The 56,758-nt window shown below is 65.2% G+C and carries 50 protein-coding genes and 2 pseudogenes (1 of these 52 running past the window's edge); 36 read left to right on the top strand and 16 right to left on the bottom strand.

Features of this window, described 5'->3' with window-relative positions; translation table 11 throughout:
- Positions 1 to 318 precede the first annotated feature (318 nt).
- From ACVIW0_RS38065 to ACVIW0_RS38050, 4 genes are all read left to right on the top strand, one after another.
- Positions 319 to 576 carry a hypothetical protein gene (locus ACVIW0_RS38065; RefSeq protein WP_461356897.1) on the top strand — a complete coding sequence of 86 codons (258 nt, stop codon included), beginning with the start codon at positions 319 to 321 and terminating at the stop codon, positions 574 to 576.
- A 126-nt stretch (positions 577 to 702) separates the two neighbouring features.
- Entirely contained in the window at positions 703 to 897 is a 195-nt protein-coding gene (locus tag ACVIW0_RS38060) for a hypothetical protein (protein WP_461356896.1), read from the top strand.
- 64 nt (positions 898 to 961) lie between these two features.
- Positions 962 to 1,096: a hypothetical protein gene (locus ACVIW0_RS38055; RefSeq protein ID WP_461356895.1), complete on the top strand. Its 135-nt coding sequence runs from the start codon at positions 962 to 964 to the stop codon at positions 1,094 to 1,096.
- A 98-nt stretch (positions 1,097 to 1,194) separates the two neighbouring features.
- On the top strand, positions 1,195 to 2,031 hold the full coding sequence (locus ACVIW0_RS38050) for an IS5 family transposase (protein WP_461350771.1): 837 nt from the start codon (positions 1,195 to 1,197) through the stop codon (positions 2,029 to 2,031).
- A 169-nt stretch (positions 2,032 to 2,200) separates the two neighbouring features.
- Here ACVIW0_RS38050 and ACVIW0_RS38045 read toward each other — a convergent pair whose 3' ends face one another.
- On the bottom strand, positions 2,201 to 4,993 hold the full coding sequence (locus ACVIW0_RS38045; RefSeq protein ID WP_461356894.1) for a [protein-PII] uridylyltransferase: 2,793 nt from the start codon (positions 4,991 to 4,993) through the stop codon (positions 2,201 to 2,203).
- A 198-nt stretch (positions 4,994 to 5,191) separates the two neighbouring features.
- On the opposite strand from ACVIW0_RS38045, the gene ACVIW0_RS38040 reads away from it, so the two are divergent.
- The 5 genes from ACVIW0_RS38040 to ACVIW0_RS38020 all read left to right on the top strand — a co-directional run bounded on the left by ACVIW0_RS38040 (position 5,192) and on the right by ACVIW0_RS38020 (position 9,505).
- On the top strand, positions 5,192 to 6,166 hold the full coding sequence (locus ACVIW0_RS38040; RefSeq protein WP_461356893.1) for an aliphatic sulfonate ABC transporter substrate-binding protein: 975 nt from the start codon (positions 5,192 to 5,194) through the stop codon (positions 6,164 to 6,166).
- Between the two features lie 201 nt (positions 6,167 to 6,367).
- Positions 6,368 to 7,204: an ABC transporter permease gene (locus ACVIW0_RS38035; RefSeq protein WP_461357541.1), complete on the top strand. Its 837-nt coding sequence runs from the start codon at positions 6,368 to 6,370 to the stop codon at positions 7,202 to 7,204.
- Entirely contained in the window at positions 7,204 to 7,989 is a 786-nt protein-coding gene (locus tag ACVIW0_RS38030) for an ABC transporter ATP-binding protein (protein WP_461356892.1), read from the top strand. The genes ACVIW0_RS38035 and ACVIW0_RS38030 overlap by 1 nt, the downstream gene beginning before the upstream one ends.
- A 58-nt stretch (positions 7,990 to 8,047) precedes the next feature.
- A complete protein-coding gene (locus tag ACVIW0_RS38025) occupies positions 8,048 to 8,557 on the top strand; it encodes an OsmC family protein (protein ID WP_229200734.1) in 510 nt (169 codons plus the stop codon).
- A 150-nt stretch (positions 8,558 to 8,707) separates the two neighbouring features.
- Positions 8,708 to 9,505: a hypothetical protein gene (locus tag ACVIW0_RS38020; RefSeq protein ID WP_461356891.1), complete on the top strand. Its 798-nt coding sequence runs from the start codon at positions 8,708 to 8,710 to the stop codon at positions 9,503 to 9,505.
- An 86-nt stretch (positions 9,506 to 9,591) separates the two neighbouring features.
- On the opposite strand, the pseudogene mutS reads toward ACVIW0_RS38020, so the two are convergent.
- Positions 9,592 to 12,322, bottom strand: a pseudogene (mutS, locus tag ACVIW0_RS38015) (DNA mismatch repair protein MutS).
- A 212-nt stretch (positions 12,323 to 12,534) separates the two neighbouring features.
- Here mutS and pcaF point away from each other — a divergent pair.
- Entirely contained in the window at positions 12,535 to 13,743 is a 1,209-nt protein-coding gene (gene pcaF, locus ACVIW0_RS38010; RefSeq protein ID WP_461356890.1) for a 3-oxoadipyl-CoA thiolase, read from the top strand.
- 123 nt (positions 13,744 to 13,866) lie between these two features.
- Here pcaF and ACVIW0_RS38005 read toward each other — a convergent pair whose 3' ends face one another.
- Positions 13,867 to 15,150 (bottom strand): MFS transporter, encoded by a 1,284-nt coding sequence (locus tag ACVIW0_RS38005; RefSeq protein WP_461356889.1) that lies wholly within the window; start codon positions 15,148 to 15,150, stop codon positions 13,867 to 13,869.
- A 362-nt stretch (positions 15,151 to 15,512) separates the two neighbouring features.
- Positions 15,513 to 16,403: a LysR family transcriptional regulator gene (locus ACVIW0_RS38000; protein WP_461356888.1), complete on the bottom strand. Its 891-nt coding sequence runs from the start codon at positions 16,401 to 16,403 to the stop codon at positions 15,513 to 15,515.
- 258 nt (positions 16,404 to 16,661) lie between these two features.
- On the opposite strand from ACVIW0_RS38000, the gene pcaH reads away from it, so the two are divergent.
- The 7 genes from pcaH to ACVIW0_RS37965 all read left to right on the top strand — a co-directional run bounded on the left by pcaH (position 16,662) and on the right by ACVIW0_RS37965 (position 22,355).
- Positions 16,662 to 17,363: a protocatechuate 3,4-dioxygenase subunit beta gene (gene pcaH / locus ACVIW0_RS37995; protein WP_461356887.1), complete on the top strand. Its 702-nt coding sequence runs from the start codon at positions 16,662 to 16,664 to the stop codon at positions 17,361 to 17,363.
- On the top strand, positions 17,364 to 17,963 hold the full coding sequence (gene pcaG / locus ACVIW0_RS37990; RefSeq protein ID WP_461356886.1) for a protocatechuate 3,4-dioxygenase subunit alpha: 600 nt from the start codon (positions 17,364 to 17,366) through the stop codon (positions 17,961 to 17,963).
- A gap of 157 nt (positions 17,964 to 18,120) precedes the next feature.
- Complete coding sequence (locus tag ACVIW0_RS37985) at positions 18,121 to 18,444, top strand: ArsR/SmtB family transcription factor (protein ID WP_461356885.1); 324 nt, start codon at positions 18,121 to 18,123, stop codon at positions 18,442 to 18,444.
- 10 nt (positions 18,445 to 18,454) lie between these two features.
- On the top strand, positions 18,455 to 18,919 hold the full coding sequence (locus ACVIW0_RS37980) for an SRPBCC domain-containing protein (protein WP_461356884.1): 465 nt from the start codon (positions 18,455 to 18,457) through the stop codon (positions 18,917 to 18,919).
- A gap of 21 nt (positions 18,920 to 18,940) precedes the next feature.
- A complete protein-coding gene (locus tag ACVIW0_RS37975; RefSeq protein ID WP_461356883.1) occupies positions 18,941 to 19,792 on the top strand; it encodes a shikimate dehydrogenase in 852 nt (283 codons plus the stop codon).
- A 16-nt stretch (positions 19,793 to 19,808) separates the two neighbouring features.
- Complete coding sequence (locus ACVIW0_RS37970) at positions 19,809 to 20,978, top strand: Gfo/Idh/MocA family protein (protein ID WP_461356882.1); 1,170 nt, start codon at positions 19,809 to 19,811, stop codon at positions 20,976 to 20,978.
- 102 nt (positions 20,979 to 21,080) lie between these two features.
- The gene (locus ACVIW0_RS37965; RefSeq protein WP_461356881.1) at positions 21,081 to 22,355 is read left to right on the top strand and encodes an IS110 family RNA-guided transposase; all 1,275 of its coding nucleotides are present in this window, start codon (positions 21,081 to 21,083) and stop codon (positions 22,353 to 22,355) included.
- A gap of 443 nt (positions 22,356 to 22,798) precedes the next feature.
- Here the strand turns inward: ACVIW0_RS37965 and ACVIW0_RS37960 are convergent, their stop codons facing one another.
- From ACVIW0_RS37960 to ACVIW0_RS37945, 4 genes are all read right to left on the bottom strand, one after another.
- Positions 22,799 to 24,109 carry an ABC transporter substrate-binding protein gene (locus ACVIW0_RS37960; protein ID WP_461356880.1) on the bottom strand — a complete coding sequence of 437 codons (1,311 nt, stop codon included), beginning with the start codon at positions 24,107 to 24,109 and terminating at the stop codon, positions 22,799 to 22,801.
- A 298-nt stretch (positions 24,110 to 24,407) separates the two neighbouring features.
- Positions 24,408 to 25,964: an MDR family MFS transporter gene (locus ACVIW0_RS37955; RefSeq protein WP_461356879.1), complete on the bottom strand. Its 1,557-nt coding sequence runs from the start codon at positions 25,962 to 25,964 to the stop codon at positions 24,408 to 24,410.
- A 196-nt stretch (positions 25,965 to 26,160) separates the two neighbouring features.
- A complete protein-coding gene (locus ACVIW0_RS37950; RefSeq protein ID WP_461356878.1) occupies positions 26,161 to 27,333 on the bottom strand; it encodes an HlyD family secretion protein in 1,173 nt (390 codons plus the stop codon).
- The gene (locus ACVIW0_RS37945; protein WP_461356877.1) at positions 27,326 to 27,805 is read right to left on the bottom strand and encodes a MarR family winged helix-turn-helix transcriptional regulator; all 480 of its coding nucleotides are present in this window, start codon (positions 27,803 to 27,805) and stop codon (positions 27,326 to 27,328) included. The genes ACVIW0_RS37950 and ACVIW0_RS37945 overlap by 8 nt, the downstream gene beginning before the upstream one ends.
- 166 nt (positions 27,806 to 27,971) lie before the next feature.
- Here ACVIW0_RS37945 and ACVIW0_RS37940 point away from each other — a divergent pair, with 166 nt between their 5' ends.
- Positions 27,972 to 28,457, top strand: coding sequence for a Fur family transcriptional regulator (locus ACVIW0_RS37940; RefSeq protein WP_028338147.1), 486 nt, complete (start codon positions 27,972 to 27,974; stop codon positions 28,455 to 28,457).
- A 199-nt stretch (positions 28,458 to 28,656) separates the two neighbouring features.
- Positions 28,657 to 29,613, top strand: a complete 957-nt coding sequence (locus tag ACVIW0_RS37935) for a DMT family transporter (RefSeq protein WP_461356876.1) — start codon at positions 28,657 to 28,659, stop codon at positions 29,611 to 29,613.
- A gap of 197 nt (positions 29,614 to 29,810) precedes the next feature.
- Here the strand turns inward: ACVIW0_RS37935 and ACVIW0_RS37930 are convergent, their stop codons facing one another.
- Positions 29,811 to 30,686 (bottom strand): sulfurtransferase, encoded by an 876-nt coding sequence (locus ACVIW0_RS37930; RefSeq protein ID WP_461356875.1) that lies wholly within the window; start codon positions 30,684 to 30,686, stop codon positions 29,811 to 29,813.
- Positions 30,687 to 31,002: 316 nt separating this feature from the next.
- On the opposite strand from ACVIW0_RS37930, the gene ispG reads away from it, so the two are divergent.
- From ispG to ACVIW0_RS37895, 7 genes are all read left to right on the top strand, one after another.
- On the top strand, positions 31,003 to 32,292 hold the full coding sequence (gene ispG, locus ACVIW0_RS37925) for a flavodoxin-dependent (E)-4-hydroxy-3-methylbut-2-enyl-diphosphate synthase (protein WP_461356874.1): 1,290 nt from the start codon (positions 31,003 to 31,005) through the stop codon (positions 32,290 to 32,292).
- A gap of 256 nt (positions 32,293 to 32,548) precedes the next feature.
- Positions 32,549 to 33,442, top strand: coding sequence for a TauD/TfdA dioxygenase family protein (locus ACVIW0_RS37920; protein WP_461356873.1), 894 nt, complete (start codon positions 32,549 to 32,551; stop codon positions 33,440 to 33,442).
- Positions 33,443 to 33,575: 133 nt separating this feature from the next.
- The gene (locus ACVIW0_RS37915; protein WP_461356872.1) at positions 33,576 to 36,632 is read left to right on the top strand and encodes a hypothetical protein; all 3,057 of its coding nucleotides are present in this window, start codon (positions 33,576 to 33,578) and stop codon (positions 36,630 to 36,632) included.
- Between the two features lie 63 nt (positions 36,633 to 36,695).
- Positions 36,696 to 37,742 (top strand): TAXI family TRAP transporter solute-binding subunit, encoded by a 1,047-nt coding sequence (locus ACVIW0_RS37910; protein WP_461356871.1) that lies wholly within the window; start codon positions 36,696 to 36,698, stop codon positions 37,740 to 37,742.
- The gene (locus ACVIW0_RS37905) at positions 37,739 to 38,362 is read left to right on the top strand and encodes a hypothetical protein (protein WP_461356870.1); all 624 of its coding nucleotides are present in this window, start codon (positions 37,739 to 37,741) and stop codon (positions 38,360 to 38,362) included. Before ACVIW0_RS37910 ends, ACVIW0_RS37905 begins: the two co-directional genes overlap by 4 nt.
- A gap of 37 nt (positions 38,363 to 38,399) precedes the next feature.
- Positions 38,400 to 38,993, top strand: a complete 594-nt coding sequence (locus ACVIW0_RS37900) for a DsrE family protein (protein ID WP_461356869.1) — start codon at positions 38,400 to 38,402, stop codon at positions 38,991 to 38,993.
- Positions 38,994 to 39,138: 145 nt separating this feature from the next.
- Positions 39,139 to 40,479, top strand: a complete 1,341-nt coding sequence (locus ACVIW0_RS37895) for a Rieske 2Fe-2S domain-containing protein (RefSeq protein ID WP_461356868.1) — start codon at positions 39,139 to 39,141, stop codon at positions 40,477 to 40,479.
- Between the two features lie 30 nt (positions 40,480 to 40,509).
- On the opposite strand, the pseudogene ACVIW0_RS37890 reads toward ACVIW0_RS37895, so the two are convergent.
- From ACVIW0_RS37890 to ACVIW0_RS37880, 3 genes and pseudogenes are all read right to left on the bottom strand, one after another.
- Positions 40,510 to 41,496: pseudogene (locus ACVIW0_RS37890) on the bottom strand (IS30 family transposase); the annotation flags it as partial.
- Between the two features lie 187 nt (positions 41,497 to 41,683).
- Entirely contained in the window at positions 41,684 to 43,291 is a 1,608-nt protein-coding gene (locus ACVIW0_RS37885; protein ID WP_461356867.1) for a Na+/H+ antiporter, read from the bottom strand.
- Between the two features lie 332 nt (positions 43,292 to 43,623).
- Positions 43,624 to 43,998 (bottom strand): nuclear transport factor 2 family protein, encoded by a 375-nt coding sequence (locus ACVIW0_RS37880; RefSeq protein WP_461356866.1) that lies wholly within the window; start codon positions 43,996 to 43,998, stop codon positions 43,624 to 43,626.
- Positions 43,999 to 44,097: 99 nt separating this feature from the next.
- On the opposite strand from ACVIW0_RS37880, the gene ACVIW0_RS37875 reads away from it, so the two are divergent.
- Entirely contained in the window at positions 44,098 to 44,544 is a 447-nt protein-coding gene (locus tag ACVIW0_RS37875) for a GFA family protein (RefSeq protein WP_461356865.1), read from the top strand.
- 269 nt (positions 44,545 to 44,813) lie between these two features.
- Positions 44,814 to 46,691 carry a caspase family protein gene (locus ACVIW0_RS37870; protein WP_461356864.1) on the top strand — a complete coding sequence of 626 codons (1,878 nt, stop codon included), beginning with the start codon at positions 44,814 to 44,816 and terminating at the stop codon, positions 46,689 to 46,691.
- A gap of 188 nt (positions 46,692 to 46,879) precedes the next feature.
- On the opposite strand, the gene ACVIW0_RS37865 is transcribed toward ACVIW0_RS37870, so the two are convergent.
- Together ACVIW0_RS37865 and ACVIW0_RS37860 are read right to left on the bottom strand one after the other, a co-directional pair.
- Positions 46,880 to 47,560: a DUF1345 domain-containing protein gene (locus ACVIW0_RS37865; RefSeq protein ID WP_461356863.1), complete on the bottom strand. Its 681-nt coding sequence runs from the start codon at positions 47,558 to 47,560 to the stop codon at positions 46,880 to 46,882.
- A gap of 16 nt (positions 47,561 to 47,576) precedes the next feature.
- Entirely contained in the window at positions 47,577 to 48,497 is a 921-nt protein-coding gene (locus tag ACVIW0_RS37860) for a polyprenyl synthetase family protein (protein ID WP_461356862.1), read from the bottom strand.
- A gap of 200 nt (positions 48,498 to 48,697) precedes the next feature.
- Between ACVIW0_RS37860 and mtgA the strand changes: the two genes are divergently transcribed.
- The 4 genes from mtgA to ACVIW0_RS37840 all read left to right on the top strand — a co-directional run bounded on the left by mtgA (position 48,698) and on the right by ACVIW0_RS37840 (position 51,024).
- Positions 48,698 to 49,369 carry a monofunctional biosynthetic peptidoglycan transglycosylase gene (mtgA, locus tag ACVIW0_RS37855; protein WP_461356861.1) on the top strand — a complete coding sequence of 224 codons (672 nt, stop codon included), beginning with the start codon at positions 48,698 to 48,700 and terminating at the stop codon, positions 49,367 to 49,369.
- Between the two features lie 159 nt (positions 49,370 to 49,528).
- Entirely contained in the window at positions 49,529 to 49,714 is a 186-nt protein-coding gene (gene rpmF / locus ACVIW0_RS37850; protein ID WP_021077536.1) for a 50S ribosomal protein L32, read from the top strand.
- A gap of 198 nt (positions 49,715 to 49,912) precedes the next feature.
- A complete protein-coding gene (locus tag ACVIW0_RS37845; RefSeq protein ID WP_461356860.1) occupies positions 49,913 to 50,533 on the top strand; it encodes a hypothetical protein in 621 nt (206 codons plus the stop codon).
- 20 nt (positions 50,534 to 50,553) lie between these two features.
- The gene (locus tag ACVIW0_RS37840; RefSeq protein ID WP_461356859.1) at positions 50,554 to 51,024 is read left to right on the top strand and encodes a YybH family protein; all 471 of its coding nucleotides are present in this window, start codon (positions 50,554 to 50,556) and stop codon (positions 51,022 to 51,024) included.
- A 12-nt stretch (positions 51,025 to 51,036) separates the two neighbouring features.
- On the opposite strand, the gene ACVIW0_RS37835 is transcribed toward ACVIW0_RS37840, so the two are convergent.
- Positions 51,037 to 51,321, bottom strand: coding sequence for a hypothetical protein (locus ACVIW0_RS37835; protein WP_461356858.1), 285 nt, complete (start codon positions 51,319 to 51,321; stop codon positions 51,037 to 51,039).
- A gap of 220 nt (positions 51,322 to 51,541) precedes the next feature.
- On the opposite strand from ACVIW0_RS37835, the gene ACVIW0_RS37830 reads away from it, so the two are divergent.
- On the top strand, positions 51,542 to 53,233 hold the full coding sequence (locus ACVIW0_RS37830; RefSeq protein ID WP_461356857.1) for a putative bifunctional diguanylate cyclase/phosphodiesterase: 1,692 nt from the start codon (positions 51,542 to 51,544) through the stop codon (positions 53,231 to 53,233).
- Positions 53,234 to 53,400: 167 nt separating this feature from the next.
- Here the strand turns inward: ACVIW0_RS37830 and phaR are convergent, their stop codons facing one another.
- On the bottom strand, positions 53,401 to 53,991 hold the full coding sequence (gene phaR / locus ACVIW0_RS37825) for a polyhydroxyalkanoate synthesis repressor PhaR (protein WP_456751014.1): 591 nt from the start codon (positions 53,989 to 53,991) through the stop codon (positions 53,401 to 53,403).
- 314 nt (positions 53,992 to 54,305) lie between these two features.
- Here phaR and ACVIW0_RS37820 point away from each other — a divergent pair, with 314 nt between their 5' ends.
- From ACVIW0_RS37820 to yddG, 3 genes are all read left to right on the top strand, one after another.
- Positions 54,306 to 55,484: an acetyl-CoA C-acetyltransferase gene (locus ACVIW0_RS37820; protein ID WP_461356856.1), complete on the top strand. Its 1,179-nt coding sequence runs from the start codon at positions 54,306 to 54,308 to the stop codon at positions 55,482 to 55,484.
- Between the two features lie 265 nt (positions 55,485 to 55,749).
- Positions 55,750 to 56,475, top strand: a complete 726-nt coding sequence (gene phbB, locus ACVIW0_RS37815) for an acetoacetyl-CoA reductase (RefSeq protein ID WP_461356855.1) — start codon at positions 55,750 to 55,752, stop codon at positions 56,473 to 56,475.
- A 133-nt stretch (positions 56,476 to 56,608) separates the two neighbouring features.
- Positions 56,609 to 56,758, top strand: the 5' portion of a protein-coding gene (gene yddG / locus ACVIW0_RS37810; RefSeq protein ID WP_461356854.1) for an aromatic amino acid exporter YddG. The gene runs 717 nt beyond the window's last position; only the first 150 of its 867 coding nucleotides appear in the window; the start codon lies at positions 56,609 to 56,611; its stop codon lies beyond the right edge, outside the window.

Genomic DNA, 56,758 nt, shown 5'->3' with positions numbered 1-56,758 from the left:
CACCATCATCAGCGGCGACAACGTCGCCCCAACGACTGCACATTAGCAGCTTTCTCGACGCCCGGCCCGGATCATGTGGCCCTTTTTGGCGATCCGCCGGTGGGGCGCATGCGGTCGCCCGGAAAGCGAATTCGCCGGACACGCTCAGGCCAGGGTTGCGGATAAACCTAAGTATGTCGTCCCCATCCGAATGTAACGGACCGGACCAACCTCCGTTCAATGGCGTGTTTCCTCCCGGTGACTACGCTTATTGGGTAACTCGATGACGGTAGAGGTCTCCGGGCTTCGGCAATCGGCAATCAGAGACGGGAGATTGAAATGCCCAACAGGCGCCTGCATTTGATCCTCTGCTCCGAAGATGCCGGGCACGAGGCAAAGCGCCAGAGGCTCGACCGCAGCTTCCAGCCGACCGTGATCGATGGCGGCAAGCAGGCCGCGAGGGCGCCGGCCGACCATTCCTGGATCGATCTGCTCGACGTCTTCGATCTGGGTGTCGTGATCTGGCAGGCGAGCTACCTGGCCCTGCTGGGCGCGAGCCTGGCAGCACTGCACGCGCAAGCGGATCCAGGATCGTAGGCACGCCAGGAGTTAGCCCCGGCAGGCTGCCGGACCGGCGCGATGGCTGCTCACGCCAGGGTCGCGCAAGACGGGTCCGACAACAGCCTTCCGAGAGAGCCCGGAATCCAATCCCCTCTAGCCCTGATGGATTCCGGGCTCAGTTTTTTCCGCCGCGTCCCCAATGACGGCGGAACAGATCGACGGCCTCGCGCCGCCATCGGGCCTCCGGCCCGCGTCAATGTGGTGCGCGCCTTCTACGCCGGCGAATATGTCCGCGCCTTCCGCAGCGTGCGCGCCGCGCCGGTCGGCAAGGCGCTGCTGATGCGGCTGTTTGGTTGACTCGCCAGGGGATCGGCCTTCGCAGTTGGATTGCCATTCCGTCATCCTGAGAGGATGTGAGGCTTTGTCCTCATCCACTGTCGTCGCCGGGCTCGACCGGGCGACCCAGTACGCCGCGGCCTATCGGCTCAAGCACGGCCGTCTCTGGAATACTGGATCACCCGCACGCGCGGGTGATGACACCGAGCAAGCGGAGTAAACCAATTCCGTCATCCTGAGAGCCTGACTGAAAAATGGGTGAGTGATCTCAGTGGGGTGTGATTCCATCGGATTTGCAAAGATTCGAGGGAGAGCACGATGCCCTGGACCAAGATCACTCGGGAGCAATATCGGCGGGACGATCTGCGTTATGCAAGCGATATGACCGATGCGGAGTGGGCGGTGATCAGACGCCTGTTGCCGCGAGCGAACCGGCGCGGCCGGCCGCGTAAGACGGAGCTGCGTCGTGTGATCGAAGCGATCCTCTATATCGTTTCGACCGGCTGCCAGTGGCGGGCGTTGCCGCAGGAGTTCCCGCCCTATTCGACGGTGCAGGGCTATTTTTATAGATGGCGGGATACAGGCCGGTGGCAGAGGATTGTCAGCGTGCTTGTCCGACGGGCGCGAAAAAAGCTTGGACGGACACCGAAGCCGACGGCAGCCGTGATCGACAGTCAAAGTGCGCCAACCACGCAAGCTGGCGGACCGCGCGGCTACGATGCAGGCAAGCGCATCTACGGCCGCAAGCGGCATATCGTGACGGATACCAATGGCCTCCTCCTTGGGGTTCATGTTCATCCGGCCAACGTTCAGGACTGCCATGGCGCCGTACCGCTGCTGAAGAACGTGCGGATGAACTTCCCCCGGCTGCGCCACGTCTTTGCCGACCGGATCTACCGCGGAAATCAACTCCTCGACGCGCTCTCAGACTGCGGTCCATGGACTATCGAGATCGTCGAGCGGCCTCACGGCGTCAAAGGCTTCCAGCTTCTGCCGAGGCGGTGGGTGGTTGAACGCACATTCGCTTGGTTCGGCAGATGCCGCCGTCTCGCCAAGGACTTCGAGGCGACGGTGGCAACCGAAGCTGCCTGGCTGCTGATTGCACACATCAGGCTCCTGACCCGCAGAATCGCGGCTGCAGCTAAGGTTGGGTGATTTATGAGTCAGACTCTGAGGAGCGCGTAGCGCGTCTCGAAGGATCGACGGCCCGGCCGCTTCCGCGTACTCCAAATCTCTTGTGGAAGGAACGTGGCCGTCGATCCTTCGAGACGGCCGCTGCGCGGCCTCATCAGGCGGGTCTTGCACGCTCTCGCTACGCCTTGATCTAAGCCGCCGGTTTCGCGGCCTGGTCCTCGCTGGACAGCAGATGCAGCAGCGCGCTCTTGATTGCGGCCTGCCGCGTCGGGGCGCTGATCTGGGCGCCGAGCAGGTCGGTGACGTAGAACACGTCGCGGGCGCGTTCGCCGAAGGTCGCGACATGGGCGGAGGCGATGTTGAGATTGAGCTTCGAGATCGCGGTGGTGAGCTGATAGAGCAGGCCGGGGCGGTCGAGGCCGGAGACCTCGATCACGGTGTAGCGGTCGGACCACTGGTTGTTGATGCTCACCTCGGGCTCGACGATGAAGGGGCGCGCCTTGCTGCGCACCGCGCGCTTGGCCACCGCCTCGGGCAGCCGCAGCTTGCCCTCCAGCACCTGCTCGATCATCTCGCCGATCCGCGTGGCGCGGCGGCCCTCATCCTCGTCGCGGTCGTATTCGCGCGAGATCGAGATGGTGTCGAGCGCGCGGCCGTCGGTCGTGGTGTAGATCTGCGCGTCGACGATATTGGCGCCGGCCGAGGCACAGGCGCCGGCGATGATCGACAGCAGCCAGGGATGGTCGGTCGCGAGAATCGTCAGCTCGGTGACGGCGCGGATCTCGTCGAAGCCGACATTGATCGCAAGCTTGTGGCCGGCCTGTTCGCTTGAGCGGATGAAGCGCGCCTGGCGGATCTTGCGCGGCAGCTCGACCTTGAGCCAGTAGGCCGGGTAGTGCCGGCCGATATAGGTGTTGAGCTCGGCCTCCGGCCATTCGGTGAAGGCGCGGCGGAATTCGGCCTGCGCCACCGCGATGCGCTGGGCGCGGTTCACCTCCGAGAAGCCGCCGGTCAAGACCGGCTCGGTCTCGTAGTACAGCGTGCGCAGCAGTTGCGCCTTCCAGCCGTTCCAGACGCCGGGGCCGACGCCGCGGATATCGGCGGTGGTCAGGATGGTCAAGAGCTTCATCTGCTCGACCGACTGCACCACGGCGGCGAAATTCTCGATGGTCTTGCGGTCCGACAGATCGCGCGATTGCGCCACCGTCGACATCGTCAGATGCTCCTCGATCAGCCAGGCCACCAGTTCGGTGTCGGCGGCGGAGAAGCCGAGCCGCGGGCATAGCCGCCGCGCCACCTTGGCGCCGGCGATCGAGTGATCCTCCGGCCGGCCCTTGGCGATGTCGTGCAGCAGCGTCGCGATATAGATCACCGGGCGGTGCTCGGGACGGATCTTGCGGAACAGGTCGCTGGCAACCGTGAACTCCTCATTGCCGCCGCGCTCGATGTCCTGCAGGAAGCCGATGCAGCGGATCAGATGCTCGTCCACCGTATAGTGATGGTACATGTTGAACTGCATCATCGACACGATCTTGCCGAACGCGCGGATGAAATGGCCGAGCACGCCGGTCTCGTTCATCCGCCGCAACACGGTCTCGGCGTCGTTGGAGGTCAGGATCTCCATGAACAGCCGGTTGGCTTCCTCGCTGTCGCGCAGCTGGGTGTTGATCAGCTTCAGCGAACGCGTCACCGTGCGCATCGCGTCGGGATGGAAGGCGAGGTTGTTCCGCTGCGCGAGGCGGAAGATCCGGATCAGGTTGACCGGATCGTGCTTGAACACGTCGGGCGCGGCGAGGTTGATGCGGTTATTGTCGACGATGAAGTCGTCGCTGCCGTTGACCCGCCGCCGCTTGGTGCCGGGCCGCAGCCGCGCCACCATCCGGCTCAGCACCGGCGCCGGCTTGTTGTGCTCCTCCTCGAGCCTGGCGCACAGGATCGCGGTCAGGTCGCCGACGTCTTTCGCGATCAGGAAGTAGTGCTTCATGAAGCGCTCGACGTCCTGCATGCCGGGATGCGAAGTATAGCCGAGCCGGACCGCGATCTCGCGCTGCATGTCGAACGACAGCCGTTCCTCGGCACGTCCGGCGAAGAAGTGCAGGTTGCAGCGCACCGACCACAGGAAATCGGCGCAACGGCGGAAGGTGCGGTATTCCTGCGCGTCGAACACGCCGCGTTCCAGGAGCTCGTCGGTCTCGCGCACGCGGTAGACGTATTTGGCGATCCAGAACAGCGTGTGCAGGTCGCGCAGGCCGCCCTTGCCGTCCTTGACGTTGGGCTCGACCAAATAGCGCGACTGGCCGCCGCGGCGATGCCGCTCCTCGCGCTCGGCGAGTTTTGCGGTGACGAATTCCGCCGCGGTGCCCTGCACAACTTCCTTGTCGAAGCGCTCGACCAGTTCGTCATAGAGCGGCTGATCGCCGGTCAGGAAGCGGGTCTCCAGGATCGCGGTGCGGATTGTCATGTCGCCGCGCGCCTGGCGGATCGATTCATCGACCGAGCGGGTGGCGTGGCCGACCTTCAGCCCCATGTCCCACAGGCAATAGAGAATGGCTTCGGCGACCTGCTCGCCCCACGCGGTCTGCTTGTAGGGCAGGATGAACAGCAGATCGATGTCGGACTCCGGCGCCATCAGCCCGCGGCCATAGCCGCCGGTCGCGACCACGGCCATGCGTTCGGCGCCCGAGGGGATCGGCGAGTGGTAGAGATGCCGGGTCGCGGCGGCGTAAAGGATGCGGATGATCTCGTCCTGCACGAAGCAGAGCCGTTCGGCGCAGCGTCGGCCGTGGCGATCCTTCAGCAGCAGCGCCTGCGCCTTGGCGCGCGCCGCGATCAGTTCGGCCTTGAGCAGCTGCGCCACCGCGGCGCGGAACAGGTCCTCGCGGCCGGCATGCTGCTCGGCCAGTGCATTGACTGACGCGGTGATCCGCGCGGTCTCGAAACGATCATCCGCTGCAGGGCGGGCCTCGGCTACGACACTGTCCATACGTTCATCCGATATCGGACGGAGCTGTTGCTGTCACGGACCAAAGTATAATGACAGCAGCTCCATGCTCTCGTGGTGGCGCTTCGAGCAAGTTCGTTCTCGCGCCATCTCGTAAAGGGTAGAGATTTTCTCGTTGACCGCAAGGATAACTCATTGAAATAAAAGATTGTTTCCTAATCCGATCGAGGGGGTCGACTAATGCATAAATTGTCCCGGCGCGGCTTCGCTGCGCTGCTCGCGGTCTCGACATTCCTGCCCGGCACGGCGCTCGCCGCCGACGCGCTGAAGGAGATCCGGATTGACTGGGCGACCTACAATCCGGTGTCGCTGGTGCTGAAGCAGAAGGGGCTGCTGGAAAAGGAGTTCGCCAAGGACGGCATCAGCATCGTCTGGGTGCAGTCGGCCGGCTCCAACAAGGCGCTCGAATTCCTCAACGCCGGTTCGATCGATCTCGGCTCGACCGCGGGCTCGGCCGCCTTGGTCGCCCGGATCAACGGCAACCCGATCAAGTCGATCTATGTCTATTCGCGCCCGGAATGGACCGCGCTGGTCACCACCAAGGACTCGAAGATCGCCTCGGTCGCCGACCTCAAGGGCAAGCGCGTCGCGGTGACGCGCGGCACCGATCCGCACATCTTTCTGGTCCGTGCGCTGCTCGGCGCAGGTTTGACCGAAAAGGACATCACGCCGGTGCTGTTGCAGCACGCCGACGGCAAAACCGCGCTGATCCGCGGCGATGTCGACGCCTGGGCCGGCCTTGATCCGATGATGGCGCAGGCCGAGGTCGAGGACGGCGCCAAGCTGTTCTACCGCAAGGCCGACGCCAACACCTGGGGCATCCTCAATGTCCGCGAGGAGTTTTTGAAAGCGCACCCGGATATCGTCCGCCGCGTGCTCGCGACCTATGAGGAGGCTCGGAAAGACTCGCTGGCGAACTATGACGAGCTGAAGAAGACCTTCATCGCGGTGACGAAACTGCCGGATGCCGTGGTCGACAAGCAGCTCAAGGAGCGCACCGAGCTGACCCACAGCCGGATCGGCGCGCCGCAACGGGAATCCATCCTCGCCGCGGGTCTCGCCTTGCAGCAGGCCGGCGTGATCGACGCCAAGACCGACGTCAAGGCCGCCCTCGATGCGCTGATCGACGACCAGGTTCCGCTGCCGACGAACTGATGGCTGTCGTCCCGGCGAAAGCCAGGACCATAACCCCAGGGTTTTGTTGTTAGAGGATGCTGTGGCCCCAGCTTTCTCCATCACCACACCCTGTGGTTATGGGTCCCGGGTCGCGCTTCGCTTGCCCGGGACGACGTGCGATGGAGCCGCCGCGATCACCCGCCTTGCAATCCCGCCGGAAGAGTCGTTCTTGCTATGGCCATGACCGTTGACTTGCCCGCGCTGGAACAGACGGCCGCGCCGCGTGCGGCGTCGGCGCGGTGGTCGCGCCTTGCGCGGCCGGCGCTTGGGCTCGCGGTGCCGCTCGTGCTCGCGCTCGGCTGGGAACTGGTCGTTGCTCTCGGCTATTCCAACGGCCGTCTGGTGCCGCCGCCGTCCAAGGTGTTCGAGACCATTATCGCGCTCGCCAAAAGCGGCGAGCTGACGCGGCACATCCTGGCAACGCTATGGCGAGTCGTCGCGGGCTTCGCGCTCGGCGTCGTCGCCGGCACCATCATGGGCGCGATCTCCGGCTACTGGGATTTCGCCAAGCGGCTGTTCGACCCGACCGTGCAGGCCTTGCGCGCGATCCCCTCGCTCGCCTGGGTGCCGCTGTTCGTGCTTTGGCTCGGCATCTTCGAGACCTCGAAGGTCGCGCTGATCGCGGTCGGCGTGTTCTTTCCGGTCTATCTCGGCGTGATGGGCGCCATCCTCTCGGTCGATCGCAAGATCGTCGAGGTCGGCCGCGTGTTCCGCCTGTCCGGACCGGCGATGATCCGCCGCATCCTGCTGCCCGCGGTGCTGCCGGCCTATGTGGTGGCGCTGCGGGTCGGGCTTGGCTTGGGGTGGATGTTCGTGGTCGCCGCCGAATTGATCGGCGCCTCCGAAGGGCTCGGCTATCTCCTGCTCGACGGCCAGCAGCTCGGCAAGCCGGCGCAGATCCTCGCCGCGATCGTGATCTTCGCGATCCTCGGCAAGCTCACCGACTGGCTGATCGAAATCGCCGCGGCGCCGCTGCTGCGCTGGCAGGATGCGTTCGGCGCGCGGGGAGGGACCTGATGCTGGCGCTGAAAGAGGTCGGCAAGACCTATCCGAACGGCGTCCACGCGCTGGAGCGCTTCTCGGCCGAGATTGCGCCCGGCGAGATCATCGCCATCATCGGCGGCTCCGGTTGCGGCAAGTCGACGCTGCTGCGCGCCATCGCCGGGCTCGATCGCGCTACGACCGGCAGCGTGACGCTTGACGATGCTGTCATCACCTCGCCGCATGCCAAGATCGGCATCATCTTCCAGGAACCGCGGCTGCTGCCCTGGCTCAGCGTCGCCGACAATATCGAGTTCGGCCTCGCCGATCTCCCCGCCAACGTCAGGCGCGATCGGGTCGCATCCGCACTGGCCCGCGTCGGCCTCACCGATAAGGCGTCGGCCTGGCCGCGCGAGCTCTCCGGCGGGCAGGCGCAGCGGGTGGCGATCGCCCGCGCTTTGGTGCCGCAGCCCGAAGTGCTGCTGCTCGACGAGCCGTTCTCGGCGCTCGACGCCTTCACCCGGCGCGATTTGCAGGATCATCTGCTCGATCTCTGGGCCGATACGCGGCCAACTTTGATCCTGGTCACCCATGACGTCGATGAGGCCGTGGTGCTGGCCGATCGCGTGCTGGTGATGCGGCCGCGGCCGGGGCGGCTGTTCGAGCAGATCACCGTCAATCTGGCGCGGCCGCGCGACCGCAAATCGGAGCTGTTCGACAGCTTCAAGCGCCGGGTGCTGACCGCGCTCGACCGCTCGCTGGATCGTGCGGTGCGTGACGTCACGGACAAATCCAGCGCCGGCGAGGCGATGTGGTGGTGACATCCGCTCATTAAGGCCTTACATCCGAAGGCTAAGAAGAACAGCCGGGAGCAGACCCATGGACTCCGCCGAACTCCGCGCAATGCAGGCTCCGATCAAGGAGCGCTACAAGACCGACCCCCAGGCCGCCGTGATCACGCTGAAGGCCAAGGGCTCGATCGACAATGAGAGCATCTCCTGCAAGGTCGAGACCGGCCGCGCGCTCGCGGTCGCCGGTCTGCATCCCGCCACCGGCGGCTCCGGGCTTGAGCTCTGCTCCGGCGACATGCTGCTGGAGGCACTGGTCGCCTGCGCCGGCGTCACGCTGAAATCGGTCGCGACCGCCGTCGAGGTGCCGCTGAAGGTCGGCAATGTCTTTGCCGAAGGCGATCTCGATTTCCGCGGCACGCTCGGCGTCGATAAGGAGGCCCCGGTCGGCTTCCGCGAAATCCGCCTGCGCTTCGACGTCGGCACCGACGCGCCACAGGACAAGCTCGACCTCTTGCTGAAACTCACCGAGCGCTATTGCGTGGTCTATCAGACCATCAAGAACGGGCCGAAGGTGTCGGTGTCGATGCAACGGGTATGAGTTGGCGTCGCCCCGGCCTAGTGCGCGATTGCGCACGGAGCCGGGGCCCATACGCCGTGTCCTCTCGGTTCAAGCGGTGCCGTCCGACGGCTTTCGCTCCCCACCAATAGTCGTGGTTATGGGTCCCGGCCTTCGCCGGGACGACATTCGATGTCCCCCGAACTCCACTTCATCCTGGTCCTCGTGCTGCGCATGGCGGTCGCGGCGGCGTTCGTGGTCAGCGCGTCGATCATCACGGAGCGGTCGGGGCCGGTGATCGGCGCGCTGATCGCAACCCTGCCGATCTCGGCCGGACCATCCTACACTTTCCTGGCGCTCGATCATGACGCCGCCTTCATCGCCGAGGGCGCGCTGTCGAGCCTGCCGGTCAACGCGGCGACGATCTTCATGGGCCTCACTTACGCGGTGCTGGCGCAGCGCTTCAGCATGTGGATCAGCGCGGGATGCGCGATCGCGTCGTGGCTCGTGCTCGGCACCATCATCCGCCAGTTCGCCTGGACACTGGCCGGTGGGCTGATCCTCAACGCCATCGCGTTTGCGATCTGCATTCCGCTGCTCAAGCCCTATCGGCATGTCGCGAAAATGCCGCTGATCGCGCGACGCTGGTACGACATTCCCTTGCGCGCCGCGCTGGTCGCGAGCCTGGTCGGCACCGTGGTCACCGCGTCGACCTGGGTCGGTCCGCGCGTCACCGGCGTGATCGCGTTGTTCCCGATCGTGTTCTCCTCGATGATGCTGATCCTGCATCCGCGCATCGGCGGCCCTGCCACCGCCGCCGTGCTCGCCAACAGCGCCTGGGGCCTGCTCGGCTTCGGCCTCGGCATCGCCGTGCTGCACGTCGCGGTCGCGCAATTCGGCTCAGCGATCGGCCTCAGCTGCGCACTCGCCACCTGCATCGCATGGAATCTGGCGCTGTGGCAGCTCGGGCGGAGGAAAGCGAAATATTGAGACCGTCATTCCGGGGCGATGCGAAGCATCGAACCCGGAATCTCGAGATTCCGGGTCTGGTCCTTCGGACCATCCCGGAATGACAGTCATCCTTTCGGCAGCTTCGCTTGCAGCGCATACAGCGCATCCAGCGCCTCGCGCGGCGACATCTCGTCGGGGTGCAGCGCCTTCACCGCTTCGACGAGCAGATCGGCCTCGCTCGGCGGCTTGTCCTCGGCGGCGGCGCGGGAGGGGACGGCGAACAGTGGCAGGTCGTCGGCCAGTGCGCGTGCGGTCTGGCCGCGGTCCTGGGCTTCCAGTTTCGCCAGCACCGATTTGGCGCGGGTGATTACCGCGGGCGGCAGGCCGGCGAGCTTGGCGACCTGGATTCCGTAGGAACGGTCGGCCGAGCCGGGCAGCACCTCGTGCAGGAACACGACGTCGCCCTGCCATTCCTTCACCCGCACCGTGGCGTTGAACATCCGCGGCAGCTTGGCCGAGAGCGCGGTCAGTTCATGATAGTGGGTGGCAAACAGCGTGCGGCAGCGGTTGCTCTCGTGCAGATGCTCGATCGCGGCCCAGGCAATAGACAGGCCGTCGAAGGTCGCCGTCCCGCGACCGATCTCGTCGAGGATCACCAGCGACCGCTCGCTGGCCTGATTGAGGATCACTGCGGTCTCGACCATCTCGACCATGAAGGTCGAGCGTCCCCGCGCCAGGTCGTCGGCGGCGCCGACGCGCGAGAACAGCCGGTCGACGATGCCGAGCCGCGCCCGCGACGCCGGGACATAGCTGCCGATCTGCGCCAGCAGCGCGATCAGCGCGTTCTGGCGCAGGAAGGTCGATTTACCGGCCATGTTCGGACCGGTGATCAGCCAGAGCTGGCCGGATTTCTGGCCCGGCGCCGGCGACAGATCGCAGGCATTGGCGATGAACGGCTGGCCGTCGCGCTTGAGCGCCTGCTCGACCACCGGATGCCGTCCGCCCTCGATCGCAAAGCCGAGCGAGAAGTCGACGTCGGGCCGCACATAATTGTCGTCGATCGCAAGCTTCGCCAACGAGGTCGCGACGTCGAGCATCGCAAAGGCATGCGCGGCGTTGCGCAGATCGTCGCTGGCCGCGAGCGCCATCGCGCTCAAGCGTTCGAAGATCTCGAGCTCGAGATTGAGCGCGCGCTCGCCGGCATTGGCGATCTTGGCCTCGGTCTCGCCGAGCTCCGACGTGGTGAAGCGGACCTGTCCGGCCAGTGTCTGGCGATGGATGAAGGTCGCATTCAGCGGCGGCGCGAACAGCTTGTCGCCGTGCTGCGCGGTGACCTCGACGAAATAGCCGAGCACGTTGTTGTGCCGGATCTTCAAGGTCTTGATGCCGGTGTCCTCGGCATAGCGCGCCTGCATCGCGGCGACGACGAGACGCGAGGCATCGCGCAGATTGCGGCTCTCGTCGAGCGCGGCCTCATAGCCCTCGCGGACGAAGCCGCCATCGCGCTTGATCAGCGGCAGCTGTTCGGAGAGCGCGCGGGAGAATTCCTGCGCCAGATCGCGCGACGGGCGCTGCAAGGCCGCCATCGCGGCCGACACCTCGGCCGGCGGATTGGTGAGCTGCGCCAGCAGCTCGATCGCCTGGTCGGCGGCCAGGATGCCGTCGCGCAGGCTGGCGAGATCGCGCGGGCCGCCGCGGCCGACCGAGAGCCGTGCCAGCGCGCGCGACATGTCGGGCGCCGCGCGCAGCACGGCTCGGATGTCCTCGCGTGCCGCGGAATCCGCGACGAAGGCCGAGACCGCATCGAGCCGCCGCGCGATCACGGCAACATCGGTGAGCGGCGCGGCAAGCCGCTGCGCCAACAAGCGCGAGCCCGCCGCGGTGACGGTGCAGTCGATCGCATCGAGCAGCGAGCCGCGGCGTTCACCGGCCAGCGTGCGCGTCAGTTCGAGATTGGCGCGGGTCGCGGGGTCGATCGCCATCGTGGTGCCGGCCGCCTCGCGCGCCGGCGGCGACAGCGGCGGACGTTTGCCGACCTGGGTGCGGTCGATATAGGTGACGGCCGCGGCGGCAGCGGTCGCTTCCAGCCGCGACATCGCGGAGAGGCCGTCCATCGTCGCGACGGCAAAATAGTCGCAGAGCCGCCGCTCGGCGGTGGCGCTGTCGAACACGTCGCGGGTCAGCGGCGTCACCGACGGCAGCTCGCGCAGGGTCGGCGCCAACTCATTGTCGCTATAGAGCGCGTCGGTGACGATGGCCTTCGTTCGGATTGATGCGCGCCAGCGTCGCCGCGAGCTCCGCGGTCGCGCACTCCGTTACCATGAATTCGGAGGTCGAGATGTCGATCCAGGCAAGCCCGAGCCGGTCGGCGCCGGCCGAGCCGCGGGCGCGCGCGATCGCGATCAAATAATTGTTGGTACGGGCGTCGAGCAGCGTGTCTTCGGTCAAGGTGCCCGGCGTCACCAGCCGCACCACGCCGCGGCGGACCACGCTCTTGTTGCCGCGGGCCTTGGCCTCCGCGGGATTTTCGGTCTGCTCGCACACCGCGACGCGATGGCCGGCGCCGATCAGCCGATGCAGATAATCCTCGGAGCGTTCGACCGGAACGCCGCACATCGGGATGTCCATCCCCTGGTGCTTGCCGCGCTTGGTCAAGACGATGCCGAGCGTCTTCGAGGCGATCTCGGCGTCCTCGAAGAACAGCTCGTAGAAATCGCCCATCCGGTAGAACAGCAGCAGGCCGGGATGGGCGGCCTTGATCTCCAGATACTGCTCCATCATCGGTGTGACGCGCGATGGCGCCTCGGCGTTGGGAGCGGGTTCGGGCGGAACGGGGATGGGCTGCTGAATTGTCATGCGGTGGCGGAAACTACAGAATTTCGCCGGGCGGTCCTATCCGCGAGAGGAGGGTTTTCCACCCTGTCCACGGTGCCATGATGACAGCCCTCACGGCAATGCGTGCGCGACGCGCGTTCCGGTCAATTGACCTGCCGCGGGCACGCTCCTAAAACGGCCCTCAAGTTCCAGCCGATCCAGCGCCTAAGTCGCGGCATTCAGGGAGAGATTCAATGCGTGATGTGTTCATTTGCGATGCCGTCCGGACCCCGATCGGCCGTTTCGGCGGTTCGCTCGCCAAGGTGCGCGCCGACGATCTCGCCGCCGCCCCGATCAAGGCGCTGATGGCCAAGCACCCGACGATCAACTGGAACGAGGTCGACGAGGTCTATTTCGGCTGCGCCAACCAGGCCGGCGAGGACAACCGCAACGTTGCGCGCATGGCGCTGTTGCTCGCCGGCATGCCGGAGTCGGTTCCCGGCCAGACCCTGAACCGGCTCTGCGCTTCCGGCCTCGACGCGGTCGGCGCCGCGGGCCGCGCCATCCGCGCCGGCGAGATCGATTTCGCGATCGCGGGCGGCGTCGAATCGATGACGCGCGCGCCGTTCGTGATGGGCAAGGCCGCAGAAGCCTTCTCGCGCTCGGCCGAGATCTACGACACCACGATCGGCTGGCGCTTCATCAATCCGTTGATGAAGGCGCAGTACGGCGTCGATGCGATGCCGGAGACCGGCGAGAACGTCGCCGAGGAATTCCAGGTCTCGCGCGCCGATCAGGATGCGATGGCGATCCGCTCGCAGCAGCGCGCGGGCGCGGCGATCGCGTCGGGCTATTTCGCCGAGGAGATCATCCCGATCCAGGTGCCCGGCGGCAAGGCCGGCCCCATTACCGTCGACAAGGACGAGCATCCGCGCCCCGAAACCACGCTCGAAGGACTGGCAAAACTGAAGCCGATCGTGCGCAATCCGGGCACGGTGACCGCGGGCAACGCGTCGGGCGTCAATGACGGCGCCGCGGCGATGATCCTGGCTTCGGAAGCCGCGGTGAAGAAGCACGGCCTGACCCCGCGTGCGAAGATCCTCGGCCTCGCTTCGGCCGCGGTGCCGCCGCGCATCATGGGCATCGGCCCGGTGCCGGCGACCAAGAAGCTGGTCGAGCGTCTCGGCATCAAGGTGTCGGACTTCGACCTGATCGAGCTCAACGAGGCCTTCGCCTCGCAGGGCATCGCCTGCCTGCGTCAGCTCGGCGTCAAGGAGGATGCCGATTTCGTCAATCCGCATGGCGGCGCGATCGCGCTCGGCCATCCGCTCGGCATGAGCGGCGCGCGGCTGGTGCTGACCGCCGTGCACGGCATGGAGAAGTGGGGCGGGAAGCTTGCCTTGGCCACGATGTGCGTCGGGGTCGGCCAGGGCGTCGCGGTCGCGATCGAAAAGCTGAACTAGAACATGATCCGGAAAGGTGCGAAGCGGTTCTCCGAAAAGATCATGCTCAAACAACGAGCCAAGCGCGATGACGATCAAACCTGATCGCTTCGCGCTTTGGAGCCGCGAAACGGGTGGGCGCCATCAGGCGCCCACCTTGACCAGGCCCGACTTTGGGGCGTCGGGTGCGATGAAGTCCGCGTAGGACGACAATTCGCGCCCCTTGGTTTCCGGAAGCAGCAGCGCGGCGAGCAGGACGACCCCGTAGGCGCCTGCGGCAAAGATGCCGATTGCGTTGCCGAGACCGAGGGCCGATGCGGCCATCCCGACAACCATCGGGAAGAAGGCGGCGAGCCCGCGGCCGACGTTGTAGCAGAAGCCTTGTCCGGCAGCCCGCACCTCGGTCGGATACATCTCGGTCAGCAACGGACCCATGCCGCTGAAGATCCCCGACGAGAAGAAGCCCAGCGGGAAGCCCAGCACCAGCATCATCGCATCCGACACCGGAAGGTGCGTGTAGGTGTAGACGACGACGCCGGAGCCGATCGCGAATGCGATGAATCCGACCCGCCGGCCGAGCGCGTCATTGAGGTAGGCGCTGACGATGTAGCCGAAGAAGCTTCCGATCACGACAACCAGCAGATAGCTGAAGCTGCCGATCACAGTGATATGGCGCTCGGCCTGCAGGAACGTCGGCAGCCATGTCGTGATCGCGTAGTAGCCGCCCTGTGCACCGAGCGCGAGCAGCGAGCAGCGCAGTGTGGTCCACCACAGATGAGGGCCGAAGATAGCCAGCGTGCCGGGCGTCGACCCGGCATCCTTCTGAACCTTGGTGAAGGCTTCTGGTTCGTCGACATGGCGTCGAATGAAGAACGTCGAGATGGCCGGCAGGATTCCGATCAGGAAAAGACAGCGCCAGGCGTAGTCCTGGGGAAGCAAGGTCAGGATCAGCGTCGCCAGAACGACGGCCAGTCCCCAGCCGGCTGCCCAGGAGCCTTGGACGAAGCCCACCACCTTGCCGCGATTACGGGCGCTGACGACCTCGCCGATCAGTACGGCGCCGGCTGCCCATTCGCCGCCGAAGCCCAGCCCCTGAAGGCCACGGCAAACCAGCAATCCCCAGAAGCCGGTGGTCAGGCCGCACAGTGCCGTAAAGATGGCAAACCAGAGCACGGTGATCTGCAGGGTTCTTACCCGTCCCAGCCTGTCCGCCATGATTCCGGCCAGCCAGCCGCCGACGGCCGAAAGCACCAGCGTGCTGGTCGCGATGGTCCCTGCCTCGGCTTTTGTTATGAACGCAATGCCGATCAGGACGGGTATTGCCATGCTGTAGATTTGCACATCGAGCGCGTCCAGCGCGTAGCCGCCGAAGCAGGCCCAGAATGTGCGTCGCCCGTCCTTACCGAGATCGGTGTACCAATCGAACATGTTGCCGTCCCCCATTGATGATTTGATCAAGAACGTGAAATTCGCGCCCACCGGCCGGACGATCGCGTGCCGTTGGCGAACAAGTGATCAGCGAGCGTGGTCCGCGCCGAAAGCGGAGCGCGGCCTGCTGGACAACAGATCTCGATTTCGTCAGCTCGTACCGAGGTGCGGCCGGCCGTCGCTCATGTGCGCTGAATTCGGCGGCACATCGCCGTGGTTCGAGCGTGCCGCCCCGATGGGACGGTCTCGCTTCGATCAGCCCGCTCGAGGTGCCCCTGGCCATGCCAAATCTCTCTGGTGCTGAGAGACATCATCATGACCGGCTCGTGAAATTGGAAATCGTCTTTATGGATCAGGGCTGATCAGCTTTGGTTATGACCCAGAATATCGCGGGCCAAAGCGGTAATTGCGCCAGGCAATCCCTCGCCGGGGGCGAGCCAGCAGGCAATGAAATTCAATTTCGACAATTGGATGGTCGATGGCAGGAGGCGAAGCGTTCCGGCTTCGATCTCACTGCGGATCACCACCGCTGGGATAGCGGCGATACCGATCCCGTGCTGCGCCAAAGAGACGATGGTTGCCAGCGAACTGTTGGGAAATATTCGCGCCACCGGCAAATGCGGATCTGCAAGCGCCGCGACCAAGTCGGCATAAGGCTGCGTATTGTGGGCATAGGTCAGGATCGGCGTCGTTCCGATGCTGGCGCGCGTCAGCGCCGCGTCGCCGATCTCGAGGCGAGGCGACGCAGCCCAAGCCAGGTCGAGCGAGCAGATCGGACGTTCCTGGGCACTGATTTCTCCGCTCGGTCCGAGCATGAAGGCGAGGTCGATCTCGCCGCCACGCAACGCTTCGCGCAAATTAACCGACACATCGGTCTGCACGTTCGGGGTCACCCCAGGGTGCTCGACATGCAGACGACGCAGCAACTCCGGCAGCAGGATATGAACGATGGTCTCGGCGACGCCAATCCGTATCAGACCGCGCATGCCGCCTGGTTCGCTCAGCGTGGAGATCGCGTCGGCCTGCAGCGCCAGCATGCGCCGCGCCTGGTCGAACAAGGCTGCTCCGACCGGCGTGAGCGCGGGTCGCAATCCGCGTTCGCGGACTAGAAGGCGGACGCCGTACTCGGCCTCCAGCGTTGCGATCCGCGCGGATATCGCCGGCTGAGTCGTGTTCAATTTGGTCGCGGCACGCCCAAAGCCTCCGAGCTGCGCCACCCAATAGAACGCTTCCAGCGTGCGGATATCGATCATGCGGACAACACCCAATGCATTGCGGAATAGAACACCACGTTGTTCCGGCAACGCAACATCCGTTCCAGGGTGCGCGCAGCGACCGAAAGCTTGCCTTGGCAACTATTTGTTTCGGCGACAGTCGGCCGCCGCAGATCGAAATCGAAAAGATCAATCAAAACAGCCTCTTGCAGCCAACAAAAACAGCCCTTCCCCGGATTGGTTATGTCCGATAATGATCTGGGGCGAGGCGCGCTCGCGCCCGCGGAGGAATTCGCCATGACCTTACTGTACCCGCTGCAATCGCTTGCGGCCCATCCGGCGCGGCTGTCGCCGGACTATCGCTCCACCGTGAAGCGTTCGCCGCAAAAGCCGCTGATCCCGATGCGGCACACGCTCTCGGAACTGACCGGTCCGGTCTATGGCCATGAGACGGTGCGCGCGCACGACAACGATCTCACCATCCAGCATAAGGGCGAGCCGCTCGGCGAACGCATCATCGTGCACGGCCATGTGCTCGACGAGGACGGCCGCGGCGTGCCCAACACGCTGGTCGAACTGTGGCAGGCCAATGCCTGCGGCCGCTACATCCATGTCGTCGATCAGCATCCGGCGCCGCTCGATCCGAACTTCACCGGCGCCGGCCGCGCCCAATCCGATGCATCCGGCTATTACAAGTTCATCACCATCAAGCCGGGCGCCTATCCCTGGGGCAATCACCACAATGCGTGGCGACCTGCGCATATCCACTTCTCGGTGTTCGGCCATTCGTTCGTCTCGCGCCTCGTCACGCAGATGTATTTCCCCGGCGATCCGCTGTTTCCGTTCGATCCGATCTTCAACTCGGTGACCGATGCAAAGGCGCGCTCCCGGATGATCTCGTCGTTCGACCTCGACAACACCAAGCCTGAATGGGCGCTGTGCTACCGTTTCGATATTGTGCTGCGCGGGCGCAACGCCACGCCGATGGAGACCAAGTAAGTGTCGAACCCGCGTCCTGATGGAATCACGCCCTCGCAGACCGTCGGCCCCTATTTCAAATACGGCCTGACGCCGAACGGCGAATATGAATGGAACGACGCCTTCACCAACAATTTGCTGACGCCGGACGTCTCGGGCGAACGCATCCGCGTCGAGGGCAAGGTCTATGACGGCGACGGCGCCGTGATCCCGGACTGCATGCTGGAGATCTGGCAGGCCGACGCCCAGGGCCGCTTCTCCGATCCGCAGGATGCGCGCGCGCTGCCGAACTCAAGCTTCAAGGGTTTCGGCCGCGCCGGCACCGACAAGAGCGGCGCTTATGCGTTTGACACCATCAAGCCTGGCGTGGTGCCCGATGCCGACGGCAAGCCGCAGGCACCGCACATCCTGCTCGCGGTGTACGCGCGCGGCATGCTGCTGCATCTCTACACAAGGATCTATTTCGACGACGAAGCCGGCAACGCTGCCGATCCCGTGCTGGCGCTGGTGCCGGCCGATCGCCGCGCCACGCTGATTGCGAAGAAGGCGGGCGCGGGCAGCGTCTACACCTTCGACGTCCATCTGCAGGGCGACAACGAGACGGTGTTCTTCGACGTCTAGCCGGCCGCGTCCGCCGCTGTGCGCCGTGAGCGGCGTGCAGATTCCGCATTGAAAAGACGACCCAATCCGCTGCGCGCCTTCGCCGCAGCGGATTTCGCTTGACAATGCGTACCTATTTATATAACAAATTATTTATATAACTGATGCGAGATTAAGCATGGCCAACCTCGACGCCGCCTTTTCCGCGCTCGCCGACCCGACGCGCCGGGCGATCCTGGCGCGTCTGGCCCTGGGCGAGGCCACCGTGATGGAGCTGGTCGAGCCGTTCGAGCTGACCCAACCCGCGATCTCCCGCCATCTCAAGGTGCTCGAAGGGGCAGGCCTGATCGCGCGGCGGATCGAAGGCACCAAGCGGCCATGCCGGCTTGCGCCGACGGCGGTCGCCGAGATCGATCAATGGCTCGGCATGCTGCGCCGCGCACTGGAATCCAATTACGACCGGCTGGACGGAGTGCTGGCCACCATGAAGCCTGAGAAGTGAAAGGTGCCCTATGAGTAAGTTGACGCTGGAGACCGAAGGCGACCGTTATGTCGTTGTGACCAGGCGCTTCGTCGCACCGCCCGAGGCGGTGTATCGCGCGCATACCGAGCCGGAGCTGTTGCAGAAGTGGCTGCTCGGCCCCGATGGCTGGACCATGCCGGTCTGCATCAGCGAGCTCAGGCCCGGCGGCAAGATCCGCTACGAATGGACCGACGGCAAGGGCGGCGGCTTTCATCTGACCGGCGAGTATGTCGCGCTCGAACCGTTCAGCCGCATCGTGCATGTCGAGCGCATGCATCTGCCGGATCCGACGCCGGACAATCACGTTGAGACGCGGTTTGCGCCCGACGGTGCGGGCACCCTGATGACCATGCGGATGACGCTGCCGGATGCTGAGACGCGTGCGGCGATGCTCGCGACCGGCATGGAGCACGGCATGGAAGACAGCTATGCTCGGCTCGACCGCATGAGCTGAGCACTGCCGACGTGAGGGACAATGCGCGACCGTTTCCTGACCGGCCTGATCGGGTATCCGATCGCGCGTTCGGCGGCGCCTGCGATGCACGAGCAGGCGGCCGCCGCGCTCGGCGTTCACTGTCACTACCAGCTCATCGAGGTGAAGGGCGCCCGACGCGACGAGCTGCGTGCGATGTTCGAGGGCGTCAGGCGGCTCGGCTTTGCCGGCGTCAACGTCACCTTTCCCTACAAGGAGGCGGTGGTCGATCTCGTCGATGACCTCGCGCCGGATGCGCGCGCGATCGGCGCGGTCAACAGCATCGTCGTCAGTGGTGCGCGTCTCGTCGGCCACAACACCGACGCGACCGGTTTTGCGCGCGCCATCGAACCGCTGCTCGCGACCGCGCCGCGCGGCCACATCGCGCTGATCGGGGCCGGCGGCGTCGGCAAGGCGATCGCTTTCGCCCTCGCGGGGCTCGGCGTTGCCGAGTTGCGCATTGTCGATGCCGATGCCGCCAAGGCCGCGCAACTCGCGGGCCAGTTGGCCGATCGTCATGCGGTGCACGCCGCCGGCGTCGAGGCCGCGGTGCAAGGTGCCGCCGGTCTCGTCAATGCAACGCCGGTCGGCATGCTGCCGAGCCGCGGCACGCCGCTGCCCGACGCGCTGCTGCATTCGTCGATGTGGGTCGCCGACGCCGTCTACACGCCGCTCTGGACGCCGCTGCTGACCGCCGCAAAAGCCAAAGGCGCCAGCGTTCTGACCGGCCGCGACCTCGCGATCAACGCATCGGCCGATGCGTTCAAGCTGTTCACGGGCATGACGCCCTCGCATGCCGTGATGGGAAATGCGTTCGACGCCGTGATGGCCGCACGCTACGCTACGCCCGCCTGAAGGGCGGAGACACATAATGACAAAAATCAGGATCGGTCTGGCCGGCTGCGGCTTCGTGTCGGAGCTGCATATGGTTGCTTACCGGCGCGTCTATGGCGTCGATGTCGAGGTGAGGGCGGTCGCGGCGCGCGGCGAGCATGTCAATGATTTCGCACGCAAGCATGGAATCCCGAACGCCTATCGCAGCTTTGCTGAGCTCATCGCCGACCGCGAGCTCGACGTCATCGACATCTGCACGCCGCCTAGTCTGCATGCCGCGATGATCGTCGAGGCGATGCAGGCCGGCAAGCACGTGATCTGCGAAAAGCCGTTCAGCGGTTATTTCGGCCGCGATGGCGACAAGGCGCCGATCGGCAGGCATGTCCCCAAAGCGCTGATGTATCAGCGCGTGATGGAGGAGATGAAGGCAACCCGCGCCGCGATCGAAAAGACCGGCAGGCTGTTCATGTATGCCGAGGACTGGATCTATGCCCCGGCGGTGACCAAGACCGCCGAGATCATCCGCGCCACGGGCGACAAGATCCTGTTCATGAAGGGCGAGGAGAGCCACTCCGGCTCGCATGCCGCGCACGCCGCAGAGTGGGCGATGACCGGCGGCGGCTCGCTGATCCGGATGGGCTGCCATCCGTTGTCGGCCGTTCTCTATCTCAAGCAGGTCGAGGCCCGCGCGCGCGGCGAGACCATCAATGTCGCGAGCGTGACCTGCGACGTCGGCAATGTCACCGCTGGGCTGAAGCCGGAGGAGCGCGCCTATATCAAGGCCAATCCGGTCGATGTCGAGGATTGGGGCACGCTGACCGCGACCTTCTCCGACGGCACCAAGGCGACGGTGTTCTCCGGCGACATGATCATGGGCGGCGTGCGCAACCTGATCGAGACCTATACCTCAGGCGGCTCGCTGTTCGCCAACATCACGCCGAACACCCATCTGACGAGTTACCAGACAAGTGAGGAGAAGCTCGCGAGTGTCTACATCACCGAGAAGGTCGACCGCAAAACCGGCTGGCAATATGTCTGCCTCGAGGAGGAATGGACCCGCGGCTACTTGCAGGAGATCCAGGATTTCATGGAATGCGTCGCGACCGGGCGGCAGCCGCTCGCCGGCCTCGCGCTGGCCTATGAGACGACGCAGGTGAACTACGCCGGCTATTGGGCCGCGGATGAGGGGCGGCGGGTGGTGCTGTAGGATGGCGGGCAATAGCGAGATTACTCTCTCGCGCGTGCCACGCTCGCCCCGTCATCCTGAGGAGCGCGGAACGCCCGTCTCGAAGGATGCACGGCCCGGCCGGTGGCCGTCGATCCTTCGAGACGCCCGCGAGTGCGGGCTCCTCAGATCCTATGGGGCGGCGGGTGGTCAAGAGAGGTTAGGATTGGATTGCAAACCACCCAGCCTCGGAGGACCAAGATGATCAAGCTCGATCGCATTGACGCACCCGCCACAGCGGAGCATGCCACGGTTTACCTGGCTTTTGAACTGAGCAAGGCGAAATGGAAGCTCGGTGTGTTGCTGCCGGGTTCCCAGAAACTGAGCCGCTACACGATGGGCGGCGGTGATCTGGTGGCCATGGCGGCCCGGCTTGCCGCGATGCGCAAGAAGGCTGCCTCAAGCGGCCGGCCGGTCCGCATCATGTCGTGCTACGAAGCGGGCCTCGATGGCCATTGGCTGCATCGCTGGCTGACGCAGCAGGGCGTCATCAATCATGAGATCGATCCCTCCAGCATCGAGGTGAGCCGTCGCGCACGGCGCGCCAAGACCGACCGGATTGATCTGGAGAAGCTGATGCGGACCTTCCTCGCCTATCTGCGCGGCGAGCCGCGGGCGTGCAGCGTGGTGCACGTGCCGACAGTTGAGGATGAGGATCGCAAGCGCCGCAGCCGCGAACGCGAGCATCTGATCAAGGAGCGCACGGCTCACCTCAACCGCATCAAGGCACTCCTGCACGGACAGGGCATCCGCGATGTCAATCCACTGGATCGCTCGTTCATCGAAAGCCTTTGCAAGCTGCGCACTGGTGACGGTCACCTGCTTGCCGTGCGGCTGAAGGAGGAGATTGCGCGCGAGCACGAGCGGCTGCGGCTGGTGGTCCGGCAGGTCGCCGAGCTCGAGGCCAAAAGCCGCGCCGAGCTGCGCGCCGCGCAACCTGGCTCGCCGGAAGAGAGGATCATGCAGCTCATCGACCTCAAAGGCGTCGGCCCGGTCGGCGGCCAGGAGCTGGTCAACGAGGTGTTCTATCGCGACTTCGACAACCGCCGTCAGGTCGGCAGCTACTTCGGCCTCACCGGCACGCCCTACGACAGCGGCGAGCGAAGCCGGGAGCAGGGGATCAGCAAAGCCGGCAACCGGCGGGCCCGCGAGCTCGCCATCGAGCTGGCGTGGCTCTGGACGGTCCATCAGCCGGATAGCGCGCTGACGTGCTGGTTCCGCGAGCGGGTGCGCAATCTCAAGGGACGCGTCCGGCGCATTGCCATTGTCGCCCTGGCGCGCAAGCTGATGGTGGCGCTGTGGCGCTATCTCACGACCGGCGTGATCCCCACCGGCGCCGTGCTGCATCCGACCGTGTGAACGGCCACGCGCAATGAGGGCCGACGTGAGCCAGGACAGACGCGTGACCGTCGTCATCCAGGGGAGCAAACAACCCGCTCTCTCAGAGGGGTCCCGTCCTTGCTGGGCTCTGCCTTCACCCGTGCATGAAAGATCAGGGTACCGGGCCACGTGCCCGACCGGATACAAGGTGATGCGGTGTTGCCGCATTGTCGTTCACGGCCCAGGCCTCGCCTCACGTCGAACCCGTCATCACGCGCGTTGTGCGGGCGCCATTATGGCGCTGAACTCGGCGCGCTCAAGGCCGCTAACGCGCCGCCTCCGGCGGTGGCCTCCGGCAAGCCTTGACCCCGCCTCACTTCAGCGCCCAAGACCACCCCCAACAAACAACGCCCTCTTGACACATCACTCCCCATACAAGGATGACGGGGATAGTTGCCAACCAGCCGCGACAAGAATCGACCCTAAGCCCCGTACACCGATCCCTTCGGCAGCGGGAACACCGGATCTTGCGTGCGGATATTCGTCGGCCACACCACGGTGATGCGCTCGCCGGCGTTCTGCATCACGACCGGGGTCGAGCGTTCGTTCTGGCCGGACATCGGCGTGCCCGGCGGAAAGAACTTCACGCCATAGCCCTGGATGGTGCCGCCCGGAGGGATGTCGACGTCGAGCGCGGCCTTGCGGATCGCTTCGGGATCGAAGCCGCCATATTTCTCCTTGGCGACCGGCAGCACATTGTTGAGCAGGACCCAGGTCTGGTTGAAGCCCATCGAGCAGTGCGGCGGCACCTCGGTGGCGCTGGTCTTCTCGCGGTAGCGCGCGACCATCACCTTGGTGAGGTCGCCGACCCCGGGCGCCAGCTTGGCCGGATCGAGCAGCTGCGCCGGAACCGGATCGATGTTGCAGAAATTGTCGATGTCGGCGCCGAAGGTGGTGCGCAGCTTGTCGAGCTGGCTGTAGCCGGCGCCGGCGCCGAACAGCATCTTGAACTTCAGCCCGCTCTCGCGCGCCTGGCGCAGGAACAGCGTGATGTCGGGGTTGTAGCCGGCATGCGAGATGATGTCGGCCTTGGCGCGCTTCAATTTGGTCACCAGCACCGAGAGGTCGGGCGCCGAGGCCGAATAGCCTTCCTTCAGCACGACCTGAAGTCCGGCTTCCTTCGCGAACATCTCGTCGGCGGCGGCGACGCCGACGCCGTAAGGCCCGTCCTCATGGATCAGCGCGACCTTGACGTCCTTCGGCTCCATGCCGAGCCTGGCCTTGGCGTGCTCGGCGAGGAAGCCGCCAAAGGCCTGGCCGTATTGATCGGAATGGATCTGGGCGCGGAACACGTATTGCAGGTTCTTGTCCTTGAACACGGCGGTCGAGACCGCGGTCGTGATCCAGAGGATGCGCTTCTGCTGCTCGACCTTGGCGGCGAGCGGCACCGCGTGCGAGCTCGCGAACACGCCGTTGAGGATGTCGACCTTCTCCTGGTCGATCAGCCGATTGGCCTCGTTGATCGCCACGTCGGGCTTGCTCTGGGAATCGACATTGACCGGCGCGATCTTGTACTTGCCGCCGACGCCGCCCTTCTCGTTGACGAGATCGATCGCGATCTGGGTGCCGATCGAGGAGGCGACCGAGCCGCCGGCCGCGAATGGCCCGGTCAAATCGTAGATCACGCCGATCCGGACCGTCTCGGCCTGCGCCTGCGCGCGTGTCCAATCGAAGCTGAAAGCGGCGGCGGCAGCCGCTGAAGTCTTCAGCAGCGTCCTGCGTGAAGTCGGCATCGCGTCCTCCCCTGAAACCGTCATGCGTGACGGGCATTTATTTTGTGGGGAAGTATTGGGAGCAGGCGGCGGAAAGTCAACGCGGCTTGCGGCTGCGGCGCCTTGCGCTTTGGGAGGGGGCGGGTTGTCAACTCTCACCGTCATCCCCGCGCAAAGGCTTCGCCTTTGTCGCTGGAGGAGCCGCGAAGCGGCGTCTCGAAGGATGCACGGCCCGGCTAGTGGCCGTCGATCCTTCGAGACGGCCGCGTTGCGGCCTCCTCAGGATGACGGGTCGCATAGTCGGCCGCTTCGAAAAAGCCTACTCCATCACCGCGGCATGATCCGACGGCGCCGACTGCGTGCGCAGCGTGGCCTTGGTCGAGCCGATCATCAGCGCGAGCGGGATCGAGACCAGGATGAAGATCATCACCAGCTGGTAGTCGTGCGAGAATGCGATGATCTGCGACTGCGCCGCCACCATCCGGTCGGCCATGGCGCGGCCGGCATCGGTGTTGAGGTTGATCATGCCTGCGATATCGGGCATCTGCAGCGCGTGGTTGAACGGATTGATCTGCTCCGACATCTTGGCGTAGATCCGCCGCGAGCCTTCGGTGAGCTGCGCGATCACGATCGAGATGCCGACCGAGCTCGCGACGTTGCGCAGCAGCGTCAGCATCGAGGTGCCGTCGGTGCGCAGTTGGCCCGGCAACGTCAGGAACGCCACCGTCGACAGCGGCACGAACACCAGGCCGAAACCAAAACCCTGGATCACATTGACAACGATAATTTCGGTCGCCTGCGTCATGTCGGTCCAGCCGGTCATCTGGAACAGCGACGCTGCGGTCAGTCCCAGCCCGGAGATGATCAGCGTGCGCGCCTCGATATAGCGCATCAGGCGGCCGACCAGCATCATCGCGACGAAGGTGCCGAAGCCGCGGCTCGCCAGCAGCAGGCCGGCGGTGATGATCGGATAGCCGATGACGTTCTGCAAATAAGGCGAGGACAGCGCCATGGTCGAATACAGCACGAGGCCCATCACCGTCATGAACACGCAGCCGCCGAGGAAGTTCTTGTCCTTGAACAGCGCGAACTGGATGAACGGCCGGCTGGTGGTCAGCGAATGGGCGAAGAAATAATAGAAGCCGATCGCCGCGACGATGAACTCGATCATGATCTCGTTGGATTCCAGCCAGCCAAGCTGCTCTCCGCGGTCGAGCGCGAGTTGCAGCGAGCCGATCGCGGTCGCGAGCGCGCCGAAGCCGAACCAGTCGAAGCGCAGATTGAGGTCCTGCCTGGTCTCGTCCATGAACACCGCGAGACCGAGCACGGTGATCGCGCCGAACGGCAGGTTGACGAAGAACACCCAATGCCAGGAATAGGTCTCGGTCAGCCATGCGCCCAATGACGGCCCCATGATCGGGCCCATCATCACGCCCATGCCCCAGATCGACATCGCTTTCGCCCGCTCATGCAGCGCGTAGGAGTCGAGCATCACCGCCTGCGACAGCGGCACCAGCGCGGCGCCGAACACGCCCTGCAACAGGCGGAACAGCACCATCTGGTTGATGTCCTGCGCCAGGCCACACAGCACCGAGGCGAGGGTGAAGCCGGCCGAGCAGATGATGAAGATCCGCTTGCGGCCATAGCGGTTGGCGATCCAGCCCACCGGCGCGGTCATGATCGCGGCCGCGACGATGTAGGAGGTCAAGACCCAGTTGATCTGGTCCTGCGATGCGGACAGCGAGCCCTGCATATAGGGCAGCGCGACGTTGGCGATCGTGGTGTCGAGCGCCTGCATGATCGTCGCGGTCATCGCGCAGATCGTCACCATGTTCCGGCGCATGCCGGGCACGGCGGATGGTGACGGTGCATTCATTCAGTTCGGTCCTGTTCGCAAGCCGCGGGCGTAAACCACCTCTCCCCACCGGGGAGAGGTCGGCGCGCAGCGCCGGGTGAGGGGGCGCAGGTCCCAGAAGAAAGCCGAACCCCTCACCCGGATTGCATCTAGCGATGCAATCCGACCTCTCCCACGAGGGGAGAGGTGACGCGCCGGGCTTCGATCTTGCTTCATCTCAGTCGTGGTCCGGGTGCGCCGATGCCGGGCCCAGCCCGAGCAGGCCGGCCAGCGAGCGGCGGTGGTTGGTGTCGATAGTCGCGTAGACGCTCATGCCGGCCTTCAGCTTCTTCACGAATGGATCGTTCTCGTCGAAATAGATCCGCACCGGCACGCGCTGCACCACCTTGACGAAGTTGCCGGTGGCGTTCTGCGGCGGCAGGATCGCGAACTGCGCGCCGGTGCCGGGCGACAGCGAGCCGATCTTGCCCTTGAACTGATGGTTCGGGAACGCGTCGACATCGAGCTCGACCGGCTGGCCGACCGCGACATAGGTGAAGTCGCTTTCCTTTGGGTTGGCGTCGACCCAGGGGTGGTCGACGTCGATCACCGAAAACACCGGCGCGCCGGCGGTGACGAAGCGGCCGAGCTGGATCTGGTCGACCTGGGTCGCGACGCCGTCCATCGGCGCACGCAGCACGGTGTGGTCGAGGTTGCGCTGGGCGTCGTCGAGCTTGGCCTTGGCCTGGGCATAGGGCGGGAATTGCTCGATCGGCAGGTCGACATCGCCGAGCAGCTGCGTCTTGTCCTTGGAGATCTGCTGCTTGATGTATTGCGCCAGGCTCTCGGCGGTCACCTGCGCGTTGGCCGCGTTGTCGAGGTCGAGCTGCGAGCCGAAATTCTGCTTGGCAAGCGTCGACTTGCGCTCGACGTCGCGCTTCTTCAACTCGATGCTCTGCTGGGCGAAATCCAGCATCCTGGTGTTGATCTTGATGTTGTCGACCAGCGTGTCGTAGGTGGTCCTGGTCTGGTCGAGCGCGGCCTTGGCCTGCGCGACCGCAAGGCGGAACGGCACCGGATCGATCTCGAACAGCTCGTCGCCTTTCTTGACGTGCTGGCCTTCCTTGACGAGGATCTTGTCGATCTTGCCGGAGATCTCCGGCGTGATCAGCACCTTCTGCGCGCCGACATAGGCGTCGTCGGTGCCGACATAGCGGCCGCCATTGAGATAGAACACGATGCCGCCGATCGCAGCCGCGGTCGGCAGCACGACGAGCAGCAGCATGCGGCGATAGCGCCGCAGGCCGGCCATCAGGCGACGGCGCGGCGCGCGGCTGGCCTTGCCCGACGGCGCTGATACGTCCGGATTGCTCTTCTGCTCGGGCGCCAGCTTGAGGACGGGTTCAGCCATAGCGCTGTTCCTTTCGGGAGGGCTCGCCGGCTGGGCTTTGGATGGCATTGCGAACGTTTTCCTTGATCGATTCCAATTGGGTGAGCAGGCGATGCGCATCGGCCGGGCTGATGCCTTCGAGCGCGGTCGCGGTGAGTTCGGAGCGCAGGCCGGCGAGCTTGCCGAGCAGCGGGCGGGCGGCCTTCTTCAGATAGAGGCGGTTGACGCGGCGGTCGTTGTCGTCGCTGCGGCGCTCGATCCAGCCGTTGTCGCAGAGCTTGTCGATCAGCCGCGTCAATGTGATCGGCTGCATCTCGAGCAGCTCGGCGAGCTCGGTCTGCTTCAGCCCTTCCTGGCGTTCAACCTTGGACAGGACGGCCCATTGCGCGCGGGTGATGCCGTAGCGCGCGGCCTCCTTGTCGGCGTAGACGCGGATCAGCCGGAACAGTTCGCCCAGCGTAAACATGAACTCCGTGTCCACGGAACCGCGCATCGCGTCTGCCTCCATAAGCTTGACATATAATAAGCTTGCTTACGATTTCCGCATGCCGGGTTAACGGGGGGCTGCCCCGCTTTGCGGACATGGCTGCGACGGGGCGAGCGACGGGATGGATGGCTGGGCTAGGGGAACGGGTGCAAGAATGCTACATATCGAAGCGATGAGCCTGGCCAAGCCGACATTCCCCGCTCCCGACCACGATCACGGCCGCTGCGCCGCGGACGCGATGGCGCATGCCGAGCAGGTCTGTGCGCGCCGCGGCCAGAAATTCACCCCGATCCGGCGTCAGGTGCTGCAGGCGCTGCTGTCGAGCCATCGCCCGCTCGGCGCCTATGAGGTGATCGACGAGCTGGCCAAGACGATGCCGCGGCCGGCACCGATTACCGTCTACCGCGCGCTCGACTTCCTGATGGAGAACGGCCTCGTCCACCGCATCGAGAGCCGCAACGCGTTTCTGGCCTGCGCGCACGACCACGACGAGACCTCGATGGTGGCGTTTTTGATCTGCGACCATTGCGGCTCGGTCGGCGAGATCCCCGCCGCACCGGTGGCGCAAAGCCTGACCGCCGCAGCGCGGGCCTCGGGGTTCATCCCGAAACTCTCGGTGGTCGAGATCGCCGGCACCTGCGCGCATTGCCAGAAATGATTGAGCGCGGCCAAGGTCCTCACCGCAGCGTCGTCCCTGCGAAAGCAGGGACCCATAACCACCGTGCTCAATTGTTATATGACGCTGGAACGACAAGTCTCGTCCACAACACCGGCCGCGGCGTATGGGTCCCTGCTTTCGCAGGGACGACGCAGCCCGCCTGACAGCAACACGGCAGCAAGCCGGCCCGCGAGGAAACATGTCGAGCCAAGCGATCTCAGCCCCCGTCACGAGGCCCGTCAGCGTCGGCCACGGGTTGCCGCCCGGCGCCATCGCAGTGATGCTGATGCTGTGCGTGAGCTGGGGCTTCAACCAGCTCGCGGTCAAGCTCGCGCTGCCCGATGTGCCGCCGATGCTGCAGGCGATGATCCGCTCCTCGGGCGCGCTGCCGGTGATGCTGATCGTGGGCCACCTGCGCGGCGTCAAGTTCTTCGAACGCGACGGCACGCTCGTCCCCGGCATCATCGCGGGCCTGATGTTCGGCTGCGAGTTCGTGCTGATCTTCACCGGCCTCGTCTTCACCTCCGCCTCGCGCGCCTCGGTGTTCCTCTACACCGCGCCGTTCTTCGTCGCGCTCGGCTCGCACCAGTTCCTCGGCGAGCGTCTCTCCACCGTGCAGTGGAGTGGCCTTGCGCTGAGCTTTGCCGGCGTCGCGCTCGCGATCGGCGTGCCGCAGCCCAATGTCGACGCCAAGGTGCTGCTCGGCGATCTCATGGTGGTCGGCGGCGGCGCGCTGTGGGCGGCGACCACGCTGGTCGCCAAAGGCACGCGCCTGCGCAACGCCGCGCCGGAAAAGGCGCTCGGCTACCAGGTCGCGATCTCGATCCCGATCCTCGGCCTGGCCGCCTGGATCGCCGGCGAGCGCATCGCGCACGTGCCGAGCGCGCTGTCGCTCGCGCTGCTCGCCTATCAGGCGGTCTGGGTGGTGGGCTGCACCTTCGTGATCTGGTTTGCGATGGTGAAAACCTATTCGGCCAGCAAGCTCTCGGCCTTCACCTTCATCACGCCGCTGTTCGGCGTCGTCGCGGCCTATTTCGTCATGCACGATACGCTGACGGCGGTGTTCGGCATCGCCGCGCTGTTCGTGATCGCCGGGCTCTATCTGGTCAACAAGCCCGACCCGAAGGTGACGCCGGACCCGAACGTGCCGGCGTGAGGGAATCTTCCCGTCGTTCCAGGAACTCTCTCCACTCGTCATTCCGGGGCTCGCGAAGCGAGAGCCCGGAATCCATTAGACCGCATCGTGCGTGGAAGAATGGATTCCGGGCTCGTGCTTCGCACGCCCCGGAATGACGAATGGAGCGATGTGTGCTGCGCCAGGACGACGAAGGAGGAGGCACGGCGCCCCGTCCACTACCCCCTCTCGATCGGCAATTCCGCATCCTTCGCCCATTCGCCCATCGAGCCATCATAGAGCGTGAGATTGTCGTAGCCGAGCCGATGCAGCTGGAACAGGTCGATGGTGGCGGAGATGCCGCCGCCGCAATAGGCGACGATGCGCTTGTCTTTCGTGACGCCTTGCGCAGCGAAGGTCGCTTCCGCTTCCTCAAGCGGCACGAACGTCTTGTCCTTCGGATCGATCAGGCTTGCCGCCGGCACGCTGACACTGCCCGGGATGCGGCCGGGCCTGCCGTAACGGCTCGGCTCCAGCCCCCTGTAGAATTGCGGGCCGAGCGCGTTGACGATGACGGTGTCGGCCTCCGTGGTGGCGGCGAGCACGTCATGCTTGTCGACGAACATGCCCTGCTTCGGCCGCGCCGGAAACGCGGCCTGCGGATAGCCGCCGGCGAGGCCAGTCTCGATGTCGCGGCCCTCGGCGATCCATTTGTCGATGCCGCCGTCGAGCACCGCGGCGCCCTCGAAGCCGAGCGAGCGCAGCATCCACCAGAACCGCGTCGCCCACATCGCGGTGCCGATCGAATACAGCACCACGCGGCTGGTGGCCGAGATGCCGTGGCGGCCGAACGCGGCCTCGAGCTGCGCTCTCGGCGGCATCATGAAGCGCAGGTCGGTATGGGCATCGGAGAATTCGGCCTGCAGATCGAGGAAATTCGCGCCCGGAATATGCCCGGCCTCGAAGGTCTGGCGGCCCGAGACGACAACATAGGGAATGTTGCTGCCGGCCGGCGCCGGCTCCAGGTAGGTGGTGCAGTCGAACAGCCGCAGATCGGACCGGGTCAGGATCTCGGCAAGTTCCGCCGTGCTGATCAACTCGCTATGATCGGCCATGTCACGTCCTCCCGGCATGTCTTAACGGGATGCTAGAGCATGATCCGAAAAAGTGGGTACCGGTTTTTCGGAGAGATCATGCTCAAACCAAAGGAATGCGCCGGATCACATGAAAAGCTGTCACTTTGCCCTTTGATTCACCCCAATTCGGCCCAATATAGCTGGCCATGCAGGACGCCGCTGCATGGCTTGCGTTTGGCCTCAATCGGCGGCATAAGCTGTTGAATTCACTCCGAAACATGACCGTTTGGCCCGACTCGCGCGCGGCCCATCGTCCCCTTGGTGAATGTCACCAAAACCTGATATTCGAGACGCCATGAACAAGCCCGAGATTTTGCCGCAAGACGACGTCGCCGGCCCCGCGCCGCGGCACCACACCACGCAGGTCATGGTCGGCAACGTCGCCGTCGGCGGCGGTGCGCCGATCGTCGTGCAGTCGATGACCAACACCGACACCGCCGACGTCGACGGCACCATCGCCCAGGTCGCCGCGCTCTCGCGTGCCGGCTCCGAGATGGTGCGCATCACGGTCGACCGCGAGGAAGCTGCCGCCGCCGTGCCGCACATCCGTGACGGCCTGCGCAAGCGCGGCATCACCACGCCCTTGATCGGCGACTTCCACTATATCGGCCACAAGCTGCTCGCCGAGTATCCGGCCTGCGCCGAGGCGCTCGACAAGTACCGCATCAATCCCGGCAATGTCGGCTTCAAGAACAAGCGCGACACCCAGTTCGCCGACATCATCGAGATCGCCAACAAGAACAACAAGCCGGTGCGCATCGGCGCCAATTGGGGCTCGCTCGACCAGGAGCTGCTGACCAAGCTGATGGACGAGAACACCGCGTCAGCCAATCCGCGCGATGCCCGCGCGGTGACGCGCGAGGCGATGGTGCAGTCGGCGCTGCTGTCGGCGGCCCGCGCCCAAGAGCTCGGCATGCCCAAGAACAAGATCATCCTGTCGGCCAAGGTCTCCGCCGTACAGGACCTGATTGCGGTCTATCAGGAAGTCGTGCGCCGCTCGGATTACGCGATCCATCTCGGCCTCACCGAGGCCGGCATGGGCTCGAAGGGCATCGTGGCGTCCTCGGCCGCGCTCGGCATCCTGTTGCAGCAGGGCATCGGCGACACCATCCGCATCTCGCTGACGCCGGAGCCCGGCGGCGACCGCACGCTGGAAGTGCAGGTCGCGCAGGAATTGCTGCAGACCATGGGCTTCCGCACCTTCGTGCCGCTGGTTGCGGCCTGCCCGGGTTGCGGCCGCACCACCTCGACCACGTTCCAGGAGCTGGCGCGCTCGATCCAGGATTTCATCCGCGACGAGATGCCGGTCTGGAAGACCAAATATCCGGGCGTCGAGCAGCTCAACGTCGCCGTCATGGGTTGCATCGTCAACGGCCCCGGCGAATCCAAGCACGCCAATATCGGCATCTCGCTGCCCGGCACCGGCGAAGCGCCGGCCGCGCCGGTGTTCGTCGACGGCAAGAAGTTCCGCACCCTGCGTGGCCCCGGCATCGCCGCCGACTTCAAGGCGCTGGTGATCGACTATATCGACCAGAAGTACGGCAACGGCGCCAAGCTGCCGGAGACGGCGGGCGCCGCGGAGTAACTTCACTCGTCACCCACACACAACCGTCGTCCCTGCGAAAGCAATGCGAAAGCAGGGACCCATAACCACAGGCCGTGGTTGTGGCGCGCGATGTGGGTTACGAGCCTTCGCCAAACACACTCCTGTGGTTATGGGTCCCGGATCTGCGCTCCGCTTCGCTGCGCTTGTCCGGGAACAGCTATGCTGGTGGCTAGATTGCGCTTCTACCGACGCGCGTTACGGTGCGTTTCAATCAAGAATCATCGGGAGAACACCCATGAGCTCGCTGTCCGGCAAGCAGGGTCCGCGCTACCGCCACCTCGCCGACCAATCCGAGCCCTATGAGACCATCGGCGTCGAGAAGCTGACGCCGATCATCGGCGCGGAAATCTCCGGCGTCGATATTGCGAAGCTCGTCTCCGACGATGCGCGCTCCAACCGCCAGATGGACGAGATCCATCGCGCGCTCGCCGAAAACCTCGTCATCTTCTTCCGTGACCAGCACATCACCCCACAGCAGCATCTCGCCTTCGGCCGCAAGTTCGGCGAACTGCATGTGCATCCGGCCGCGCCCAACGAGGGCGATCCGGCGCTGATGAAGATCTATGCCGACAAGGATTCGCCGCGCGCCAATGGCGAGGGCTGGCACACCGACGTGTCCTGCGATCTCGAGCCGCCGATGGGCTCGATCCTCTACATCAAGCAGTGCCCGCCGCGCGGCGGCGACACGCTGTTCGCCAACATGTACGCCGCCTATGAGGCGCTGTCGGGCCGCATGAAGGCCTATCTCGACGGGCTGACCGCGCTGCATGACGGCGAGCAGACTTATCGCGGGCTCTATGCCAACTATGGCGTTGCCGACAAGCGGGAATATCCGCGCGCCGAGCATCCGGTGGTGCGCACCCATCCGGTGACGGGGAAGAAATCGCTCTACGTCAATCGCGGCTTCACCCGCTTCATCGTCGGTATTCCCCGCGACGAGAGCGATGCCATGCTGGCCTATCTCTACCAGCATGCCGAGAACCCGCTGTTCCAGTGCCGCTTCCGCTGGAGCGAGAACGCGATCGCGTTCTGGGACAATCGCTGCGCCCAGCACCGCGCGATGTGGGATTACTGGCCGCACACCCGCTCCGGCACCCGGGTCACCGTGAAGGGCGAACGGCCGGTGTGAGGACAGCGTTCGTCTGACGCCGTCGCGCCGGCCGCGACGTTTCAGCATCGTCCACAACGCTGCGCAGTGAGCAGGGGTAACCCTTGCGGGTCATATATCCGTGAGCCGGTGAGCCCTATGATGCCGCATCAGAATGGGCAATATCACCATGCGGCAGGTGATAGTGGACGCGTGCGGCCATGAGAACATCGTCGTTCGCGACGGTGGCGGGAACTCAAGCTGTGGAATGACCGGCTCGCGCGTCAAATCGGGTGCAGCGCCATCTGCTCCGAGGACGATGCGCCGGGCAGTTCCCGTATGGTTCGCAACAACCCTTGCGGTGATGTGTCTCTCGGATTCGCCGGGTTCCGGCAGCGCGCAGGCGCAGTCCAATGGCGTCGCTGCAGGTTCCCCGCAACTTGCACAAGCAAAAGCGAAGCCCGCCGTTGACGCCGGTAAAGCCAAGGAACAGTCGCAAGGCGCGGACGCGCTCGCCCGCGAACTTGCGGCGGCACAGAAAGAAATTGAATCGCTGCAGGGCTTGCTGACCAAGGAACGCGAAAATTCGGCTCGGGTCGAGACTGATCTGCGGAGCGAAGCCGAAAAACTGAGAAACTCGCTGAAGGACATGCCGCAAGACAGCACGGCGGACTTGCAGAAGGTGCTGGGGCAGGAGCGCGAGCGCGCCGCGCAGTTGGAGCGGGACCTCGCGGCTGCTCGGCGTAACATGGACGCGCAAGCGGCGGCGGCGGCCAAGGCGAGCGACGAATTGGCCAGGCTGAGGCCGGCAGCGGAAGAACTGCGCCGATCGATGCAGCGGGAGCGCGAGCGGGGCGATGCCCTAGCGCAGGATCTCTCGACTGCGCGCAACAAGGTCTACACATACGAAGCCCAGGCAGCCAAAGCCAGCACCGAAGCGGCGCGTCTGAAGGCGGCCCCGCAGGGCGGCGTGGCGGACTTGCAGAAGTTGCTGGGGCAGGAGCGCGAGCGGGCCGCTGGACTGGAGAAGGACCTTGCGGCGGCTCGTCGCAACGCTGAAGCGCAAACCGCACTGGCGACCAAGGCCAGCGAGGAAGCGGCGCGGCTGAGGGCAACCTCGCAAGGCGGCGCGGCCGACCAGAACTCGACGGAGAAGGAGCGCGCCGCGCGACTGGAGAAGGATCTCGCGGCAGCCCGTCGTGACGTTGAAACGCAAACCGCGCTGGCGGCGAAGGCCAGCGATGAGGCGGCTCGGCTGAAGAAGGCCTCCGAAACCGGCGCCGCGGACTTGCAGAAGTTGCTGGGGCAGGAGCGCGAGCGCGCCGTGCGACTGGAGAAGGATCTCGCGACGGCCCGCCGTGACGTGGAAACGCAAACGGCGCTGGCGGCCAAGGCCAGCGATGAAGCGACCCGGCTGAAGAAGGCTTCCGAAAGCGGCGCAGCGGACTTGCAGAAGTCGCTGGGGCAGGAGCGTGAGCGCGCCGCGCGACTGGAGAAGGATCTCGCGGCAGCCCGTCGTGACGTTGAAACGCAAACCGCGCTGGCGGACAAGGCCAGCGACGAGGCGGCTCGGCTCAAGAAGGCCTTCGAAACCGGCGCGGCGGACTTGCAGAAGTCGCTGGGGCAGGAGCGTGAGCGCGCCGCGGGGCTCGAGAAGGACCTTGCGGCAGCTCGTCGTAACGTTGAAACGCAAACCGCGCTGGCGGCCAAGGCCAGCGATGAAGCGACCCGGCTGAAGAAGGCCTCCGAAAGCGGCGCGGCGGACTTGCAGAAGTCGCTGGAGAAGGAGCGTGAGCGGGCCGCGCGACTGGAGAAGGATCTCGCGGCGGCTCGTCATGACGTTGAAACGCAAACCACCCTCGCGGCCAAGGCCGGCGATGAAGCGGCAAGGCTGAAGAAGGCCTCCGAAAGCGGCGCGGCGGACTTGCAGATGTCGCTGGGGCAGGAGCGTGAACGCGCCGCGCGACTGGAGAAGGATCTCGCGGCAGCCCGTCGCGACGTTGAAACCCAAACCGCGCTGGCGATCAAGGCCGGCGATGACGCGGCGCGGCTGAAGGGGACCTCGCAAAGCGGCGCGGCGGACTTGCAGACGTCGCTGGAGCAGGAGCACGAGCGGGCTGCGCGGTTGGAGCAGGACCTCGCGGCCGCCCGTCGTGAGGTGGAAGCGCAAACCGCGCTGGCGGCCAGGGCCGGTGACGAAGCGGCTCGGCTGAAGAAGGCCTCCGAAAGCGGCGCGGCAGACTTGCAGAAGTCGCTGGCGGAGGAGCGCGAGCGGGCGGCGCGGTTGGAGCTGGACCTTGCGGCGGCTCGTCGTGACATGGAGGCGCAATCAGCGGCGACGGCCAAGGCGAGCGACGAACTGGCCACGTTGAGGATTGCAGCGGACGCTGGCGCCGTGGAACTGCGCCAATTGGTACAGAAGGAGCATGAGCGGGGCGATGCTCTGGCGCAGGATCTGGCGACGGCGCGCAGCAAAGTCTACGCCTACGAGGCGCAGGCGGCCAATACCCGCGACGAAGCCGCGCAGCACCAGCAGGCGGAGCCAAGCGATACCGCCGAGTTGCGACAATCACTGCAGCGCGAGCAGCAGCGGGCCGAACAACTGGCAAGTGACCTTGCAACGAAGGGCCGCGAACTCGATGCCCAGGCCGAGCAGGCGGCCGCAGCGAACGCGCAAGCCGCCGCGGCGCAGCAGGCCGCGGAGCAATCCGTGGCCGAGCTGCGCGGTCTGCTGCAGAGCGAACGTGGCAGGGCCGAGCAGCTGGAGCGGGATCTTGCATCGGCGCGCCGCGAGGTCGGTGCGCTCGCCGCGAAAGTGCCGCCCGTCGCGTCTCAAGTCGCCGCCACCGGCAGCGCCGGCAAGTCCATGCAGGACGAGCCGACAGGCGCAGTGGTGGCATCAATCGACGATCGCGCTGCCGCGACGCGAAACGCGGGCAATGCCGCGATCACCCCTGACGCCGGTGCGCAGGAGGCGAGGCTGATGGCGCGGGCGCGCTTGTTGCTGGAACAGGGCGATATCGGTGCTGCGCGGATCGTGCTGGAACGCGTCGCCGAGACAGGCAGCGCCCAGGCAAGCTTCGCGCTCGCAGAAACCTACGATCCGCAGACCCTCTCGAAGTGGGGCACATTGGGCACGCGCGGCGACGCGACCAAGGCACGTGACCTCTACGCGAAAGCCGAGGCGGGTGGAATCAAGGAAGCAAAGGCGCGCTTCGAGGCACTGCGTTGATCACACGATCGCCGCGGCACGGACGAACGCGCTGATGCGGACATCTTGCAAAGGAGCTGGCCGATGAAAGGGTTTGTTGGAGTACGCCCGCTGTTCCTGCTTGCGGCCCTGGTGTCGTTGCTTCCGGCGCTGCATTTGCCCCCGGCGGATGCGCGGCCGCAACATGGGCAACCTCAAAAGGGGCGCCTGATCCGGGCCGAATCGCCGAAGCCGAGGCCCGAAGTTCAGACGATCAATGCCTGGACCGTGGGCCTCGCCGGCGGCCTGCTCGAGGGCGCGCCGATCCGCCTCGCCGCGGAGATGGCCCGCGTGGTCGATGACGGCGACAATCTGCACGTTCTGCCTGTGGTGACGCGTGGGCCGGTGGAGAATCTGAATTCGCTGCTGTATCTGCGCGGCATCGACGCGGCGATCATCAATTCCGACGCACTCGAGGAATACAAGAGCCAGGTGCCGGACATCCAGCGGCGGATTGCCTACGTCCTCAATCTGTTTCCGTCCGAGCTGCATATCTTCGTCCGGCCGGAGATTCAGAGTCTGAGCGATCTCGCCGGCAAGAAGGTGAACTTCAACAGCCAGGGTACTGCCGCGGCGTATTCGGGCCCGCTGATCTTCAGTCGCCTCGGCATCGACGTCGACAAGACGTTCATTCCGCACCAGGTCGCGCTCGAGCAGATGCGCAAAGGCGAGATGGCGGCCGTCGTGTTCATCACCTCGAAGCCGGTCGATGCCTTCGTGAAAGGCAAATTTGAAGCCGGCTTCAAGTTCCTGCCGGTCCCCTATGACAGCAAGTTCGAGGACTATTATCTGCCGGCGGCGCTCGATGCCGCCGATTACCCGAACCTGATCAAGCAGGGTGATCGTGTGGCCACGATATCTGTGCCAACCGTGCTGGTTGCCTTCAATTGGCCGGCGCACAGCAACCGTTTCGAGCGCGTTGCCCGGTTCGTCGATCACCTGTTCTCGCGTATCGACAAGCTGCAGGGGCCGGGCTTCGACCCGAAGTGGAAATCGATCAACCTCGGAGCGACGGTGCCGGGTCTGACGCGCTTCCCCGCCGCGCAGGCGTGGCTCGATCGTCAGTCGGCGACGGCGCGAGCATCGCGATGACCAGGCTCGCCGCTCCGCTTGTTGCCGCAATCACCGTCATCGACGGCATTGCCCTGGCGCAAGGGGTGGAAGATCCGATGGCGCAGCTGCGCGCCTGTTCGCAGCTGGAACGTGAAGCGCGTCTGGAGTGCCTCAACAAGCTGTCGCATGCCGCCGCGCCGAACCGCCGCGACGCGTCGAGAGCAGACAATTGGACGGTCAGTGAAACCACGTCTCCCGTCGACTATTCACCGATCGCGACCGCGACGACATCCGATTCGGTCGATTCGTCCATGAAGCTGTCGATCCGGTGTCGCGGCGGGCGGACCGAATTGTCCTTCGCGGGGCCCGCAATCTCGGGCCGGAGCGACGGCTATGCGATTTCATATCGCATCAATGACGGCAAGCCTGTGCAGGTCGCGGCAACCGCGCCGGCATCCGGCTCCGGCGTCGCGGTCGCGGGCGATGTCGTCCGCTTGGTGCAATCGCTTCCCGACGGTGCGGTCCTTGCTGTGCATCTGTCGTCCGGTGCAGGGGCCGCCCATGACGCAACATTCTCGCTCGCAGGGATGGACGCGATGCGCGCGCGGATGGCGAGGGTCTGCAAATGGCCGCTCGCGGTCGCAAGGCCCGGCAATTGAAAAAGTGTGTTCGCGATCTATCGAGATGGAGATACCGATGTTCAGTTTTGATTCTGTCGTGAAATTCGTTGCGATGAGTGCCATTGCTGTGCTGGCCTCCACGTCATTGGCGGTGGCCGAGCAGAATGGAAAATTGGTGCTGACCGCGCAAGCCGCTGCTCAGCCGGCGAGCGAGGCCCGGAAACCTGAAGCGCCGCGGTCCGCCGCCGAAAAGCGCAAGCGCGCTGCATATGCGCGCCTGCAGCCGGCGGCCCCGAAAGCGAAGGAGCATCACCTGATCCTGCAGGTGAACAGCAACGACCCTGCCGCCATGAATCTCACGCTCAACAACGCGGCGAACGTCAGCGAATATTACAAGGGCCTCGGCGAGAAGGTGAAGATCGAGGTGGTGACGTTCGGCCCGGGCCTGCACATGCTGCGCGAGGACACCTCGCCGGTGAGGGGCCGCATCGAGGAAATGGCCCTCAGCACACCCGAGGTGTCGTTCAAGGCCTGCGGCAACACCCAGGAGAAGATGCAGAAGGCCGAGAACAAGTCGATCCCGATCATCAAGCAGGCGGAAGTAGTGAAGTCCGGCGTCGTGCGGGTGATGGAACTGCAGGAGAAGGGGTGGGCCTATGTGAAGCCGTGAGCTGGAGGGCCAGCTTGCGCTGAAGACGCCTGAGCGGGTGCGGATCGGAAATTGGCGCTGCCCGGCCGCGCCGGCAATCGCATTGACGTCGCGCATCCGCTCCGCCAAGCTCCGGGAAAATCAAGAACAACCCGGGGAGGCCGCCATGCTCCGCGCCGAAGACAACAGATTTCTCACCGAGTCCAATGCGGGAACCGGGATGGGCGAGTTGCTGCGCCGGTTCTGGATCCCGGTGCTGCTCTCGGAAGAGCTACCCGAGCCGGACAGCGATCCGAAGAAGATCGTAGTGATGGGCGAGGAACTGCTCGCCTTCCGCGACACGCGGGGCGTGGTCGGAATCATCGATCAATACTGCCCGCATCGCGGCGCCAATCTCTGGCTCGGCCGCAACGAGGAATGCGGCATCCGCTGCGTCTATCACGGCTGGAAGTTCGACACCGACGGCCGCTGCGTCGACATGCCGACCTCTTATCCCGACCTCAACGCCAAGGACCTGATCCACATCAAGTCCTATCCGGTGCGCGAATGGGGCGATATGATCTGGGCCTATATGGGCCCGGCCGATCAGATGCCCGAATTGCCGGCCTTGGAGATGGCGCTGCTGCCGGCCTCACACCGCTTCGTCACCAAGAAGTGGCAGGACTGCAACTGGGTGCAGGCGGTCGAAGGCTCGATCGACACCGCGCATTTCACCTTCGCGCATCTCTCCTTCGAGAAGGAGGAGAACGAGATCCTCGACATCAAGAAGCATTTCGTCAACCCGCTGACGCGGGTCGCGACCGATCACATGCGCTGGATCGCCGAAGATCCGCGCCCCGTCATCAAGATCAATCCGCATGAGGCAGGCTTGACGGTCGCGGGCGGACGGCTCACCGGCAGCGACAACATCTATTGGCGGATCGCCCAGTTCCTGATGCCGTTCCACAGCTACGCGCCGAGCTCGATGCCGGGCGAGAACATGTTCGGCCAGACCTTCGTGCCCGTCACCGACACCAATTGCTGGATCTACACCTATGCGTGGAATCCGGACCGGCCGCTGACAGAGGCCGAGCGCGAGGGCTATGCCAACGGCAACGGCGTGATGGCGGTGGTCGACGAGAACTACGTGCCGCTGCGCAACAAAGCCAACGACTATCTGATCGACCGCAAGCTGCAGCGGACCAGAAGCTACACCGGCATCAAGGGCGTTTCCGAGCAGGACGCAGCGGTGCAGGACAGCCAGGGCCCGATCGCCGACCGCACCCGCGAGCATCTCGGTCCGACCGATCTCGGCATCCTGCATTTCCGCAAGCTGATGATGGAGGCGGCCCGCGCGCTGCAAAACGGCGAGGCGCCGCCGCACGTTCAGCACCAGGACCGCTACACCGTGCGCTCCGGCGCCTGCGTCACCAGCAAGACCAAGGATCTCACCGCGGTCATGATCGAACGGTTCGGCGATCCCGCAGGCTTCGTCGGCAGTCCCGGACAGAATGCGGCTGCGGAATGACCATCGCTGTCGTCCCGGCGAAGGCCGGGAGGTGGATTCACACTCGAAGTGCAACACTTGAGAGAAGGCCTCGAGAGGGGTTTGGAAGTCAAGGCATTTGCGCGGGGTGTTGTTGTAGGCGTTGATGGACTGGCGGAGGCGGCGCGTCGGGAAGGTCGCGAGATCGGTTTTGCGCGGAATGAAGCGGCGCATCCGACCGATCGCATTCTCGATGCCGCCCTTCTGCCAGGGCGCGTGCGGATCGCAGAAGAAGGTCTCGATCGCGAGGCGGTGCAGCTCCAGGTGACAGGCGAACTCGGTGCCATTGTCGAAGGTAACGGTCTGGCACAGGCCTTCCGGCAAGGCAGCAAACAAGCGGACGAGATGGCGGGCGATACCGCGCGCGAGCTTGCTGGCGATGCGGATGCCGAGCAGCAGGCGCGAGGTGCGCTCATGCACGGTCAGGATCGCCTGACCGTATTTGGAGAACATCATCAGGTCGGCTTCCCAATGACCGGGGGTGCTGCGATCGTCGGCCTCGATGGGCCGTTTATCCAAGGAAACACGGCCTTCGATGAAGCTTGCGGGACTGCCGCCCTTCTTGCCGCGGTAGCCGCGTTTGCTCTTGCCGCGTGGCAGATAACGCCGCCAGCTGAAGTCCGAGGTGCGTCGGATCTGGGCGTAAATGAAGCGGTAGATGGTCTCGTGGGAGATCACCTTGCGGCCGTGTTCGCGGGCCAGCCGGCCCGCGACCTGCTCGGGCGACCAGCCCCGACCAAGGCGCTCCAAGACCGCGCGGCGCAGGCCGGGCTCCCGTTCGAGGCGTACGCCCGTCCAGCGCCGCGCTCGCATCTGTTGCTGGGCATAGTTGGGTTTGTAGCCGACCTGGGCGCCAGAATTGCGGTTCAGCTCCCGAGAGATCGTTGATGGCGAGCGATCCAGAGCTGCCGCGATTTGCCGCACCGAGCTGCCATTGGCTGAAAGTCGGGCAATCTCGCATCGCTCGTCCAGGGATAGCTGCTCGTAACTCCGCCCCATCGCAACACCTCCTCAAGGAAGTGTTGCACTTCGTTTGTGAACTCAGGGGACCCATAACCACAGATGTTTGCTGTTGTACTGAGCTGTGGCCCCAGCATCTCGAGACAATCGACATTTGTGGTTAGGGGTCCCGGGTCAAGCCCGGGGCGACGTGGGATAGAATTCGCTACAATTACATCAGAATTCGCTACAACGGAATCCTGCGATACTCGCGGTTCGACAGGCTCGCCTCCTCCAGATCTAGGTCGCGCTCGATCCGCCGCCTGGTCTCGTCGGTGATCTTGCCGTCGCGCAGCAGCATGTGGATGAACTTGCGCTCGGCGGCGATCAGTTCCCGTGTCAGCGCGGTGCCGGTGGCGGAGGCGTCGTGCTTGTCGGGGTCGAGCGTATCGGGCAGCTGGTTGATGCGGATCTCGTGCCGCGAGCGCAAGAGCTTGACCACCTCGTCGGAAAGCTCGCGGTCGTCGGTGATGGCATCGAGCGATTTCAGCGCGGCGTTCAGTGCCTCGCGCCGCGCCGCGATCTCCTGCTCGTGCTCGGCGATATGCTCGCTGCGCCCATCCTTGGCGAGGCCGAGCCAGCGCACCACCGGCGGCAGCGTGAGACCGAGCCCGACCAGCGTCACGAAGATCACGCCGAAGGCAACGAACAGGATCAGGTCGCGATACGGGAACGCATCCCCGCTCGGCAGCGTCAGCGGCAGCGCCAGTGCCGCGGCGAGCGAGACCGCGCCGCGCACGCCGGTGAAGGCGACCACGAACACCGCCCGCCACGACGGCAGCGGATCGCGCTCGCGGACGCGCCTGCTGATCCAGCGCGGCAGATAGGTGCCGGGAAACACCCAGAGGAAGCGGGCGATGATCACGATCACGGCGACCAGCGCGGTCGCGGTCAGGATGTCGTGCAGCGGAAACGACTTCGACTTCTCATACAGCGAGCGCATCTGGAAGCCGGTCACCAGGAACAGCATGCCCTCGATCAGGAAGATGACGAGATCCCAGAAGAAGATGCCCTGCAAGCGGGTCGCAGCCGAGATCAGCAGCGGTCCGTTCCAGCTCATATAGAGTCCGCAGGCGACGGTGGCGATCACGCCGCTGCCGCCGAAATGCTCGGGGATCCAGTAGGCGAGATAAGGCGTGATCAGCGACAGCGTGATCTCGATCTGGGGATCCCGGGCGCGACGGCGGGCGCGCAGGCTGAGCCAGCCGATCGCGCTTCCGAACGCGATCTCCCCGGCGACGATGACGAGGAAGGTGCCGGTCGCCTTCGGCAGCGAGAACAGCCCGGTGGTGATGGCGGCGAGCGCGAAGCGGTAGAGGATCAGCGCGGTCGCGTCGTTGGCGAGCCCTTCGCCCTCGAGCACCACCAGGATGCGGCGCGGCATGCCGAGCTTGCGCGCGATCGCGAGCGGCGCGACCACGTCCGGCGGCGCGACGATCGCGCCCAGCAGGAAGCCGATGCTCCAGGGCAGGTTGATCAGATAATGGGTCGCGGCCGCGACCATGAAGGCGGTGAAGATCACGCAGCCGACTGACAGCAGGATGATCGGCCGCAGGTTGGCCTTGAACTCGCGCCAGCTCATCGCGACGCTCGCCGAATAGATCAGCGGCGGCAGCACCACCAGGAGCACGAGCTCGGGCGGCAGTTCCAGCGATGGCATGCCGGGCACGAAGGCGAGCGCGATGCCGACCAGCAACAGCAGGATCGCCGGCGCGATATCGGTCCGCCGCGCCACCAGCGCGGTTCCCGCCAGAACACCGAGCAAAGTGAGAAAGATCTGAAATTTGGCTTCCATAACGGGCTCAATTCGCCCGGAAACCAAGCGCCAGTCAATGCGGTCGGGCCGAAGCCGGGCCGCCAGATCGGGATGAAGTTAGTTTGAATCGGTTCGGCGGCTTGGCCCGGCCTCGGTTGACCTCTCCCCGGCGGGGAGAGGTGGGATTGCGCCTGGCTATGCGAAGCATCGTCCAGTGCAATCCGGGTGAGGGCTCTTGCTCTCTCGATAGACCGTAACCCCTCACCCGATTTGCTGTGCAAATCGACCTCTCCCAAGGGAGAGGTGAATCGCGTTCGTGGCCGGTTTAGTCAGAACTCATCCCGCCTTCGGTTCAGAAGGCTGCCGCCCGCTCAGTCCCTGAGATCGTAGCGGTAGGACTTCGAGACGATCTGCCAGCCATCGGCAAGCTTCATCGCCACCAGATAGTCGGTGAAATAGCGCGGCGGCAGCTGGCAGCGCACCTTGATGAAGGCGGTATTGTCGTCGGAGCGGTCGATGGTGACGATGAAGTCGTCGCGCGGCTTGCCTTCCGCCTTCGCCGAGGTGCGCTTGCGCACCAGAGCAAGCCAGTCAGGCACGGTCAGGACCTTCAGCTCGCCTTTCTCCACCCAGCGCAGATCGGCGCTCGGGTGAAAGGCTTCGGCGAGCTTGTCGGCATTGCTTTCGTAGAGGCCGTCGAAATAGGTTTGCACGACGCTTTCGACGCTGGATCGATTTTGGCTCATGGGTTGGTCCTCCCGGCAGGAAATGAATTGCCGGAATGTAGACAGGAACCGCCAGTTTACGCCATGGCCAGCGGCAAAATTTCGCGTGAGGAGCAAGTTGTGACCGCATCTGCAAATTCAAACGCAAATTCGAGCCATCGCATCCTGACTGGCGAGTGCTATTGCCGCGATGTGCGCTACGAGGTCGCCGACGCGTTTTCCTATGCGTTGAATTGTCACTGCTCGAATTGCCGGCGCACCACGGGATCGGCGTTCAAGCCGTTCGCAGGCATCGTCCGTGAGAAATTCGCCGTCGTCAGCGGTGCCGACGGTCTTTTGATCTACGGCGATGCGGTCACCCACGATGCGCATTGCGGCCGCTGCGGGTCGCTGCTCTATTCGCAGGTCCGCGAGGGCGCCTATGTCCATGTCACCCTGGGCACGCTGCGCGATGCGCCGACGATCCGGCCGAGCGCGCATATCTTCGTCGGCTCCAAGGCGCCGTGGTACGAGATTTCGGACGGCCTGCCGCAATATCAGGAGCATGTGACGCGAAGCGGGGAATAAATCCCTGCGGGGGCAGGTCGAGCAGCGCGAGGGCGGATGGGTTCCGGACATCCCCCGATCGCGGACCGGTCCGGCCCGGTCACTTGCGAACCGGCGGTCGCTTCCGCTGGCTAACAATGAAGGCAGCACGGCCTCGCGGGCGTGGATCGTGAGCCGCCTCACGAAGCGCGGCACCGCTTTTTGCTAGTCGGGGCTGCGTGTTAGGACATGCCGGATATTGGAAGTCAGGTCCTGGAAGTGTCGTCCTGAACGGGTCTGGGCTGTTGAAATTGAATCGGTTGCTGTTTGCCGTCGCGGCCTTGCTGCTGATTGTCTGCCAGCCGGCCTTGGCCGAGAAGCGCGTCGCACTGGTGCTCGGCAACTCGGCCTACAGGAACGCCGCGCCGCTGGCGAACCCGGTCAACGATGCCTCGGTGATGGCCGCGACGCTGAAGACTGCCGGCTTCGACGTGGTCGACTTCCGCAAGGACCTGCCGGCGGTCGAAACCCGCCGCGCGCTGCGCGAATTCGCCGACCTCGCCCGCGATGCCGATATCGCGCTGGTCTACTACGCCGGCCACGGCATCGAGGTGGACGGCGCCAACTACCTGATCCCGGTCGATGCCAGGCTGGAGCGCGACACCGACGTCTACGACGAGGCGTTTTCGCTCGACCGCGTCCTGGTCGCGATCGAGCCGGCGCGGAAGCTGCGGCTGGTGATCCTCGATGCCTGCCGCGACAACCCGTTTGCCAAGACCATGAAACGAACCTTGGCTACCCGGGCGATCGGGCAGGGGCTCGCCAAGGTCGAACCGACCAGCCCGAACGTGCTGATCGCCTATTCGGCGAAGGCCGGCTCCACTGCGGCCGACGGCGACGGCAAGAACAGCCCGTTTACGTTGGCGCTGTCGAAGTTCCTGCCGACGCCTGGTCTCGATGTCCGCCGCGCGTTCGGCTATGTCCGCGACGAGGTGCTGAAGACCACCAACAATCGCCAGGAGCCGTTCGTCTATGGCTCGCTCGGCGGCGAAGACGTGCCGCTGGTGCCGGCAGAGCCGAAGCCTGCGCCCGCTGCTGCCGCGCCAACCCCGCCTGCGCCGACGCCGCAATCCGAGGCGCGTCGCGACTACGAGCTGGCGCTCCAGATCGGCAACAGGAACGCGATGAACGCCTTCCTCGCCCAGTATCCGAGCGGCTATTATGCCAATCTCGCGCGGTTGCAGCTCGAGAAGTTCACCGCCGAGGACGCGCGCGTCGCCGCCACCGAGAAGGCGCGTCAGGCCGAGCAGGAGCGCGCGCGGCTCGCCGCCGAAGGTGCGCAGAAGGCGCAGCAGGCCAAGGCCGAGGCCGACGCCAGGGCGGCTGAGGCGGCGCGTCTTGCGGCCGAAAAGGCCAAGCAGGTCGCGCAGGAACAGGCGGCGGCGGCCGAGCAAAAGCGGCAAGCCGATGCGGCGCTCACCGATCGAACCGCAACAGACAAGCCGGCCACCGATCAAGCGGCAGCGCAAGCCGCCGCACCGCCAGCTCCGCCGGCGCCCGAGAAGACCACGACCGTGGCGGCGCTGGCGACCGGCTCACCCGAGGTCGATGTCGTCAAATCGGTGCAGACCGAATTGCGCCGGGTCGGCTGCCTGACCGGCGCCGTCGACGGCGATTGGAATGCGGCCTCGCAGCGCTCGCTGACGCTGTTCAACCGCTATGCCGGCACCAGGCTCGGGATCAAGACCGCGAACCTCGACACGCTCGACGTGATCAAGCTGAAGCAGGCCCGCGTCTGCCCGCTGGTCTGCGAGCCCGGCTACAAGGCCGACGGCGACCGCTGCACCAGGATCGTCTGCGCCGAGGGCTCGTTCCTCAACGACGACAATGAATGCGAGAAGCGCCGCGAGCGGAAGCCGGTGGCCAAGCGCGACAGCGATGAGCGGCCGTCGCGCCGCGAGCGCGATCGCGCGCTCCGTCCGGATCGCGAGCCGGGCGAGCCATCCGCCCCGTCGGCGGCAATTCCGCGCCCGCAGAAGCGTGCAAGGGCGGAAGGCGGCGGCAGCGGCCAGATCATGTGCGATGCCTATCTGTGCCGTCCGGTCCGGCACGGCTGCCACCTCGAGTATCGCGGCGGCGGCGGCCCCGGCCCCGGCCTCGGCGTCGGCAATGTCGAGGTCTGCAACTAGATTGCGCTGGTGCTGCAACGGTCCTTCACCTCTCCCTTGGGAGAGGTCGGCGCGCAGCGCCGGGTGAGGGATTACGGTCTCTCGTTAGCGCTGCGGCCCCTCACCCGATTTGCTACGCAAATCGACCTCTCCCCGTCGGGGAGAGGTGAAGCGGTGACCGAACCGCTCGATCCAAATTGATCGCGAAACTAAATCGCGCTCGCCGCGATGTTCACCATCAAAGCCAGCAGCGCGGTGTTGAACACGAACGAGATGATGCCGTGCACGGTCGCGGTGCGGCGGATGATCTTGTCGGTGATCCCGACGTCGGAGACCTGCGCGGTCATGCCGATCACGAACGAGAAATAGACGAAGTCCCAGTAGTCGGCGTCGACATGCGCATCGCCGCTCGGAAACTGCAATCCGCCGGGCGACTTGCCGCGGTAGAACTCGTGGGCGTAGTGCAGCGCGAACGCGGTGTGGACCGCGGTCCATGACAGCGTGATGGTGATGATCGCGGTCGCCAGTCCCGCCGGGCTCCCCTTGGAGGCGCCGAGCTCGAAGACGATAGCGAGCAGGCTCGCCAGCGCGCCGAACGCGGTCAGCAGCAGGATCAGGAAACGGCCGTCGTCCTGCAGGATGGCGCTGCGCTTGATGTGGGCGACGCCACAGCGCAGCATCATCACATAGGCGAGCACGAGATAGAGCGCGGCGAAGGCGTCCCAGCCGGCGAGCAGGCGCGTGACGATACGCGTCGCGCCGGGGATCAACAGCGCAATGGCAATGCCGACCGCGAGCGAGACGAAGGTGCGCGGCCGGCCCACGACGATGCGGACTGGCATCGGCAGCTTGCGGAAACGAACAAGGCGGTCGTCGAACTCCTTGTTCATTCGCACTTGCTCTTGGTTAGTTCTTGCGCTCGGCGACGAAGCGGGCCGCGGCGCGCAGCACGTCGCCCCGGTCACCGAACACCGACAATGCGGCATCGGCGCGCGCCAGCAGATCACGCACGCGCTGCTTGGCGCCATCGATGCCGAGCTGGGTGACGAAGGTGGTCTTGCCGAGCGCAGCGTCAGCGCCGGCCGGCTTGCCGAGCGCGGCGGCATCGCCCTCGACGTCGAGCAAATCGTCGGCGATCTGGAAGGCTTCGCCGAGTGCTTTGCCGTAATCGTCGAGCGCCTGGTACTCCTTTTGCGAGGACTGGCCGAGGATCGCGCCGGCGATGCAGCCGAAGCGGAGCAGCGCGCCGGTCTTCATCTGCTGCAGGCGCGCGACGTCGACCGGCTCGCGGTCGCCGAAGCGGCCTTCGCCGGCGAGGTCGAGGATCTGGCCGCCGGCCATGCCGCCGACGCCGGCGGCGCGCGCCAGCGCGCGGGTCAGGAGCAGGCGGACCTGGGCGTCCTTGTGGATCGCATCACGGGTGATGATGTCGAAGGCGATGGTGAGCAGCGCGTCGCCGGCGAGGATCGCGGTGGCGTCGTCATAGGCCTTGTGCAGGGTCGGGCGGCCACGGCGCAGGTCGGAATTGTCCATCGCCGGCAGATCGTCATGGATCAGCGAGTAGCAATGGATGCATTCCAGCGCGGCGCCGACCAGCAGCGCGGAGTCGCGGGGAATGCCGAACACCGCGGCACTTTCGACCGCGAGGAACGGCCGCAACCGCTTGCCGCCGCCGAGGCTCGAATAGCGCATCGCCTCGATCAGCCGCTTCGGCCGCACGATCTCGTCGCTTTCGGTCGCATCCGACAGCAGTTTCGCGAGCAGGGCTTCGGTATCCTCCGCGGTCTGGTCCAGCCGCTTGGAAAACTCTGCAGTACCGGTCGTCATTAAGAATTGCTCCAGATCGATTTTCGGCCGGACAATCGTTGATGGCACCGGCTTCGTCAATTGCTGCCCTGCGGCGGATTGCGCCTTAAAAGTGCTGGAAAAACCGTGAATTATCCCTCAGACGTCTGACGGCGCCGGCCGTATTCTGGCGGGCGGGTCGCAAATCCTCCCTGGAGACGCCCTCCCCCGGAACCACCGTTTTGCGCATCGTCCGAATTTTATTGCTGCTTTTGCTGGCCCTGCTGTTGCTGCCCTATCTGGTGACGCCGTTCTACCGCACCGGTCAGCCAGCTTCGGCCCTGATGGCATGGCGGACCCTGCGCGGGGCTCCGGTGACGCGGCATTGGATCGAGTTCGGCGGCATGTCGCCGTATTTGCCGCGGTCCGTGGTTGCCTCCGAGGATGCGCATTTCTGCAAGCACCACGGGGTCGATTGGGGGGCGCTGCGCGAGGCGCTCAACGACGCCGAGGACGGTGAGGCGGCGCGCGGCGGCTCGACCATCACCCAGCAGGTGGCCAAGAACCTGTTCCTGTGGCCGGGCCGCAGCGTGATCCGCAAGGGGCTGGAGCTGCCGCTGGCGCTCTGGATCGATTTCGTGCTGCCCAAGCAGCGGATCCTGGAAATCTACCTCAATATCGCGGAAATGGGCCCATCCGGGCAGTTTGGTGCCGAAGCCGGCGCCCAATATGCCTTTGGCCGGTCGGCTGCGGCGCTATCCCCTCGCGAGGCGGCACTTTTGGCGGCAATTCTGCCGAATCCGGTCAAACGGAGCGCCCGGAACCCGGGTCCGGGGGTGCGCAGGCTGTCCGGCACCTACATGGCCCGGGCCAACACCGTGACGCGGTGCTGGCGGGAAAATCGCGGCGATTGAGCGCGATTTCGGGCGCATTTTGCAGTCTCCGGCCCTAGCTTTACGCGGAGCCTTCCTCTATAAGCGCGGCCTTACCGGCATCGCAGCTGGCGCTTTGAAGCGCTGTGCGCTCGTCCCCGTTTCGGACGATGCTTCCGCAACACCCTAGAGGACACCGTCATGGCCGTTCCCAGAAGAAAAACCTCGCCGTCGCGCCGTGGCATGCGCCGTTCGGCCGATGCGATCAAGACCCCGACCTATGTCGAGGACAAGGACTCCGGCGAGCTGCGCCGTCCGCACCACCTCGACCTGAAGACCGGCATGTACAAGGGCCGCCAGGTCCTGAAGGCCAAGAAAGAGTCCTGATCGGACCTTCGGCTGTCGTGCCGCCGAGCATGATCCCGCGCGATAAACGCAAGATGCGTTTGCGCGGAGATCACGCTCCAGTCAAAACGGCGTGGCGCCCGATTTCGGCCAACGAGTGCGGTCAAGACGGCGCGTCCGCGGCGAAGCCGATGAGCATCGCCGCATTGCTGGTTCTCCCTGAATAAGGCGCAAGCCCCGATGGTCGGTTTTCCGCTGCTGCTCGTTCCGCTCGCGGTCTACAACATCATCGCTTTCCTGATGCCCGGCGTGTCCTTCACGGACCCGCTGATCAGGCTGACCTTGCTGTCGGGCGAAGTGTGGCAGATCACGCTCGGCGACATGCTGCTCGCGGCCGGCGCGCTGCTGCTGCTGCTCGAGGTCATCAAGGGCGCGCGCCCCGGCGCGAAATATCTCACCGATCATCTGCTGTCGCTGATCGTGTTCGGTGCCGCCGCCGCCGAATTCCTGCTCTGGCCGAAATTCGGCAACTCGACCTATTGCCTGCTCACGCTGCTGGCGCTGGTCGATTTCATTTCCGGAGTTGCGCTGCGCACCCGCCGCCGTGCGGTGGTCGCGGCACCCGCGCCGAGCGTCAGCAGCGCGCAGCCCGAGCCGCCGCAGCCTGCGCCGCCGCGTGTCGAGCCCGCGCCTGTCGCCGCACCGGCGCCTGCTGCTCCGCCGCCACCGGCCGCGGCCGTTCCTCCGGCGACGTCGGTTGCGGAATCCGTGCTGCTCGATCAGTCTGCGCCGAAGCCCACGGTCCCCTCGCCGGATTTGCAGCCGGGCGGCCACCCATCGTCGGACGCGCCGCAGCGCTAGACTCTTTGCGAAGGACGATCATGAGCGGAGAAACAGCTCTTCCGATCGCCGATCCGAAAACGAGGCAATCGATCTTCGACTGGCTCGAACGCTTCGCGGCCTGCGTCAGGGCAGTCGACTATGCGGCCGCCCGTCCGTTCTGGCATTCCGACATCATCTCGTTCGGCACCTATCAGGAGCTGATCCACGGCCGCGCACGCTGGACCGAGATGCAATGGGACAATGTCTGGCCCCGCACCGCAGATTTCGTCTTCGATCTCGCGCACACCGAGGTGCTGGTCAGCGGCGATGGCGGCATGGCGACGGTGATCGCACCCTGGACCAGCACCGGCTTCCATCCGGACGGCAGCCGCTTCGATCGCCCGGGGCGGGCGACGATCATTCTCGCGCGTCAGGCCGACGGGCGCTGGCTCGGCATTCATTCCCACATGTCGCTGCGCCGCGGCGTGCCGCAGGACAGCCACGGCAACCGCCCGGTCAAGGCTCGCTGAATCGCTTGCTGCTTAGATGATTTGCCTTGTGCGCCGCGCGACGCTGCGGCGTTCGTCGACATGCGGGCCGTAAGCGCTCTGCGCATCGGCCAATGACCCACGCCGCAAGCCGCGCGTCTGCGGTTCGTGCGCGGCGGTTGCGATCAGGTGCGCCAGAAATGAAGGGTCGCCGTGGGGCAGCGGAATCTTGGGCGCCCAATGGGTGGTCACCGCCAGCGGCACCAGGGCCGTGCTGGTTACCGCAGCCGCGTCACAGAATTCGCCGTCCAGGATTTCCGATTGATCGATATCCAGCATCGCCTGCGACCCGTTGAAGCGTCATAGTTTGGGACGTCGCGTCCCTCCGCGACAACCCTCATGGCAAGGGTCATGCCCGCCATCCCCAGTTCGTTCCGCGGCAGCGCAAAACGTGGTTTCCAGATTATTTATCAACTTCTCCTAGCGTTGGATTCGCCGGAACCACTATCTTGAGGGTGTGGAGAATCACCGGGCTCCGTCCCAGATCGAGACATGTTCGATGCCACCTGTCCCGCCAGCTGCCAGCATCCTCGCCTCGCTCGGCCAAGCGACATTCGCCTGGGACCTGGCGACCGACGCGATTGCCTGGAGCGACAATGCGGCGACGGTCTTCCCGGATATCCCTGCCGAAGCGCTCGCCAGCGGTGCCGAGCTCGCCAAGCTGATCGAGCCATCGCGCAGCATCCGCGCGGATGCGCTCGGCCAGTCCGCGCCGGTGCACGGCGGGGAGGGCGTGCCCTACCGGATCGAATATGGCGTGCGCGCCGTCACCTCGGCGCCGGTGATCTGGATCGAGGAGACCGGCTGCTGGTTCGCGGGCTCCGACGGCCGGCCGGCGCGCGTGCAGGGCGTCGTCCGCATCAACAATGAACGCCATGCCCGCGACGAGCAGCTCTTGAAGCTGTCGCGGCACGATCCGCTGACCAACGAGCTCAACCGCACCCATCTGGTCGCCTCGCTCGCCGAAGCGATCGAGGAGTGCGCGCGCTTCCGCACCTCCTGCGCCTTCATGCTGATCGGCATCGATCATCTGGCGCGGATCAACGATGCCTTCGGCTTCGATGTCGCCGACGCCGTCATCGCCGAGGTTGCGAAGCGGATCCGCGCGCGGCTGCGCAGCGGCGACATGCTCGGCCGCTTCTCCGGTAACAAGTTCGGCCTGATCCTGCGCAACTGCACCGTCGACGACACCAATGTCGCGGCCGAGCGCTTCCTCGCCGCGGTGCGCGACGAGGTGGTGCCGACCAAGTCCGGCCCGGTGTCGGTGACGTCATCGATCGGCGCCGTCACCATCCCGCGGCACGCGAGGTCGGCGGAGGAGGCAGTCAACCGCGCCCAGGAGACGCTGGACGCCGCCAAGAGCCGCCGTGCCGGATCGTTTGCGCTGTGGAAGCCGAATGTCGAGCGCGACGCCCAGCGCCGCGTCAACATCCGCGTCACCGACGAGATCGTCACCGCGCTGAACGAGCGCCGCATCGTGATCGGCTTCGAGCCGGTGGTCGATGCGCGCCTGCGGCAGCCTGCGTTCTACGAGTGCCTGGTCCGCATGGAGCAGGATGACGGCCGCGCGCTGCTGGCGCCCGATATCGTGCCGGTCGCCGAGCGGCTCGGCCTGATCCGGCTGGTCGATCACCGCGTGCTGGAGCTTGCGATCGCCGAGCTTGCGGCCGCCTCGGGCGTGCAGCTCAGCCTCAACATCTCGCCCGACACCACGATGGACCCGGACTGGTGGGCGACCATCGAATCCTTGATGCGCGCACATCCCGGCGTCGGCGAGCGGCTGATCGTCGAGATCACCGAGACGGTTGCGATCCAGGATATCGACGACGTCCGCGGTTTCGTCACGCGGCTGAAGAATTTCGGCAGCCGGATCGCGATCGACGATTTCGGCGCCGGCTACACCTCGTTCCGCAATCTGCGCAAGCTCGGCGTCGACATTGTGAAAATCGATGGCGCTTTCGTGCAGAACATCGTGCGCTCGGCCGACGACCGCGCCTTCGTGCAGACGCTGATCGATCTCGCGCGCCGCCTTGAGATCAAGACGGTCGCCGAATGGGTGCAGGACGAGGAGGCCGCCGCGATGCTGCGCGAATGGGGCTGTGACTTCATCCAGGGCCGCCTGATCGGCCTCGCCTCGCCGGACCGGCCGTGGAACGTGCCGGCGGGGAAGACCGTGCCGGCTACGGGTTAGGACGACGCACCACCATAGATCCGTCATCCTGAGGAGCCGCGTAGCGGCGTCTCGAAGGATGCACGGCCCGGCTAGTGGCCGTCGACCCTTCGAGACGCCGCGCAAGGGCGCGGCTCCTCAGGGTGACGGGATTCAGACCTGGACAGCTCAGCGACTGAGACGAGAACCTACTCGTCCTTCTTCGCCGGCTGCGACATGCGCTCGAGGCGCTCCTGCATGTCTTTCATCTGGCGGCGCAGGTCGTCGATGTTGCCATCGTCAGGCGCGGGCTCCGGCACCTTCTCGGCCTCAGTGCCGCCGCGCTGCGGCACGAACGGCTTGAACATCGAGAAGGTCTGCTGGAACAGCTCCATGTTGCGGCGGACCTGCTCTTCCAGCGGCGCAAACGGCGTGCCGCTCAGCGCGCCCGCGATCTGCTTGCGGAACTTCTCCTGCTCCTTGGTCAGCGTCTCGATCGACTGTTCGAGATATTTCGGCACCACCATCTGCATGCTGTCGCCATAGAAGCGGATCAGCTGGCGCAGGAAGGTGGTCGGCAGCAGGTTCTGCCCGGCCTTGTTTTCCTGCTCGAAGATGATTTGCGCGAGCACGGAGCGGGTTATGTCGTCGCCGGTCTTGGCGTCGTAAACGAGGAAATCCTCGCCCTCCTTCACCATCGCCGCGAGATCCTCGAGCGTCACATAGGTGCTCGTACCGGTATTATAGAGCCGCCGGTTCGCGTATTTCTTGATCGTGGTCGGATGTTCAGATTTTGCCATGGGCTCTCACTTCAACACCGAAGAACCTGGGACCCCGACGGCATCGCCGCAGGGCTAAATGCAACGCATCGCAGCAAAGGTAAGCATTTTCAAAGCCGTTCGGCTACCGTTTTGTGCTTTGCGGTTAATTCCAAAGCATAGGATTTGCTCAGGAATGTGCCAAGGGCGTCATTTTGAGTGCGCCGCGGCGCAATTTGCGCGACAGTTCGATTGACATGGCTCAATGAGCTTTACAGGATAGTCGTTAAGAGACAGGCCCGCCAAACCGGCCGCCCGCCGTCGAGAAACCCAGCTACAACCAAAAGGAGATGTCCATGTCAGACGATGTCGTCATCGTCAGCGCCGCCCGCACCCCCGTCGGCAGCTTCAACGGCGCCTTCGCCACCACCCCGGCCCATGACCTCGGTGCGATCGCCATCAAGGCGGCGCTGGAGCGTGCCGGCGTCGAGGGTGGCCAGGTCTCCGAAGTCATCATGGGCCAGATCCTCACCGCCGCCCAGGGCCAGAACCCGGCCCGCCAGGCTTCGATCGCAGCCGGCATCCCGGTGGAAAGCCCGGCTTGGGGCGTTAACCAGCTCTGCGGCTCGGGCCTGCGCACGGTGGCGCTCGGCTACCAGGCGCTGCTCAACGGCGATTCCTCGATCGTCGTCGCAGGCGGCCAGGAAAGCATGAGCATGGCCCCGCACGCGCAATATTTGCGCGGCGGCGTCAAGATGGGTGACCTCCAGCTGGTCGACACCATGATCAAGGACGGTCTCTGGGATGCTTTCAACGGCTACCACATGGGCAACACCGCCGAGAACGTCGCCAAGCAGTACCAGATCACAAGGTCGCAGCAGGACGAGTTCGCGGTCGGCTCGCAGAACAAGGCCGAGGCGGCGCAGAAGGCCGGCAAGTTCAAGGACGAGATCGTCCCGGTCACCATCAAGTCCCGCAAGGGCGATATCGTGGTCGACACCGACGAATATCCGCGCCACGGCGCCACGCTCGATGCGATGGCCAAGCTGCGCGCCGCGTTCGAGAAGGACGGCACCGTGACCGCCGGCAACGCCTCGGGCATCAATGACGGCGCCGCCGCCGTCGTGCTGATGACCGCCAAGGAAGCCGCCAAGCAGGGCAAGAAGGTGCTGGCCCGGATCGTCTCGTGGGGGCAGGCCGGCGTCGATCCCAAGATCATGGGCACCGGTCCGATCCCCGCCTCGCGCGCGGCACTGAAGAAGGCCGGCTGGAACATCGCCGACCTCGATCTGATCGAGGCCAACGAGGCGTTCGCGGCGCAGGCCTGCGCGGTCAACAAGGACCTCGGCTGGGATCCGGCCAAGGTCAACGTCAATGGTGGCGCGATCGCGATCGGCCATCCGGTCGGCGCCTCGGGTGCGCGCGTGCTGGTGACGCTGCTGCACGAGATGCAGAAGCGCGATGCCAAGAAGGGCCTCGCGACGTTGTGTATCGGCGGCGGCATGGGCATCGCCATGTGCGTTGCACGCGACTGAACAAAAGGCAGCGAGATCGGTTAGGTGATGAAAAGATCATCTGTCAACCGCGGCGCGAGCTGATAGAAAAGATGCCCGGCTTTGCGCCGGGCATTTTTATTTTCGAGCGCATGAACCGGAAAAGTGCGAAGCGGTTTTCCGACAAGATCATGCTCAAAAAGGGAGCTAAGGCGCGATGACCATTCAGCCTGATCTCATCGCGCTTTGTTGAGTGCGAAGGCCGGCGTGATCCGGTCATAAAAGACGGCCAAGGAGGAGACGGACAATGGCACGAGTTGCATTGGTGACGGGCGGAACGCGGGGCATCGGAGCTTCGATCAGCAAGGGCTTGAAAGCGGCCGGCTACAAGGTCGCGGCGAGCTATGCCGGCAATGATGCTGCGGCGGAGAAGTTCAAGGCGGAGACCGGCATCCCCGTCTACAAATGGGATGTCGCCTCGTTCGACGCCTGCGCGGCCGGCGTGAAGCAGGTCGAGGCCGATCTCGGCCCGGTCGATGTGCTGGTCAACAATGCCGGCATCACCCGCGACACTGCCTTCCACAAAATGACGCTGCAGCAGTGGAACGAGGTGATCAACACCAATCTCGGCTCGCTGTTCAACATGACGCGCCAGGTCATCGAGGGCATGCGCGCCCGCAAGTTCGGCCGCATCATCTCGATCTCCTCGATCAACGGCCAGAAGGGCCAGTTCGGCCAGGTCAACTATTCGGCGGCGAAGGCCGGCGACATCGGCTTCACCAAGGCCCTGGCGCTGGAGAACGCCAAAGGCGGCATCACCGTCAACGTCATCGCGCCCGGCTATATCAACACCGAGATGGTGCAGGCGGTGCCGAAGGATGTGCTGGAGAAGAACGTGATCCCGCAGATCCCGGTCAACCGCCTCGGCGAGCCCGAGGAGATCGCGCGCGCGGTCGTATTCCTCGCTGCCGACGAGGCCGGCTTCATCACCGGCTCGACGTTGACCATCAACGGCGGCCAGTATCACGCCTGACGCGTCAAGCGTCGTTGCGCCGCAGGCGCACGCGATCGAGTCGTGATGCCCGGCCTTGTGCCGGGCATTTTCGTCGTTACAACCGCGGGGCGCGAAGCAAGGACGTGGCGCCGCCACGGCAGATTGAATTGAGATGACGACCCGAACTGCCACCCTTGTCGGACTGACCGCCATCCTGATGTGGTCGCTGCTGTCGGTCATGACGGTCGCGACCGGGACGATCCCGGCCTTCCAGCTCGCTGCCATGACCTTTGCGATCGGCGCCGCGGTGGCGTTCGCAAGT

It is taken from the genome of Bradyrhizobium sp. USDA 4454 (assembly GCF_054822705.1).
The sequence above is the reverse complement of the archived record's forward strand: the minus strand, read 5'-3'. Positions and strand labels throughout refer to the sequence as shown.

Bases quoted from the DNA above. Each gene is read 5' to 3' on its own strand.
- ACVIW0_RS38065 (WP_461356897.1), top strand. From the start codon at position 319: ATGCCCAACAGGCGCCTGCATTTGATCCTCTGCTCCGAAGATGCCGGG.
- ACVIW0_RS38060 (WP_461356896.1), top strand. From the start codon at position 703: ATGGATTCCGGGCTCAGTTTTTTCCGCCGCGTCCCCAATGACGGCGGA.
- ACVIW0_RS38050 (WP_461350771.1), top strand. From the start codon at position 1,195: ATGCCCTGGACCAAGATCACTCGGGAGCAATATCGGCGGGACGATCTG.
- ACVIW0_RS38045 (WP_461356894.1), bottom strand. From the start codon at position 4,993: ATGGACAGTGTCGTAGCCGAGGCCCGCCCTGCAGCGGATGATCGTTTC.
- ACVIW0_RS38040 (WP_461356893.1), top strand. From the start codon at position 5,192: ATGCATAAATTGTCCCGGCGCGGCTTCGCTGCGCTGCTCGCGGTCTCG.
- ACVIW0_RS38035 (WP_461357541.1), top strand. From the start codon at position 6,368: ATGACCGTTGACTTGCCCGCGCTGGAACAGACGGCCGCGCCGCGTGCG.
- ACVIW0_RS38030 (WP_461356892.1), top strand. From the start codon at position 7,204: ATGCTGGCGCTGAAAGAGGTCGGCAAGACCTATCCGAACGGCGTCCAC.
- ACVIW0_RS38025 (WP_229200734.1), top strand. From the start codon at position 8,048: ATGGACTCCGCCGAACTCCGCGCAATGCAGGCTCCGATCAAGGAGCGC.
- ACVIW0_RS38020 (WP_461356891.1), top strand. From the start codon at position 8,708: ATGTCCCCCGAACTCCACTTCATCCTGGTCCTCGTGCTGCGCATGGCG.
- pcaF (WP_461356890.1), top strand. From the start codon at position 12,535: ATGCGTGATGTGTTCATTTGCGATGCCGTCCGGACCCCGATCGGCCGT.
- ACVIW0_RS38005 (WP_461356889.1), bottom strand. From the start codon at position 15,150: ATGTTCGATTGGTACACCGATCTCGGTAAGGACGGGCGACGCACATTC.
- ACVIW0_RS38000 (WP_461356888.1), bottom strand. From the start codon at position 16,403: ATGATCGATATCCGCACGCTGGAAGCGTTCTATTGGGTGGCGCAGCTC.
- pcaH (WP_461356887.1), top strand. From the start codon at position 16,662: ATGACCTTACTGTACCCGCTGCAATCGCTTGCGGCCCATCCGGCGCGG.
- ACVIW0_RS37985 (WP_461356885.1), top strand. From the start codon at position 18,121: ATGGCCAACCTCGACGCCGCCTTTTCCGCGCTCGCCGACCCGACGCGC.
- ACVIW0_RS37980 (WP_461356884.1), top strand. From the start codon at position 18,455: ATGAGTAAGTTGACGCTGGAGACCGAAGGCGACCGTTATGTCGTTGTG.
- ACVIW0_RS37975 (WP_461356883.1), top strand. From the start codon at position 18,941: ATGCGCGACCGTTTCCTGACCGGCCTGATCGGGTATCCGATCGCGCGT.
- ACVIW0_RS37970 (WP_461356882.1), top strand. From the start codon at position 19,809: ATGACAAAAATCAGGATCGGTCTGGCCGGCTGCGGCTTCGTGTCGGAG.
- ACVIW0_RS37960 (WP_461356880.1), bottom strand. From the start codon at position 24,109: ATGCCGACTTCACGCAGGACGCTGCTGAAGACTTCAGCGGCTGCCGCC.
- ACVIW0_RS37955 (WP_461356879.1), bottom strand. From the start codon at position 25,964: ATGAATGCACCGTCACCATCCGCCGTGCCCGGCATGCGCCGGAACATG.
- ACVIW0_RS37950 (WP_461356878.1), bottom strand. From the start codon at position 27,333: ATGGCTGAACCCGTCCTCAAGCTGGCGCCCGAGCAGAAGAGCAATCCG.
- ACVIW0_RS37945 (WP_461356877.1), bottom strand. From the start codon at position 27,805: ATGCGCGGTTCCGTGGACACGGAGTTCATGTTTACGCTGGGCGAACTG.
- ACVIW0_RS37940 (WP_028338147.1), top strand. From the start codon at position 27,972: ATGAGCCTGGCCAAGCCGACATTCCCCGCTCCCGACCACGATCACGGC.
- ACVIW0_RS37935 (WP_461356876.1), top strand. From the start codon at position 28,657: ATGTCGAGCCAAGCGATCTCAGCCCCCGTCACGAGGCCCGTCAGCGTC.
- ACVIW0_RS37930 (WP_461356875.1), bottom strand. From the start codon at position 30,686: ATGGCCGATCATAGCGAGTTGATCAGCACGGCGGAACTTGCCGAGATC.
- ispG (WP_461356874.1), top strand. From the start codon at position 31,003: ATGAACAAGCCCGAGATTTTGCCGCAAGACGACGTCGCCGGCCCCGCG.
- ACVIW0_RS37920 (WP_461356873.1), top strand. From the start codon at position 32,549: ATGAGCTCGCTGTCCGGCAAGCAGGGTCCGCGCTACCGCCACCTCGCC.
- ACVIW0_RS37915 (WP_461356872.1), top strand. From the start codon at position 33,576: ATGGGCAATATCACCATGCGGCAGGTGATAGTGGACGCGTGCGGCCAT.
- ACVIW0_RS37910 (WP_461356871.1), top strand. From the start codon at position 36,696: ATGAAAGGGTTTGTTGGAGTACGCCCGCTGTTCCTGCTTGCGGCCCTG.
- ACVIW0_RS37905 (WP_461356870.1), top strand. From the start codon at position 37,739: ATGACCAGGCTCGCCGCTCCGCTTGTTGCCGCAATCACCGTCATCGAC.
- ACVIW0_RS37900 (WP_461356869.1), top strand. From the start codon at position 38,400: ATGTTCAGTTTTGATTCTGTCGTGAAATTCGTTGCGATGAGTGCCATT.
- ACVIW0_RS37895 (WP_461356868.1), top strand. From the start codon at position 39,139: ATGCTCCGCGCCGAAGACAACAGATTTCTCACCGAGTCCAATGCGGGA.
- ACVIW0_RS37885 (WP_461356867.1), bottom strand. From the start codon at position 43,291: ATGGAAGCCAAATTTCAGATCTTTCTCACTTTGCTCGGTGTTCTGGCG.
- ACVIW0_RS37880 (WP_461356866.1), bottom strand. From the start codon at position 43,998: ATGAGCCAAAATCGATCCAGCGTCGAAAGCGTCGTGCAAACCTATTTC.
- ACVIW0_RS37865 (WP_461356863.1), bottom strand. From the start codon at position 47,560: ATGAACAAGGAGTTCGACGACCGCCTTGTTCGTTTCCGCAAGCTGCCG.
- ACVIW0_RS37860 (WP_461356862.1), bottom strand. From the start codon at position 48,497: ATGACGACCGGTACTGCAGAGTTTTCCAAGCGGCTGGACCAGACCGCG.
- rpmF (WP_021077536.1), top strand. From the start codon at position 49,529: ATGGCCGTTCCCAGAAGAAAAACCTCGCCGTCGCGCCGTGGCATGCGC.
- ACVIW0_RS37845 (WP_461356860.1), top strand. From the start codon at position 49,913: ATGGTCGGTTTTCCGCTGCTGCTCGTTCCGCTCGCGGTCTACAACATC.
- ACVIW0_RS37840 (WP_461356859.1), top strand. From the start codon at position 50,554: ATGAGCGGAGAAACAGCTCTTCCGATCGCCGATCCGAAAACGAGGCAA.
- ACVIW0_RS37835 (WP_461356858.1), bottom strand. From the start codon at position 51,321: ATGCTGGATATCGATCAATCGGAAATCCTGGACGGCGAATTCTGTGAC.
- ACVIW0_RS37830 (WP_461356857.1), top strand. From the start codon at position 51,542: ATGCCACCTGTCCCGCCAGCTGCCAGCATCCTCGCCTCGCTCGGCCAA.
- phaR (WP_456751014.1), bottom strand. From the start codon at position 53,991: ATGGCAAAATCTGAACATCCGACCACGATCAAGAAATACGCGAACCGG.
- ACVIW0_RS37820 (WP_461356856.1), top strand. From the start codon at position 54,306: ATGTCAGACGATGTCGTCATCGTCAGCGCCGCCCGCACCCCCGTCGGC.
- phbB (WP_461356855.1), top strand. From the start codon at position 55,750: ATGGCACGAGTTGCATTGGTGACGGGCGGAACGCGGGGCATCGGAGCT.